Here is a 55761-nt window from a genome sequence, read left to right on the forward strand (position 1 = left end):
GGCACGCTGGCGGCCTGGGATCCGAATCTGGTTAAGGAACTGGCCAAGCTTTACCCGGATCAGATCGTTCTGGCCGTGGATGTCTGGCAAGGTCAGGTCATGACCGAAGGTTGGCGCAGCCAAAGCGCGTTTACCCCCGAAGCCTTCATCGAAGCCTTCAAAGGAACGCCCTTTGCAGCGATTCTGGTAACCGATATCGACAGCGATATCGAAGATGTTGACGCGCAGCTGGGTCTGATCTCCGGTCTCGCCGAAGCGTCACGGACGCCGGTTATCGCCAGCGGTGTCGTTCGAACCTCGGACGACATCTCGCGTCTGGCCTATGTGCACAACATCTCGGGTGCTTTGGTCGGGCGGGCTTTGTTCCGCAAAACGATTGACTTGGCGGATGCTATTAACGTCGCCGCGCATGCCCACGAGCCGGTCGCTGAGTTCCAGTAAATCTATGCCACAAGATATTGCCCCGGCTCTTTCAAATCTGCGAAAGGGTCGGGGCAATTTGTTTCGGCACAACCCGCACCGGCGGACGGCCCGGCGAAATGGTGCCGGGATGGAATGTGCCGTTGCTCTTGCCCCCGGACCCCGGGCCGGGGTATGAGCGGTTCTCAAATAGGAAGCAGGCAAGAGGCATTTCATGCGCAGAGTCGTTGTAACCGGTCTGGGATTGGTCACTCCTTTGGCCAGCGGGGTCGAGGAATCTTGGTCACGGCTGTTGGATGGGGAATCCGGCGCGGGCCCGATCACGCAGTTTGATGCCGAAGCAAGCGGTGTCACCACGACCTATGCCTGCGAAGTACCGCGCGGCGATGGAACCGACGGGACGTTTAACCCAGACGATTGGTTGCCACCTAAAGAGCAGCGGAAGATCGAAGACTTCATTCTGTATTCGATCGCGGCAGCCGATATGGCGTGCCAAGATGCCAACTGGCTGCCTGAGGATGAAGAAGACCGCCTGCGTACGGGTGTGTTGATCGGTTCGGGTATCGGTGGATTGGGCTCGATCGCTGAAACAGCGAACCTGATCCGCGATAAAGGTCCGCGCCGTGTGTCGCCATTCTTTATTCCCGGAGCGCTGATCAACCTGGCATCCGGTCAGGTGTCTATCCGCCACGGGTTCAAGGGGCCCAACCATTCGGTCGTGACAGCTTGTTCGACCGGTGCGCACGCGATTGGTGATGCCAGCCGCATCATTCGTGCAGGTGACGCGGACGTCATGGTTGCCGGTGGCGGTGAAGGCTGCATCTGCGAGATCGGTATCGCTGGTTTCAATGCGTGCAAAGCGCTGTCGACAAAGTATGCAGACGACCCGAAGAAAGCCAGCCGCCCGTATGACGTGGACCGTGATGGCTTTGTCATGGGTGAGGGGGCAGGCATCGTGGTTCTGGAAGAATACGAGCACGCCAAGGCCCGTGGTGCGAAGATTTACGCCGAAGTCTTGGGCTATGGCATGTCTGGCGACGCTTATCACATCACCGCGCCGTCCGAGGATGGCGATGGTGCCGAGCGGTCAATGAAAGCCGCTTTGCGTAGCGCGGGCCTTGAGCCTTCGGATCTGGATTATATCAATGCGCATGGCACATCGACCATGGCTGATACGATCGAACTGGGCGCGGTAGAGCGCCTGTTGGGCGATCACGCCGGCAAGGCCACCATGACCTCAACCAAATCGGCCACCGGTCACCTTTTGGGTGCGGCGGGCGCGATTGAGGCAATTTTCTCGATTCTTGCGATCCGGGATCAGGTGGCCCCGCCAACGATCAACCTGGACAATCCTGCCGTTGAAACTCCGATTGATCTGGCACCCAACGCCAAACGTGAGCGTGAAATCAACGTGGCGTTGTCGAATTCATTCGGATTTGGCGGCACCAATGCCAGCGTGATTTTCGGAAAGGTCAGCTAAATGTTGCGGGCTCTTGCTTCGAATGCGCTGACCCTGCTGATTGTTGGCTTGTTCCTGATGGGCGGGCTGGTTGTGTGGGGGCAGTCGCAATACAAGGCCGAGGGTCCACTGGAAACCGCCATCTGCCTGCAGGTCAGGAGCGGGTCGAACATGACCCGCGTCAGTCAGCAGCTTGAGGATGACGGAGCCATCAGCAGCGCCATGATCTTCCGCATGGCAGCGGATTATTCAGATAAATCGCAGCAGCTTAAGGCCGGCAGCTTTTTGGTTCGTGAAGGTGCGTCGATGGAGCAGATCATCGACGAAATCACGAGCAGCGGTGCCAGCACCTGCGGGTCCGAGATTGAGTACCGTATTGGTGTCACGCGCATCCAGACGCGAGTGCGTGAACTGGACCCGGCGACACTGGAATTTGTCGAAATCGCTTCGTTTGATGTGACCGACGAGGAAATCCCTGCTGAATACACCCAAAAGCGTGAAGAGGCCGACACTCGGTATCGTGTGTCTGTTGCCGAAGGTGTTACGTCTTGGCAAGTGGCTCAAGGACTGCAGTCCATTGAATCTCTGACAGGCGAGATTGCCGAAATCCCTGCAGAGGGGATGCTGGCACCTGACAGCTATGAGTTGGCACCGGGCGACGACCGGACCGCTGTTCTGCAGGCGATGCAAGACAAACAACAGTTGCGCATCAATGCAGTGTGGGAAAACCGCCAAAGCGACCTGCCCATCAGCAGCCCGGAAGAAATGCTGATCCTTGCATCGATTATCGAAAAGGAAACCGGTGTTCCCAATGAACGTGGGCAGGTTGCAAGCGTCTTTGTGAACCGGCTTGAGCAGGGTATGAAGCTGCAGACGGACCCGACCGTCATCTATGGCGTCACCAAGGGGCAGGGTACGCTGGGTCGCGGCCTGCGTCGTAGTGAGCTGCGTCGTGCAACACCTTGGAATACTTATGTGATTGACGGTTTGCCGCCGACGCCAATTGCCAACCCAGGTCTGGCTAGTCTTGAAGCCGCGGTTGCACCGGAAGAGACCAATTTTGTCTTCTTTGTTGCAGATGGAACCGGAGGGCACGCGTTCGCGGAAACGCTTCAGGAACACAATCGAAACGTCGCCAAGTGGCGCGAAATCGAGGCGGAGCGAAACAGTTCAAGCAATTAAGAAATAAGGGCCGGGTCTAAAATGCGGCCCTTATTGTTTGAACGTTTATGCAGCAGGGCGCCTACGTGGACGGCGACGCTTGGATGGTGCAGGTTTTTGTCCGGCGTTCGCTGCCTTTGGCTTGACCCCGCGTCCGCGGAAGCCACCGCGGTTGCGCGGCTTTTTAGGCTCTGCATGTTCTGGCATGGTGCCGCTTGCCACCGGGATTTCAATTTTCATGAGTTTCTGAATCTGGCGGAACTGATCCAGCTCATCTGGGGCGCAGAATGCAATGCCTTCACCTTCGCGCCCGGCCCGTGCGGTCCGGCCGATGCGATGAACATAGTTGTCCGGCACCTCGGGCAGGTCATAGTTGATTACATAGGCCACGCCTGGAATATCGATACCTCGTGCGGCTACGTCTGTGGCGACAAGCACATTGATTTCGCCTGCGCGAAACGCCTTGATTGCCCGGTCGCGCTGTCCTTGGCTTTTGTTGCCGTGAATTGAAGCAGCGTTAAACCCGTCTTTTACAAGGTCCTTCATCAACCGCTCTGCACCGTGCTTGGTCCGTGAAAAGACCAAAGTCAGCGCGCCCATATCTGCCGACAGGATTTCGCGCAGTTTAGCAGGTTTCTCGGCCCGGCTTAAGAAGTGCACGGACTGCGCGATCTTATCGGCCGCCTTGCCCGGAGGTGATACCTGTACACGGTGTGGGTTGGTCAGGTAGGCTTGGCTCAGTTCTTCCATCTGCTTGGGCATAGTTGCCGAAAACAACATGGTTTGACGTGGGGTACCCAGCTTGGGCGCGATTTTGCGCAAGGCATGGATGAAACCCATGTCCAGCATCTGATCAGCCTCGTCCAGAACCAAGTGGCGTACCTGACCAAGGTCGACCGCCTGGCGTTCCATCAGGTCAATCAAACGTCCGGGCGTGGCGACCAGAATATCGGTGCCGCGCGACAGGAATGAAATTTGTTTTCCGATCGACTGACCTCCGACCACAGTAGCTACGCGTAGCTTGGTGTTGCCGGTCAGGTTGCGCAGGCTGTCTGCAATCTGATTGACCAGTTCGCGGGTGGGGGCAAGGATCAGCGCCTTGGCGGTTTTGGGCGCGGGTTTACCGGGCTGTGCCAGCAGGTGGTCGATCAGGGGCAGGCCGAAGGCCAGAGTTTTGCCGGTGCCAGTCTGTGCCAGACCGAGGATATCGTGACCATTCAGCGCCAGCGGAATGGCCTGGTTTTGAATTGGGGTCGGTTGCGAAAAGTTAGCGCGTTTCAGCGCGTCATTCAGGGCTGGTGCAAGCCCCAGCATGTCAAAGTCGAACAAGTAACTATCCTTTATAGTCCGCAAGCCGGTGGCCGCGCGAACGAGAAGTGACTGGCCACGCAGTACGTGACCGGCAAGGGTTCCGCGTGACCTCGGGACGTGCAGGCGAACCCTGCGCCATCCGGTCGTCGCGTCAAGAACCCTGCGTGAAGGGGAACTGGATGTTATGGGCGCTGTGGGGCAGATGTGCCCGTCGATGCTCACGCGTCAGCGCTTGAATTTGGTGGGCAGATGACGGGTATCCGGGAAAAAGTCAAGTTCGATCATGAAAAAGCCGAATTCTGTTGTGGAGCTCGCCAATGCAGTCGAAGTCTTTATGGAGTGTCAGGTTTTTGAAAAGCGAAGCGTTTCAGGCGCCCAGAAAATGAAGGAAAACAATCGCGCGCAACACCTTTCAGTGGCAAAATCTGGATCACTTCGATTTGACCCTGCCCAGCTTCGCGCTTGTTCGCAAAAATACAGTCAATACCGGGCAAAGAGAGTTTTTGATGTCGCCGATTGGGGGCTCTTGTGTGTTGTCGAGGATTGAAGGCAAATGGCGCTTGCAATGGGTAGGTCTTAAGATTGGGTTACCCGATCGCGCCTTTCGTGTTGCGGGCGTGTTGCGTAAATCATTGACTTTACGTGATTAATATCGTACTTATTGTGCCATGCTAGAAGAAGTGGGCAACGGCCCCGGGGAAACCCGGCGGCCGTTTTTCGTTTCTCTCGTGCGGAAAAACTCACGCATGAGGTCACAGGCAAACATGACTTTGATTACCCCGGAAGAGCGGATGTCCCAGACGGCAGAACTATTGCAGTCGCTTGAGACGTCCATTCGCGGTCTGCGCAAAGCAGCGGAAGAACTGCGGAGGCAGATCGGCGCCGGGGAGGATGCAGATCTTGCTGGTACAGGCAAGCAACTCGGGCAGATAGAGGGGCTGATCCGAAGTTGTCAGAAAGTGGAGACAAGCTTTGTCGAACAACATCACAGACAAGCCGGAATTGCCCAAGGGGGCTATGCGCTCGACCTTGATCGGGCACGATCTGAGATCGGGTGCAGGCTGGCTCGCCTCCGCGCCTGCTGCGGTGCAAGACAGATTTCTGAGTGAGATCGGGGAGGGGGGGCTGTGTGCCCTCCCTTTCCTGTTCGAGTTCTGGGCGCTGCCACATCAGTTGCCGCCCGAGGGCGACTGGCGGTCTTGGGTCATCATGGGCGGGCGCGGTGCAGGTAAGACGCGGGCCGGGTCTGAATGGGTGCGGTCCATGGTTGAGGGGGCGAAGCCGCTGGATCGGGGTGAGGCCAGCCGTGTGGCATTGGTCGGTGAGACATTTGATCAAGTGCGCGATGTGATGATCTTTGGCGATAGCGGGATATTGCAGTGCTCACCGCCGGATCGTCGGCCTGTGTGGAAGGCGTCGGAACGCAAGCTGGTCTGGCCCAACGGGGCCGAGGCGCAGGCGTTTTCGGCGCATGACCCAGAGGGGCTGCGCGGGCCGCAGTTTGACGCGGCCTGGGTGGATGAACTGGCCAAGTGGAAGAAGGCTGGCGAGACCTGGGATATGCTGCAATTTGCGTTGCGGTTGGGGGAGCAGCCTCGGGTCTGCGTGACGACCACTCCGCGGAATGTGAATGTTTTGAAGGAGTTGCTGGCGTCGCCCTCTACCGTGCAGACCCATGCGCCGACGGAGGCGAACCGGGCCAATCTGGCGGACTCCTTTCTGGAGGAGGTACATGCGCGCTATGCGGGTACGCGACTGGGACGGCAGGAACTGGACGGGGTGCTGCTGTCGGATGCCGAGGGCGCGCTGTGGACGGGATCGATGCTGGAGGCGGTGCGGTGCGCGCAGGTGCCGGAGTTGGATCGGATCGTGGTCGCGTTGGACCCGGCGGTGACGGCGGGATCGGATGCGGATGCCTGCGGGATCGTGGTCGTGGGCGCTCGGGTGCAGGGGCCGCCCGAGAAATGGCGGGCGTTCGTGCTGGCTGACCGGACGGTGCAGGGCGTTGGCCCGGCGGGCTGGGCGCAGGCAGCGATTGATGCGATGGATGCGTTCGGGGCCGAACGGCTGGTGGCCGAGGTCAATCAGGGCGGGCAACTGGTGGAACAGGTCGTGCGGCAGGTGGACCCTCTGGTGCCATATCGCGCGGTGCGGGCCTCACGCGGCAAGGTCGCGCGGGCCGAACCAGTTGCGGCATTGTACGAGCAGGGGCGAGTAGCCCATGTGGCCGGGTTGGACGCGTTAGAAGAGCAGATGTGCCAGATGACCGCGCGCGGGTTCGACGGTCAGGGCTCGCCCGACCGCGTCGACGCTCTGGTCTGGGCGCTGCATGAGTTGGTTGTGGGGCCTGCGGGGGCGTATCGGCGGCCTAGGGTAAGGGCGTTGTGAGATGTTTTTGGCTTCAAACCTAGATGCCGAACGACTGAAAGCATCCTGTTCTATTGTTGCTGCGCTAGACGCAAAAGTCAGCTTTTGGAAACGCCTTTTCAATACTATAGCGAAACTGGATATAACCGCTCGGGCAGGCGACTGCCTGCGCGTCAGTTAGAGTGACATCTCGGAGAGTTCTTCCGAACAATGGTGTTCCATCGCCGATCAGGATCGGCATTTGGGTTATGGTGATCTCGTCAAGTCGACCGAGGTTGATAAAATTCTGAATAGTCTTGCCGCCGTCGACATACGCACTCTGATAGCCTTCAGCCTCAAGCCTATCCAAGAGTGCTGTCAGGTCGCCTGAATACAGTTCGATTCTGTTTTTCAGATTGGCTGGGGGCGTTTGAAGCGTTTTGCTTAGCACAACAATCTTTGTTGTTCCGTAGGGCCACTGATCGGGTGGCAGATCAAAGCTGCTGATCATTTCCATGCATTTGCGACCCATGATCATGCAATCGATGGTCGCAAAGTAGGTCGCAAAGTCGATGTAGCTCTCGGCCATGCCAGCCTCCGGGTTGCCCGCGGATTCAAGCCAGTCAACACTGCCATCAGCACGGGCAATAAACCCGTCTGCGCTTGTTGCGATATATGCGCTGCACTTCATGATGACCTCCTTGGTTTTTTAAACAACTCAAAGGATGCTGTTTGTTACCTAACTTGATAGCAGACATTCGTTCCAACGGACATTTCGGCAGCTTCGTCCGCAAAAAAGGCAATTTGAACTCAATGCAAAGCTAGAGTGAAGTGGGCGTTGCCAAACCCGCGTCCGCTTCGTTCCCGAGGCTTAAACTTCTTTCCGTCATAACTCCTTTCAACAAGCCGGGCAGAGCGGCGGCAGAAAGGAGCACAGATGGTATTCGATTTCTTGCGTCGTGGATCGGCTGAAGCAGCGCCCGAGGCAAAGGCGAGCGCGGCGGGGCCTGTGGTGGCGTGGCAGACGGGTGGGCGCGTGGCGTGGAGCCCCAGGGATGCGGTGTCGCTGACGCGGACGGGGTTTTCGGGTAACCCGGTGGGCTTTCGCTCGGTCAAGCTGATTGCCGAGGCGGCGGCGGCGTTGCCCTTGGTGTTGCAGGATCAGGTGCAGCGTTATGATGCGCATCCGATCCTTTCGCTGATGCGCCGTCCGAATGCGGCGCAGGGGCGGGCGGAGTTGATGGAGGCTCTGTTCGGACAGTTGCTGTTGTCGGGCAATGCTTATGTTGAGGCGGTTCAGGCCGAAGAAGGGCTGCCGGTTGAGCTGCACGTCTTGCGCTCGGACCGGATGAGCGTGGTGCCCGGGACGGATGGGTGGCCCAAGGCTTATGATTATGCTGTGGGCGGCAAGAAGCACCGGTTTGCGGCGGAAAACATCTGCCATATCAAATCGTTCCACCCGCAAGATGATCATTACGGGTTCTCGCCAATGCAGGCGGCGGCGACGGCGATCGATGTGCATAACAGCGCGTCGCGGTGGTCGAAATCGCTGCTCGATAATGCGGCGCGGCCTTCGGGTGCGCTGGTGTGGAAGGGTGACGGCCATGGGGTGATGGCCGAAGACCAGTTCCGGCGTCTGTCGGATGAGATCGAACAGAACTATCGTGGCGCGCGCAATGCTGGTCGTCCAATGGTTCTGGAAGGGGGACTGGATTGGAAGCCGATGGGGTTCTCTCCGTCCGATATGGAGTTTCAAAAGACCAAGGAAGCCGCCGCCCGCGAGATCGCGCTGGCCTTTGGGGTCCCGCCGATGCTGCTGGGGATCCAGGGCGACGCGACCTATTCGAACTATCAGGAGGCCAACCGGGCGTTTTATCGCCTGACCGTGCTGCCCCTGGTGACGCGGGTGGCGGCGGCGGTGTCGGAGTGGCTGGTGGGCTTTACCGGTGAGGATCTGATGCTGAAGCCCGATCTGGATCAGGTGCCCGCGCTTTCGGCGGAACGGGATGCGCAATGGGCGCGGGTCAACGGGGCAGAATTCCTAACGGATGCCGAGAAGCGTGCTTTACTGGGGCTGCCGGAGCGCGCCGATGGGTGACGGGTATCCTCCGTTTGAATGCGCGCCTGGCCTGCGTCTGGCCGCGCACGAACGGGTGGCCGAAATCCAGCATGCGCATTTGTGTCGGCGATTGGATCAGATTGAAGAGATGATGGAGCGGTTGGAGAAACGGTTGTGGTTGACGGTCTATGGCGTGGTGGCCGTGATCCTGGCGCAGGCATTTCAATCCATTCTGGTGGCAACGCCATAAATTCACATGTTTACGAGGGTATGTTCATGGAATTGGAGCACAAGTTTGCGCGGTTCAGCGATGGGTTGTCGGTGACCGATGATGCGGTGATTGAAGGTTATGCCAGCCTGTTCGGGCAAGTCGATCAAGGTAGCGACATGGTGCAGCGTGGTGCGTACCGCACTTCGTTGGCGGAGCTGAAGGCGGCAGGTCAAAGGGTCAAGATGCTGTGGCAGCACGACCCGGCGCAGCCCATCGGTGTATGGGATGACGTGCGCGAAGACGAGCGTGGGCTGTGGGTTAAGGGACGTATGTTGGAAAGTACGCAAAAAGGCCGTGAGGCCGCGGAACTTATCCGGGCGGGAGCAATTGACGGCTTGTCAATTGGCTATCGCACCAAGAGGGCCGTGAAAAATGAAAAGGGCCAAAGGGTCCTGACTGAACTGGAGCTGTGGGAAGTCTCACTTGTGACTTTTCCGATGCTGCCCAGTGCGCGGGTAGCGGCAAAAGGGACGACCCCGGACGCCGAAGACACCCTGCGCAGTATTGCCGAGGCGTTTGATCACGCTCGGCTGGAGCTGGCGCGAACCTAGCGCGCCTCAAACCCACCCAAACAAGGAAGTTCTGATGAGCAAGACCGAGACCCCGGCCTTGACCGGAGAGGGTGTGCCCCTGGTTCAGGAGGTGAAGCAGGCGATGACTGGCTTCGTGAACGAATTCAAGGGCCTGAAGGCTGAAGTTAAAACCAAATTGCAACAGACAGAAGAGCGACTGACTATGCTGGATCGTAAATCAACCATTGCGGCGCGCCCGCGTCTTGCGGCCTCGACCCTGGACGGAGCCCCGCATCAGAAGGCATTTGACGCCTATGTGCGGTGTGGCGACGATGACGGCTTGCGCGGTCTGGAGATGGAAGCCAAATCGCTGTCCAGCGCGGTCAACAGCGATGGCGGCTATCTGGTCGACCCACAGACTGCCGATATCATCAAGTCGGTTTTGAAATCGACCGCGTCGATCCGCTCGATTGCGTCTGTGGTGAATGTCGAGGCAAATTCGTTCGACGTGCTGATCGACCACACAGACATGGGTGCAGGCTGGGCCGACGAAAACGCCGCCGCGAGCGAGACGGCGACACCGTCGATTGATCGTATCTCCATTGCGCTCCACGAGTTGAGCGCGTTGCCCAAGGCGTCGCAGCGCCTGCTCGATGACAGCGCCTTCGATGTAGAGGGTTGGCTGGCCGGTCGTATCGCCGACAAGTTTGCCCGTGCCGAGGCGGCGGCATTCATCTCTGGCGATGGGGCCGACAAACCAAAAGGTATTCTGGACCATGCCAAGGTCGACAATGATGTCTGGACCTGGGGCAATCTGGGCTATGTCCCGACCGGCATTGATGGCGGTGTCGATGCGGATGCGATTGTCGATGTGGTCTATGCGTTGGGCGCGCAATATCGCGTAAATGGCACCTTCGTGATGAACTCGAAAACTGCCGGTGTCATCCGCAAGCTGAAAGACAGTGATGGTCGCTTCTTGTGGTCGGACGGTCTGGCTGCGGGTGAGCCCGCGCGTCTCATGGGTTACCCGGTGCTGATTGCCGAGGACATGCCGGATGCGGGCACTGACAGTTTCTCGATTGCCTTTGGTGATTTCCAAGCCGGGTACACTATTGCGGAGCGCCCTGATCTGCGCGTCTTGCGCGATCCGTTCAGCGCCAAACCACACGTTCTGTTCTATGCGACCAAGCGCGTCGGCGGCGACGTGAGCGACTTTGCCGCGATCAAACTGGTGAAATTCGGCACTGCCTAAGCGGTGGCGGATCCGGGGGGTCATTGGCCCCTCGGGCGCGGGCGCGGGCCGGGGTGAGATCCCCTGCGTTGTCTAGCTGCTCCCCTCCGTCCGAGCAACGTGGGGTGGCGCGTGCCCGTCATTTTCCTGAAGTCGGCCCCGGAGGGGTCCGAGATTGCGGAGTGAATGGATGATGTTGATCGAAGAAACCGCCATCGCGGATGCGGCGCTGCCGGTGGATCAGTTCAAGGCCCATCTAAGGCTGGGCACAGGTTTTGCCGAAGATGATGTGCAAGACGATGTTCTTAAGGGATTTCTGCGCGCGGCGATCGCGGCGATCGAAGCGCGCACCGGCAAGGTGCTGATCGAGCGGGATTTCTCATGGAGTCTGAACATTTGGCGGGACCAGTTCGGTGAGGTGCTTCCGGTGGCTCCGGTCACCGAGGTTAGAACTGTGACGTTGGTGGACGCAGAAGGTGGGGAGTCCATCGTTTCTTCGGATATGTACCGGTTGGAAAAAGACGTTCAGCGCCCGCGGTTGCGCCCTATGGGGTCATTGATGCCAAAGATGCCCAGTGGGGGGGCTGTCAGGGTCGACTTCACCGCTGGGATGGCGGGTGATTGGGGCAAGTTGCCTGCCGATCTGGGGCAGGCGGTGCTGCTGTTGGCTGCGCACTACTATGAGTACCGTGATGAAACGGCGCTGGGTGCGGGGTGCATGCCATTCGGTGTTACCAGCCTGATCCAACGCTATCGTACGGTTCGGTTTGGCGCTGGGGTGATGCAATGAAGTCGCCGCGATTGAACCGAAAGCTCGTGCTGGAAGCGCCGGTGCGCGTGGCAGATGGCTCTGGCGGATACAACGAGACTTGGGCAATTCTCGGCGCAGTGTGGGCCGAGGTGACCGCGCGCAGCGGGTCTGAGCGGAAGGTCGCAGGCGTCCCCGTATCACGGGTTGGATATCGCATCGTCGTCCGAGGCGCGCCCCTGGGGTCAACCATGCGGCCATCGCCAGATCAGCGCTTTGCAGATGGCACGCGCCGCTTTGTAATCCGCGCTGTCGCCGAGCGCGACCCGCGTGGCCAGTTCCTGACCTGCTTCGCGGATGAGGAGGTCGCAGCATGAGCTATGGCGTTTCGGCCGCCCTGCAGGCGGCGGTGTTCAAACAGATTTCAGAAGATGTGCAAGTCAGCAGTTTGTCGGCGGGCGCAATCTATGACGCGGTTCCAGCCGGCGCTGTCCCACAGACTTATGTGACCTTGGGACCGGAAGAAGTTCGTGACGCTTCTGATCAATCGAGCGGAGGCGCGGTGCACCGGTTTTCGGTTTCGGTTGTCTCAGAGGCTGCAGGTTTTGGGGCTGCCAAAACCCTGGCCGGTGCGGTGTGTGACGCGCTGGATTGCGCCACACCCACCCTCGACCGCGGACGCATCGTGGGCCTGTGGTTCGAGCGCGCCTCTGCCAGACGCACCGGGACAGGAGGCGCGATCCGCCAGATCGACCTGAGATTCCGCGCGCGCGTGGAAGACGAATAAGCAATCAACGGAGAGAGCAAATGGGTGCCCAGAACGGCAAGGACCTTTTGGTCAAAGTGGATATGAACGGCAGCGGTCTGTTCGAAACGATCGCGGGGCTGCGCGCCACGCGGGTCAGCTTCAACGCGGAAAGCGTGGATGTCACAAGTCTGGAAAGTCAGGGTGGCTGGCGGGAACTTCTTTCAGGGGCTGGGGTCAAATCGGCGTCAATCTCAGGCTCGGGCGTGTTCAAGGATGCAGGCACGGATGAGCGCGCGCGGCAATTGTTCTTTGATGGTGAGACGCCCGATTTTCAGGTGATTATTCCCGATTTCGGTATTGTTGAGGGCGCGTTTCAGGTGACCGGTATCGAATATGCGGGCTCGTATAACGGTGAGGCGACATATGAGATGAGCATGGCCAGCGCCGGCGCGCTGAGCTTTACGGCACTGTAATCCGATGGCCAATCCGTGGACGGGCGAGGTGGCTTTGACCATCGATGGAGAGAGGCGAGTGCTCAAACTGACCTTGGGCGCTTTGGCGGAATTGGAGCAAGAGCTGGGCGCGGGTTCATTGGTTGAGTTGGTGCAACGGTTCGAAGGCGGAGCCTATTCCAGCGGTGACGTGCTGGCGCTGATCGTGGCCGGGTTGCGGGGCGGGGGCGGTGATGTCACCCGTGCCGACCTGCTAAGCGCCGAGATTGCGGGTGGCCCGATGGCGGGCGCTCGAGTGGCGGCCGAGTTGCTGGCGCGGGCCTTCATGGTGCCGGAACAGGCATGAATGAGTTCAACTGGCCTGTCCTGATGCGGGCCGCGCTTGTCGGTCTGCGTCTGAGGCCAGATCAGTTCTGGCGGCTGACCCCGGCCGAGCTGCAACTGATGCTGGGGCAGGGCGCTGGGATGCCCGCGATGAACCGGGCTGGCCTGGACGCGTTACTAGAGGCCTATCCCGACAAAACACAAGGAGAGCGTGATGACGGATCGTGACGGTTTCGATGACTTGCAGGAACGCGGCGAGGCGCTGGGCGACTCGCTGGGCGACGCGGCGTCGATGGCGGCTGCTTTTGACAGCCAGATGAAACGGATCAGCGCGGCGTTTGAGGAAACTGGCAAGGATGTCGCCACGCTTGAACGTGGTATGTCCGGCGGGTTGCGCAAGGCCTTCGATGGCGTGGTGTTGGACGGGATGAACCTGTCGGATGCGTTGGACGTGCTGAAGAATTCAATGATCCGTACAGCGTATTCGGCGGCGATCAAGCCGGTGACCGACCATTTCGGGGGGATGCTGGCGAACACCGTTGGTGGTCTGGTGCAGGGGCTACTGCCCTTTGCTGATGGCGGCAGCTTTTCGCAGGGGAGCGTCATGCCATTCGCCAATGGCGGTGTCGTCAGCGGCCCGACCACGTTTCCGATGCGCGGCGGCACAGGATTGATGGGTGAGACGGGCCCTGAGGCAATCATGCCGCTGGCACGCGGTCCGGATGGCAAGCTTGGGGTGCGCAATTCGGGCGGAGGTCGTGCCGTCAACGTCGTGATGAACATCACCACCCCGGATGTGCAGGGGTTCCGGCGCAGTCAAAGCCAGATTGCGGCGCAGATGAGCCGAGCCTTGGGCCGCGGCAATCGCAACAGATAACACGAGGGAGCAGGCTATGAATTTCCACGAAGTGAGATTTCCCGCCAGTCTGAGCTTTGGTTCGGTTGGCGGGCCCGAGCGGCGCACGGATATCGTGACGCTGGCCAACGGGTTTGAAGAACGCAACACGCCCTGGGCCCATTCGCGGCGGCGTTACGATGCCGGGTTGGGAATGCGGTCCCTGGACGATATCGAAACGCTGATTGCGTTCTTCGAGGCGCGGCAAGGGCAGATGTTCGGATTTCGGTGGAAGGATTGGTCTGACTTCAAATCGGGCGCAGCAACGGCTGAGGTGGATAATGCCGATCAGATCATCGCGCGGGGCGACGGTAATACGACTGAATTTCAACTGGTTAAAATCTATAATTCCGGTGGATTCAAATATGTGCGCCCGATTCTGAAACCGGTTCTTGGGACAGTGAAGCTGGGCCTTGAGCAGGATGAAATGCGCGAGGGTGTGGATTTTGAGGTGGATTTGGCACGCGGCCGGATCTCGTTCACCAATGCGCCGCCGCAGGATGTCGAAATAACGGCGGGGTTCGAGTTTGACGTGCCCGTTCGGTTCGACACGGACAAGATTCAGACCAGCGTGACCAGCTTTCAAGCGGGCGACGTGCCGAACGTTCCGGTTGTTGAGGTGCGGGTCTGATGGGCGGTAATGCACAGGGATTGCAGGAGCATCTGCAAAGCGGGATGACCACCACCTGTCGATGCTGGGCCATCACGCGCACGGATGGGCAGGTCTATGGGTTTACCGATCACGATTTGGAGCTGCGCTTTGACGGGCTGACATTCAAGGCAAGCTCGGGGTTGACCGCTGCGGCGATCGAACAGGCAACCGGGCTTTCCATCGATAACTCTGAGGCGATGGGCGCGCTGTCTGATGCCGCGATTAGGGAAGAGGACATTGAGGCCGGGCGGTTTGACGGTGCTCAGGTTCAGGCTTGGCTCGTGAACTGGGCAGACCCTGAACAAAGAACTCTACAGTTTCGTGGTTCGATTGGGGAAATGCGTCGTGGTGGCGGGGCGTTTCATGCTGAGCTGCGAGGGCTGACGGATCTGCTGAACCGGCCCTTGGGGCGGATTTACCAAAAGCCATGCACCGCCGTGCTGGGCGACGATGCTTGCCGATTCAACGTGGCAGCGCCCGGTTTTCAGGCAGAGGCTGGGATCGTCAACCTTTCGTCGGGCAGTGTGCTTCAACTGAAAGGTGCGGACGCGCCGGATATGGGATGGTTCGAACGTGGCCGTCTGGATGTGATTTCCGGCACGGCCTCGGGTCTTTGGGCGTCGGTGAAACAGGATGAGCGTATCACGGGCGGGCGCAATGTCACCTTATGGACGGGGATCAGTGGCGGACTGACAGTCGGTGATCGAGTCCGGCTAACCGCCGGGTGCGACAAACGCATGGAAACCTGTCGAAGAAAATTCAACAACCTCATCAATTTTCAAGGTTTTCCGGACTTGCCGGGCGAGGATTGGGTGATGGCTGTTCCTAAGAAATACAAACCGAATAAAGGGGGCAGCAGACGATGACAGCAGACCGGCAGGACATAGTTGCAGAAGCGCGCCGATGGCTAGGCACGCCGTTTGTGCATCAGGCGTCCGTCAGGGGCGCGGGGGCGGATTGTTTGGGATTGCTACGCGGCATCTGGCGCGCGTTGTACGGAGCTGAGCCGGAGTCCGTGCCGAGCTACAGCATGGACTGGTCAGAGCCACAGGGGGATGAACGGATGTGGGATGCGGCCCGCCGAAATTTGACATCAAAGCGGCCCTCGGAACTGGCAGTAGGCGACGTATTGCTGTTCCGCATGCGCGATGGCGGCGTCGCCAAACATGTGGGTGTTGTCAGCGAAACCGACGCGGTCCCTCGGTTCATTCACGCATATTCCGGGCACGGAGTTGTAGAAAACGCCCTGAGCGACCCTTGGCGTCGCCGGGTTGTCGCCTGTTTCGCATTTCCGCTGGAGGTCAGGTAAATGGCAACGATTGTACTTTCTGCAGCAGGGGCCGCAATTGGCGGGTCGATCGGCGGCACTGTCGCAGGTCTTTCCACAGCAATCATAGGCCGGGCCGTTGGTGCCACATTGGGGCGGGTCATTGACCAGCGATTGATGAGCCAATCGGTGATGGGCGGCGGCAGCGAGGTTGTTGAAACCGGGCGGCTGGATCGTTTCCGTCTGACCGATACCGGAGAGGGTTCTCCGGTCACCACAATATTTGGCCGTATGCGCGTCGGGGGGCAGGTCATTTGGGCGTCGGACTTTCTGGAAACCCGCAGCACTAGCACGACAACGCAATCAACGCGGGGTGGGAAAGGGTCGCGCAAGCCAAGCTCGGCGACGACAACAACGACCACGCATACCTACAGCTATTCGATCTCGCTGGCGATCGCGGTCGGGGCCGGGCAGATTTCTGACATCTCGCGTATCTGGGCAGATGGCGAAGAATTGGAACGCGCCGGGTTGAACATGCGCGTGTACAAAGGCACCGATGACCAATTGCCAGACCCATTGATCGAGGCGGTTGAGGGCACCGGGCAGGTTCCGGCCTACCGGGGCACGGCTTATGTTGTGATTGAGGACCTTCAGCTTGCCGCATTCGGCAACCGCGTCCCGCAGTTTTCCTTTGAGGTTGTCCGACAGGAACAGCCGGGTCTGCCAGATACGCCTGATGCTGTATCCCGGATCGTGCGCGGGGCGGCGATGATCCCCGGAACAGGTGAATATTCACTGGCAAGCTCTCAGGTGAACTATTCCAAGGGTCAGGGCAAAAGCTGGGCTGCAAACGTGCATTCGGCTTCGGGAGTTTCCGATCTGGTTACTTCGACAAAAGCGCTGAGTGCTGAACTGCCCGCCTGCGATGCAGTATCGCTTGTTGTGTCGTGGTTTGGTGATGATCTGCGATGCGGCCAGTGCAAGGTGCAGCCGAAGGTCCTGCACAAGGAGTTTGACGGCGAAAACATGCCCTGGAGCGTTTCGGGCATATCCCGGGCCGCCGCACAGGTTGTTCAGATCGAAAACGATAGGCCTGTCTATGGCGCAACACCGGCGGATGCGTCCGTAATTGAGGCGATCAGGCATTTGAACTCATCAGGCAAGCGGGTGATGTTTTATCCGTTTATCCTCATGGACCAACTGCGAGGTAATGGGCTGCCGGATCCGTGGTCGGATGCCTCGGATCAACCGCATCTGCCTTGGCGAGGTCGGATCACGCTGAGCGAGGCACCGGGGCGCAGTGGGTCGCCGGACAAGACGGAAGAGGCCGACGCTCAGGTCGCGCAGTTCTTTGGTCAGGCTCGGGCAAGCGATTTTACGGTGGGCGATGGCACCGTCACTTATGCGGGGCCGCAGGAATGGGGGCTGTTCCGGTTCATTCTGCACTATGCGGCGCTCTGCAAGGCGGCCGGTGGTGTGGCGTCTTTCTGTATTGCATCCGAGATGCGCGCTCTGACCCAAATCAGAGGGGCGACTGGGTTTCCAGCCGTGAACCAGATGAGAACTCTTGCGTCTGAGGTTCGCAAAATCCTCGGGTCAGGCACCAAAATCGGCTACGCCGCCGACTGGAGCGAATATTTCGGTTACAAACCCGCCGATGCTGGAAGCGACCGCTATTTCCATCTCGATCCGCTTTGGGCAGATGATAATATCGACTTTGTCGGGATCGACAATTACATGCCACTGTCTGACTGGCGTGACGGCGAGGATCACGTCGACGCCAACGCTGGCGCAGATGCGATCTATGATCTGGAATACCTGCGCGGAAACGTCGAAGGTGGGGAAGGGTACGACTGGTATTACGCCTCGACCGAAGAATCCAAGGCCCAGATCCGGTCCGCAATCGAAGATCAAGCGCATGACGAGGCTTGGATCTGGCGATACAAGGACATACGCAATTGGTGGTCGCAACCACATCACGATAGGATCGGAGGGGTACGGCAAGCCAATCGGACGGCATGGGAACCCATGTCCAAGCCGATCTGGTTCACAGAACTGGGTTGCGCTGCCATCGATAAGGGCACCAATCAGCCGAACAAGTTTCTGGATCCGAAATCATCGGAATCCAAACTGCCGCGATACTCCAACGGCCTGCGTGACGACTTCATTCAGGTGCAGTACCTGAAGGCGGTTCTGGGTTATTGGTCCGAGGCGGAAAACAACCCGGTTTCGGATATTTACGGCGGACGCATGATTGATTTGTCCAACGCCTATGTCTGGGCCTGGGATGCGCGGCCATATCCGACCTTTCCGAACCTGCAGAGCCAATGGAGCGATAGTGAGAATTACGCCCGCGGACATTGGCTAAACGGGCGGTCCGGGTCGCGCACGCTGGCATCGGTGGTGACCGAAATCTGTTATGGGGCAGGGGTGACCGACATCGACACATCGCGCCTTTACGGTGTGGTGCGCGGCTACGCTATCGAGCAGGTTTCGGATGCACGGTCGGCCCTGCAGCCGCTGATGCTGCGCTATGGTTTCGATGCGGTCGAACGGGACGGGGTGTTGCGGTTTCAGATGCGCAATGGTCAGCGCGTCATCGCATTGGATCAGCAGCATCTGGCGCTTAGCTCTGATATTGAGACAGGTATCGAGCATCGTCGTGAGGCCGAGGCTGAGATGACAGGTCGGGTTCGCCTGCGCTTTGTGCAATCGGATGGGGACCACGACATTGTCGCGGAAGAAGCCATATTACCCGACACGCGCACTCATTCAGTGGCTGTCAACGAGATGCCCCTGTCCATGACCCGTGCAGAAGGTCGTCAGACGGCAGAACGTTGGTTGAGCGAGGCGCGTGTGTCGCGCGAAACAGTGCGCTTTGCGCTACCACCTTCATTGGGGCACATCGGCGCAGGTGATGTCATCAGTCTTGATCAAAGCGGCGAGGGCGCTCGTTTTCGCATCGACCGACTGGAACAGGGCGAGATGCAACTGGCGGATGCGGTTCGGATTGAGCCGGGGATATACGCGCCGTCAGACCTTCCCGATGACAAAGTCTCGATCAGGCCATTTGTCGCCCCGGTTCCGGTCTTGCCGGTGTTCATGGATTTGCCGCTAATCACCGGATCAGAAGTTCCACACGCGCCCTACCTTGCCGTGTCCGCCGACCCCTGGCCCGGCAGCGCCGCGGTGTATTCGGCCGTGAATGACGAGGATTATGCCCTGCAGGAGGTCATCTCGGCGCAGGCTGTAATCGGATTTACCCAAACACCTCTGCCACGGGCCAGCATCGGGGTTTGGGACGATGGTGCACCACTACGCGTCGGGCTGGTCGATGGCTTGCTGGAATCGCGCCCCCGCGATGCTTTGCTGAATGGGGCCAATCTGGCCGCAATCGGGGACGGAACGCCTGGCAACTGGGAGCTGTTCCAGTTTGCCAATGCCGAGCTGGAGGGACCGGGTATCTTTGCCCTTTCAGGTCGCCTGCGCGGCCAACTGGGTACAGACGTTACAATGCCTGACATCTGGCCCGATGGTTCGACATTTGTCCTGCTGGATGAACGGGTATTTCAAACTGGGTTGTTGAGGTCTGAACGGCGTGTGGCGAAACACTACCGTATCGGGCCGGGAACGCGGAGCTATGACGACCCGTCGTTCCTCCATCAGGTTCAAGCTTTTGAGGGTAACGGGTTGCGACCTTATGCTCCGGTGCATGTCAGACTTACATCAACCGGCGATGGTGACGAAATAACTTGGATACGTCGAACCCGGTTGGACGGCGATGCTTGGGATGGTTTCGACGTGCCGTTGGGGGAAGAAACCGAATCCTATCTGGTGAAAATCAGGATCAACGGGTCGATAATACGCGAACAGATGACGTCAGAGCCGCGCTGGACATACGCATCGGCGATGAAAGCTGCCGACGGCGTGACTGCGGCTTACGAAGTTTATGTTGCACAAATCTCTGCCAGCTACGGGCCAGGTCCCGCCGCACGTCTTCAGGTTGCGTGAGGCACACATGCGTCCTGTTCTACATGGCGATGTAAGTGCTGCGGCGCGCGCGTTGCTGAACGTGCCGTCGGCCGAACGGGAACACCTGTGCGCCAGAATGATCAACGAAGCTGAACTGGCCGACACTTTTGTCGGCCAGTTTGGGCAATTGCACCCGCTTTTCGGCAATGGGTCTTTGATGACGGCGGCTCGAACCCGGCCCTTGGCCGATGAGCCCAGTTTTGACGACATGCAATACTGTCAGTGTTTTGAGATGGTTTTGCGGTGTCTGGTTCATTTTCACGTTACCCGGAAGCACAGCTGACGCACTTGCTGGCAGCCGGGTCAAGGTTCAGGCGAGCCACCGGAATCCCTTCGCCGCAATCTTCGCAATAACCGAATTCACCGTCGTCAATCCGGGTCAGGGCTGCCGTCAATCGGCGTGTTTCGATATCCCGATTTGCTTGCTGAGCCTTAGCCATTGCCTGATTTTGCAGGGCGTCCATCCGGCTTAGCCGCCCGACAGCTTGCTGGTCCAGTTCAACCACCGCCTGCGCCTCGGTTCCAAGGACGGAATGCTGCGCCAACTCGTCCAATCGTGCACGGATACGGTCTTTGAAATCCTCCACCTGCGTCTCATTCATTTTCGTTGCCCTGTCGATCACGGGTTTGCGTTTGGCGTTTTTGCCACTAAATGGCATTCTAGGCGCAGCAAAGGATGAAAAGCCATGTTCGAAACGCGCAGCCACGTGACCCCCGTCGACCCTGTTTGGGATCGCATCACCGCCGAAGCTCAGTCTGCAGTTGAGATCGAGCCTTTGATGGGTGGGCTGGTTCACGCCTGTATCTTGCACCACCGCAGCCTGGAACGGGCGCTGTCCTACCGGATTGCGGCCAAACTGTGCTCGAACGAAATGTCGATGATGGTGCTGCGCGAGATCGTGGACGAAGCCTATGCCGACGACCCCGCACTGCTCGAAGCTGCGCGCGCGGATTTGATGGCCGTCTACGAACGCGACCCGGCCTGCCACCGCCTGTTGCAGCCAATCCTTTACTTCAAAGGGTATCAGGCGATGCAAGCCTATCGCGTGGGGCACTGGTTGTGGCGCAAGGGGCGTTATGATTTGGCGTACTTCTTTCAGATGCGCTCGTCCGAGATTTTCGGGATTGATATCCACCCCGCGGCAAAGATCGGGAAAGGTATCATGATCGACCACGCGCATTCGATCGTGATTGGCGAAACGGCGATCGTTGGCGACAACGTCTCGATGTTGCATTCGGTGACCCTTGGCGGGACCGGCAAGGAAGAAGAACAGCGCCACCCCACGATTGGCGATGGCGTGCTGATCGGGGCGGGTGCCAAGGTTCTGGGCAATATCGTAGTTGGCCATTGCAGTCGTATCGCTGCAGGCTCGGTCGTGCTGCAGGAAGTGCCGGCATGCAAAACCGTGGCCGGAATACCGGCCAAGATCGTCGGAGAGGCTGGGTGCGATCAACCCTCGATCTCGATGGATCACATGCTGGGCAAAGACCAGTAACTCAAGTCAGTTCAAGCGGTCGTTCTTTTTGATCGACCGCTTGCGCCGCTGTTCTTCACGCCGCTTTTTTCGTTCTTCTTTCCTTTTCGCGCGTTCAGCTTCTCGTTTAGCCGTTTCGGCTGGATCAGAAACGAAGGCGGAATGTTCACCCGGATAGGTATTGGGCTTCGCCGCCGCAACCGCCGGCATACCAAACACAAGGGCTGCAACCAGCAAGAAGTTTACCGAATAGGTAGAAGTCATAGGGCACCTGTGTCCGTGATTTTCATTCAGACAAGGTGGTTGACGGTAGGCGTCCGCGCAACGCGCGTGGTGATCACAAGCGCTCACATGACGGTTGTGATCTGGTTGGGCCGCGCCGGTCTGGTATCGGCGCGGCCCTATTTTTTTCTTAGGCCAGCATGACCATCGGGTTTTCCAGGTTGTCCACAATGGCTTGCAGCAACTGGGCGCCAAGCGCACCGTCAATGACCCGGTGATCGACAGACATTGTGACCGACATAACCGTAGCTACTGTCAGCTCACCGTCATTGCCGACAACCGGTTTTTTCAACCCGGTTCCCACTGCCAAGATGCCCGCGTGCGGCGGGTTCACGATGGCGTCGAAATTGTCGATGCCGAACATACCAAGGTTCGAGACCGCGAATGTGCCGCCCTGATATTCATGCGGGGCCAACTTACGCTCGCGGGCACGCCCGGCAAGATCCTTCATCTCGGTCGACAATGCGGACAGCGATTTAGTGTCGGCGTCCTGCAGAACCGGAGTAAACAATCCGCCTTCGATGGCGACTGCGACAGCCACGTCCGAGGGTTTAAGTTGCAAAACCCGGTCACCGGCCCAGACGGCGTTACATTCGGGAACCTGTTGCAGTGCGTTGGCGACAGCCTTGATGATGAAGTCATTGACGCTCAACTTTACGCCGCGACCTTCCAACTGCTTGTTCAGCTGGCTGCGGAACTTGAGCAGCGCGTCCAGCTTGATATCGCGGCGCAGGTAGAAATGCGGGATCGTCTGCTTGGCCTCGGAAAGGCGGGCAGCGATGGTCTTGCGCATCCCGTCAAGCTTGATCTCTTCGTAGTCGCGACCTTCGTACATCCGGGCAACAGCATCCGCGGACGGACCGGCCGGAGCTGCGGCGGCTGCCGGTGCAGCAGCGGCGGGTGCGGATGCGGTAGCCGGAGCCGGGGCAGTTGCAGTTGCGCCTTCGACATCTGCTTTCACGATCCGCCCATGTGGGCCAGAACCAGCGATCTGCGCCAGATCCAGACCTTTCTGGGCCGCGATACGGCGGGCCAGCGGAGATGCGAAGATCCGACCGCCATCCGCCTTGGCCGGAGCAGCCGGAGCAGGGGCGGGCGCCTCAGGTGCCACTGGCGCGGCAGCCTCGTTGCCCGCTGCGGCAGCAGGAGCAGCCGCCGGCGCAGCGGCAGGGGCTGCGGAAATGTCATCGGCGCTTTCGCCGTCTTCCAGCAACACCGCAATGGCTGTGTTGACTTTGACCCCTTCGGTGCCCTCAGGGATCAGGATCTTTCCTACCACGCCTTCGTCAACGGCCTCGAATTCCATCGTGGCCTTGTCGGTTTCAATCTCGGCCAGCAGGTCGCCGGACGTGACGGTATCGCCTTCCTTGACCAGCCATTTGGCCAGCGTGCCTTCCTCCATGGTCGGTGACAGGGCGGGCATCAGAATTTCTGTAGGCATCTGTCTGTCGCTCCTTACCGGTAGGTCACTTGTTTGACGGCGGCGATCACTTCTTCGGTTGTGATCAGGGCCAGTTTTTCCAGGTTCGCGGCGTAAGGCATCGGGACATCCTTGCCGGTACAGTTAATGACCGGTGCATCCAGATAGTCGAAGGCCTCTTGCATCACCACGGACGAGATGTATCCGCCGACAGAGCCTTGCGGCCAGCCTTCTTCGACTGTCACCAAACGGTTGGTCTTCATCACCGAGTTAATGATCGCGCCGGTGTCCATCGGACGGATCGTGCGCAGGTCGATAACCTCGGCGCTGATGCCTTCCTCAGCCAGTTTGTCAGCTGCTTCAAGCGCGTATTGCATGCCGATACCAAAGCTGACGATTGTCACGTCCGAGCCTTCGCGCCAGATGCGTGCTTTGCCCAGCGGAATCGTAAGGTCATCCACCTGCGGCATGTCGAAAGAGCGACCGTAGAGGATTTCATTTTCCAGAAATACAACCGGGTTGGGATCGCGAATTGCCGATTTCAGCAGACCTTTGGCGTCAGCGGCGGAATAGGGCATCACCACCTTGAGACCGGGGATCTGCATATACCACGCCGCGTAATCCTGGCTGTGCTGAGCGGCCACGCGCGCGGCCGCGCCGTTTGGACCACGGAACACGATGGGGCAACCCATCTGGCCACCGGACATATAGAGCGTCTTGGCCGCCGAGTTGATGATCTGGTCAATCGCCTGCATGGCGAAGTTGAAGGTCATAAACTCGACAATCGGTTTCAGTCCGGCCATGGCGGATCCGACGGCGATGCCGGCAAAGCCGTGTTCGGTGATCGGGGTGTCGATGACCCGCTTGCTGCCGAACTCGTCCAGCATACCTTGGCTGATCTTGTAGGCGCCCTGATACTCAGCGACTTCTTCGCCCATCAGGTAAACATCTTCGTCGCTGCGCATTTCTTCGGCCATCGCATCGCGCAAGGCTTCACGCACGGTCTGCTGTTCCATCGGCGCATCTGCCGGCCAGTCCGGAGACAAGTCCACCTTCGGAGCGGCAGGAGCAGCTGCGACTGGGGCGGGGGCCTCTGCCGCCGCTGGGGCGGCCTCGGCCACCACCGCGGCAGCGGGCGCAGCCGCCGAAATGGCAGAGGCGTCTTCGCCTTCTTCAACCAGCACTGCGATTGGGGTGTTGACCTTGACCCCTTCGGTGCCTTCAGCGATCAGGATCTTGCCGACTATGCCTTCATCGACGGCTTCGAACTCCATCGTCGCCTTGTCGGTTTCGATCTCGGCCATAATGTCGCCGCTGGATACGGTGTCGCCTTCCTTGACCAGCCACTTGGCCAGCGTGCCCTCTTCCATTGTGGGCGAAAGGGCGGGCATGAGAATTTCGGTTGCCATGTCTTAATCGTCCTCTCAGGCGTAAATGTCGGTCCAGAGCTCTTCGACGGAAGGCTCGGGGCTTTCTTTTGAGAATTCGGCGGCCTGGTTGACGATCTCTTTGATCTCTTTGTCGATCGCCTTCAGATCATCCTCGGTCGCGTGTTTGCCGGTCAGCAGCAGCTCGCGCACGTGTTCGATAGGATCGCTTTGTTCGCGGACCTTCTGAACCTCTTCTCGGGTGCGGTACTTGGCCGGGTCGGACATCGAGTGGCCGCGATAGCGGTAGGTCTTGATCTCGAGGATGTAGGGGCCTTTGCCCGCACGACAGTGTGCAACAGCCTTTTCGCCAGCTGCTTTGACTGCCAGTACATCCATACCGTTGACGATCTCACCAGGGATGCCGAACGCTTCGCCGCGGTGGTAGATATCCTTGGTCGAAGTCGAGCGCGCCTGCGCGGTTCCCATGGCGTATTGGTTGTTCTCGATCACGAACACCACCGGCAGATCCCACAGGGCGGCCATGTTGAAGGTTTCATAGACCTGGCCCTGGTTCGCGGCGCCGTCACCGAAATAGGTGAATGTCACGCGTCCGTTGCCTTTGTACTTGTCGGCAAATGCCAGACCGGCACCGAGCGGTACCTGTGCACCAACGATGCCGTGGCCACCATAGAAATGCTTCTCTTTCGAGAACATGTGCATCGAGCCACCTTTGCCCTTGGACAGTCCGCCAACGCGCCCGGTCAGCTCGGCCATCACACCGCCCGGATCCATGCCGCAGGCCAGCATGTGACCGTGGTCGCGGTACGATGTGATGCGCTTGTCACCTTCTTCAGCGGCCGCTTCGAGGCCGACAACAACGGCCTCTTGGCCGATGTAGAGGTGGCAGAAACCGCCAATAAGACCCATGCCGTAGAGCTGACCGGCCTTTTCCTCGAATCGCCGGATCAGCAGCATCTCACGGTAGTATTCGGTAAGTTCTTCCGCAGAAACATTTGGTTTCTTTGTGGTTTTTCGCGCAGCCATAGTGGCGATCTCCCCCTCTCGGCAAGATAGTTTAGCGTTAAACTATCTCTTAAAGCATTTCCTGCTTTCTGGCGAGGGGAAATGTGACGCAGCGTCCGGCCGGGCAGAATTCAGCGCGTGATCATAAGGTTAAATTGGATCCGCATCGACGCCAGGATCAGCGAATGACGATTTCATCCGAGCGGATCATGCCCAGCACGGACCGTGCCTGCTGATCCAAAAGGTCCAGATCCAGATAGTTGTCCGAAAGGCGACGCGTCAGGTTTTCCATCTCGGCGATCTCGGCATCCAGTTTAGCCAAGTCGCGCGACAGGGCGTCCCGTTCCGCTGCAATCTCGACCCGCCGGAACAGGCCATAATCACCCTGCACGGCGGCGAAGGTGAAATAAACACCCAGCATGAAAGCCACCATGAAAAATGCAACTGCGCCCAAACCGGGCCGATGGGAACGGGACACTCTGTTTACCGCCGTATGAAGTCTGCCTCTAAACGTGCCCTTTTCGGACATCTGCCAACACTATGTCACAGGTGATTCGGCTTGTGAATCCCTTGATTCGCACTTTTTGAAGATCGACGAATAAATATGATAGTCCGGTGATGCCGCACTATTTGGCGGGACCCTCAGCGCCGGGATTCAAGCGCTTGATTACGCGTTAAGGTCTGTTCTTCCATGCAGGCCCAGAAGAACATCGGTGCCGCACTGCCGTCGCTGTTAAGTTCTGGGTCGCAGGTTGCGTCACGGCGTTTCAACCAGGCGCGTTGTTCGGTCAGAAGGGGCTGCCCGTCACCACGCGCGTCAGCGATTGGCTTGATCTCTGACCACAGGCGGTTCAGCTCCTGATCTGCCGCTTCCCATTTCTCTTTGGCGCAAAAATTGAGATCGAGCTGTGTGTGCCCGTCGCAGTGGGATTGAGCGAATGCGGCAGAAGGCAGAAGCATGACGGTAAGGGCGGCAACGGCTTTCATGGCAGATCATCTCCCGGTTTAAGGGATATTGTACCATGAACGCCGATTACCAGACAAAAGGGGCGTTACTGTTCCAGCGCAGCAACGCCGGGCAGCGTTTTGCCTTCCATCCATTCCAGGAAGGCACCCCCGGCGGTCGAAATGTAGGAAAAGTCCCTCGCAGCACCGGACGCATTCAGCGCAGCAACTGTGTCGCCGCCGCCCGCAACCGACACAAGCTGGCCCGACCTTGTCAACTCGGCCGCTTTCAAGGCCGCTGCGTTGGTCGCGGCATCAAAAGGTTCAATCTCGAACGCGCCCAGCGGACCGTTCCAGATGAGTGTTTGGCTCTTCTCAAAAATCGCGGTGATTTCAGCTACGGTCTCGGGGCCAGCGTCAAGGATCATGCCGTCTGCAGGGCATTGATCGGCTGGAAGGACCTGATTGGGGGCGTGAACCTCGAACTTTTCAGAGACAACGACATCGCGAGGCAGGACGATCTGGCAGCCGGTCGTTTCGGCCTTGGCCAGGATCTCGGCGGCGGTGTCTTTCATCGCGGTTTCCGCAAGCGATTTGCCGACATTCACGCCTTGCGCGACGAGGAAGGTGTTCGCCATGCCCCCGCCGATGACCAGGTAATCCACCTTTTCGATCAGGTTGCCCAGCAGGTCCAGCTTGGTCGAAACCTTGGCGCCGCCGACAACCGCAGTAACCGGGCGTTTAGGCGCGCCTAACGCGGCTTCCAACGCACTCAGCTCTTGCTGCATCAGGCGGCCCGCGCAGGCGGGCAGCAACCGGGCCAGTGCTTCAGTCGAGCTGTGCGCACGGTGCGCGGCCGAGAAGGCATCGTTACAATAGACGTCACCCATCTTTGCCATGCCGGCAGCCAGTTCCGGGCTGTTTTTGGTTTCTGCCGCGTGAAAGCGCGTGTTTTCCAGCAATAGCACTTCGCCAGCGCTGAGGTTGGCTGCCGCTGTTTCCGCCTCGATCCCCACGCAGTCATCGCCGAACCGAACCTTGGTGCCAAAGGCCGTCTCCAATGTCGGAACAAGCTGCTTCAGGGACAGGTTTTGGCGACGTTCGCCGCCCGGGCGTCCGAAATGCGCCAGCAGGATGGGTTTGCCGCCAGCTGCCAAAATGTCCTTCACGGTCGGCACGATGCGCTCGATACGGGTGGCGTCGGTCACCACGCCGTCGACTACCGGCACGTTGATATCCACGCGCACCAGCACGCGCTTGCCGTTCAGGTCCATGTCGTCCAGTGTTTTCCAGCCCATCGCGCAATCCTCGACAAATATGAAAGTGACTTAGGCGGTTCTTTTCCTGCATTTTGCCGTCAGGTCAATGCGTCACTTGGCATTCCCGCGCCCTGCGCATAGGTATTTGCGCAAGATAAAACGACAGGAGGGCCTCATGGCCGAGATCAAGGATCCCGAAAACACAATCATCGTCGAACTCAAAGACGGCAATGTCGTCATCGAGCTGTTGCCGGATGTAGCGCCCCAGCACAGCGCTCGCATGAAGGAACTGGCGCGCAGCGGTGAGTATGACAACGTGGCCTTTCACCGTGTAATCGATGGTTTCATGGCGCAGACCGGCGATGTTCAGCACGGCGACATGGAAGACGGGTTCAACCTGCGTATGGCGGGTACCGGCGGGTCTTCTCTGCCGAACGTTCCTGCTGAATTTTCGAAACTGCCGCATGACCGCGGCACGCTGGGTGCAGCCCGTTCGCAGAGCCCGGATTCGGCCAACTCGCAGTTCTTCATCAACTTCAAGGACAACCACTTCCTGAACGGTCAGTATACCGTTTACGGTCGCGTCATCGACGGGATGGAGCATGTGGACGCCATCGTTCGTGGCGAGCCGCCGATGAGCCCTGACCGCATGATCAGCGTCAAGGTGGCAGCCGATGTATAAGCTGGCTGCTGCTTTTGCCTTGTTGGCCAGCCCGGCGCTGGCCACGGGCCTCGAGGTCGAGATCGAAGGTGAGGGGGCCAATGGCACTGTCACTATCGACCTGTTCGATGATCTGGCCCCGAAACATGTCGAGCAAATCGCTGCCCTGGCCAACGAAGGGAAATACGATGGCGTGGTGTTTCACCGCGTGATCGACGGCTTCATGGCACAGACTGGCGATGTTGAGCATGGCCGTCTGGGCGGAGATTTGCGTCGCGCTGGCACCGGCGGTTCTGACCGTGCGGACCTTCCGGCCGAATTTTCGGATTTCGAATTTGACCGGGGCGTGGTTGGAATGGCGCGGGCGCAAAACCCCAACAGCGCCAACTCGCAGTTTTTCATCATGTTCGAACCGGGCCCGTTCCTGAACGGCCAGTACACGGTTGTTGGTCAGGTGACCGGCGGCATGGACGTGGTAGACGCGATCAAACGCGGTGAGGGTCAGAATGGCGCGGTGATCGGCCAGCCGGACGTGATGAAAAAAGTCACCGTTACCGAGTGATCTTTGAACTCGGCGCTTACCCCAGCGCCGGGTTTCTCGTCATTGGTCGATGAAGTTTCGGATCGCTTGCGTGTATGTGTCCGGATCTTGAAATGACGCAAAGTGACTGACGTCTTTCAAAATCAATAGTTCAGCGTCCGGAATCGCCTCGGCAATCGCCTGTGAGTGTTCGGTCAGAATTGCTTCGTCATGTTCGCTCTGCACGACCAGAGTGGGCACGTTTACGGATTTCAGCTCCTCAAGCCCTCCGGGCTTTTCCGTCGCCCACATGGCTGCGCGACACCGCCCAGAAACGCTTCGAACCCGTCCGGAGTGGGGGACATGGCGGCATAGTCCTCAGCCATCATCCCTACGTAAGCCCCAAAGACTTCGTTGGTTTCGACTGAGGGGTCAATCCCATCCAAAGTAACGTTGCCCGCATGGGCGAAATGGCTGGCAAGACGATCCGGCGCCGTGGTCGAGATTGTGTAGCCAATGTTGGCACCGTCCGACCATCCGACCAGATGTACTTGCTCAACATTGAGGTGATCCAGCAATGCCAGGTAATCCTGAGCCAAAAGTTCGTAGCTGTAGGTGCTGCCGTCATTGGCTGAACGGCCGTGCCCCCGCGTATCCGCCACGATCACACTGTGGTCGCTGGCCAAATCAGCAACTTGCGCTGCCCAGATATCGCCATGCGCAAGACCGCCGTGGATCAGCAAAACGGGCGTGCCTTCGGCAGTGCCATAGGTTGCGTGGTACATGTCGATGCCATTGATGTTGGCCGTACCGCTGTCGCGTTCAACGTCACCGCTGTGACCATCAGTGTTCGAAGCATGTGTACCTCCCTGTTCGCGCGTGGTGTCGTCAGGGATGATAACTTAGGAATTTGAAAGCGGGGGAAATTTTCCCCCGCTTAGCCTTTAGTCGTCCGTTGTCATCGCCTTCCAGATCAGTGCGCCGATCGCGCCACCGATCAATGGAGCGACCCAGAAGAGCCACAATTGTCCAAGGGCCGGCGCGTCCGCGAACAGGGCAACTCCGGTGGATCGGGCCGGGTTGACGGAAGTGTTGGTCACCGGGATCGAGATCAGATGGATCAAGGTCAAACCAAGTCCGATTGCGATGGGGCCGAACCCGGCTGGAGCGCCGCTGGATGTGGCCCCAAGGATGATGATGATGAAGAACGCGGTCATGACGATCTCGATCACAAGGGCAGAGGTCAGAGAGTAGCCTTCTGGTGACGCTTCACCGTATCCATTCGAGGCAAACCCACCCACGCCTTCAAAGCCGGGCGCGCCGCTGACGATCAGGTAAAGGACCGCGGCGGCGGCTATTGCGCCAATGACCTGAGCGACCCAATAGGGGATTAGATCCTTGGCCGGAAACCGGCCGCCGATCATCAGTCCAAGGCTGACAGCAGGGTTGAAATGACCGCCCGAGATATGCCCGACGGCATAGGCCATCGTCAGAACGGTTAGACCGAAGGCGAAAGAAACGCCCAGCCAGCCAATTCCCACATCTGCCACTCCGGCGGCTAGAACAGCACTGCCGCAACCTCCCAGAACCAGCCAAAAGGTGCCAAAGAATTCGGCCATTAGTTTTGATGACATGAAAAGTCCTCCAGAAAACAATGGCTTTCAGTGTAAATCAAAAATTGAAATTTGTTAAACTATCGTTTGGTCAGACAAAAGTCGTCGGTTGCCGCATGCTGGGCAAGCGGCGATCAGGCCCATGCAACCGGGTCCAGACGAAACAGTTTGGCAAGTTGGTCATAGACCTCGGGCGCTTCGGATTTCAGGTCGCGGGGCTTTTCAAAGAACACTTCGACTGAAACGGCAAAGAACTCTTCATGCCCAGTTGCGCCGTAGGCGTCGATTACGGTGCGTCGCCCGCTTTCGACGGCACGGACAAGGGTGTCGTAGGCCGACAGAAAGACGCGCTCCCACTCAGCAAAGCTCTGCCCGTCGCTCAGGATCGGGACACCATTTGTGCCACCGGAAAGGTCGTCGATCTGGTGCGCAAATTCATGCAACACGACATTCTGCCCGTCATGATCATTCAGCGCGCCGAGTTTGCTGTGGGTCCAGGACAGGATAACGGGCCCGCGGTCCCAGCTTTCACCGGTGCGCACGATCTCTTTCTCGCTGACCACATAACCCTCCTGCCTGCGTTGCCGGGACTTGAAGGCGTTGGGATAGATGAGGATCGTGGTCAGGTGATCGTACCAAAGATCGCTGTTTACAATCAGCAAGCAGGCTTGCGCGGCGATGGCCAGTTCCATCTCTTCTGTCACCTCAAGCCCGTCGCAGCCAAAGAAACGAACCTGATCCAGAAACAAGTTCACCTTGCCATCCAGCTTGACACGCAGGTCCAGGGGCAGGCGGCGGATCAGTGGTACCTGCTGTTCAATGAGGAGGCGCTTATGGTCCGTCAGCGGTGTGGACAACAGTTTTTGGCGCGCCTGAGACTTGGACCAGTGGCGATACAGAAAGAAACCAGCGATCAGCGCGATTGCAACGAAAAAGAACAACATAGGGGCCAATATAAGGACCCGTCGGGCAGTTGAAACCGGAAAACCTTAGTCCCCGTCAAATGAAAAACGCCGCAGGTTTCCCCGCGGCGTTCGAAACATTGGAAGGCAGTACGTGTTACTGCTTGACCTCGGCCGCCGGGTTCGCGCCCGACTTGCCGCTACGGCCTGGGTTCAGGGGGTCGTCCTGACGCTGAACCGATCCTTCGAAATGCGCGCCGCTTTCGATTGCGATGGTCTTGTGGATGATGTCGCCTTCAACACGTGCTGTCGACGTCAGGCGCACCTTCAGACCACGGACGCGGCCAACGATACGGCCGTTGATCACGACGTCGTCGGCGGTGACTTCGCCCTTGATAGTCGCGGTCTCGCCGATTGTCAGCAGATGCGCGCGGATGTCGCCTTCGACAGTGCCTTCGACCTGGATGTCGCCCGAAGTCTTTAGGTTACCCGTGATGTGCAGGTCCGAGGACAGAACCGACGCCGGCGGCTTGGGCTTGGGCGCAGTGCTGGCTTTGGTTTCTGCCGGTGCAGGGGCAGCCGGAGTCGCCGGAGCGGCAGGTTTCGCCGCCTCGGGTGCATTGGATGCGGGCTCGTTGATTTTGCTCTTAGAAAACATTTCTCGCAGCCTTGATGTAAGTCATTGGGTTAACAGGTTTTCCGTTCACGCGAACTTCATAGTGCAAATGCGTGCCGGTCGACCGTCCGGTGCTACCCATATCAGCAATATGATCCCCGCGCGAGACCCTTTGACCAACCTTCACACGTATCTTCGTGTTATGGGCATAAAGTGTCTCAATTCCGAACGCGTGCTTGATTTTTACCAACCGTCCGAACCCGGACTGCCAGCCGGCGTGGGTGACCACACCGTCGGCGGTGGCAAAAATGCCGGTGCCATGGGCACCTGCGAAATCAGCGCCGTTATGCATGCGGCGACCACCTGTCTTGGGGTCGCGGCGCGTCCCGAAACCGCTCGTGAATCGCACGACGGAATTGACGGGACTTGCAAACGGCGCTTTCTCTGCTGCAATTCGATACAGGTTCAACTGATCCATCTGTTGCAGCAGAGTATTTGCGCGGATCTCGTCGGGGGTCAGTTCCTCACCGCGCGTGCTAAAAGAAATAGGGGTTAGGGGGCCGCCCATGCCGCTGTATCCGCGGCGGACTTCTTCGATGATGCGGTCGGTGGGCATGCCGGCCTGGCGGAACATCTTGTCCAGTGGTTCAACCGAGATCACCATCGCCTCTTCCAGTTGGCGGAATATCTCGTCGCTGCGTTCCTGCATCAGCCGGATTTCCAGCTCAAGATCGTCACGCTGTTCCAGTGCGTCCTTGGCGTCCGCCGCAATCTGGTCTCGTTCTTCGGCGGTGCGGGACAGCGCCTCGGTCATGAAGTTCATCTGCTCAGGGTTGGAAACGGCGGCCAGGTACATATCACCTTCGCCAGCTTCCTGCTGCAGCGTGACCAATTCTGTCCGGGCTTCTTCGCGCTGTTTCATGGTGGCGCGCAGTGTGGTCTGGATGACTTCGATCCCGGTTTCAAGCTCGCGGCGGCGGTTTTCCGATGCCAGCAATTCTGACTGCATGGCCGAAATCTGCTCAAGCGCTGCATTGAACCGGTCCTGAGCTGCCAGAGCTTCTTGCGCGCGCACGTCCCGTTCTGCAGACATGATATTCAGGCGTTCCTGATAGGTCGCCTGATCGCGTTTCGCCTGCTCTCGGAAGTTCCCCGATCCGATGCTGTCCATCAAAAGGATCGCGGTCGCAACCGCCGTCCATCCTACGAATAACGCGACCCCGGCAACGGCAAAAACCTGCGTTTCCGAGCTGAGCCGGATAAATCGCGTATCGCTATCTGATTTCAGAAAGACACGGCGCTCGGGAAAGTGCCGCTCGAACAGTGAATGTAACTTAATTGCCAGACGTGTTCTCACGCGTCCTACCTCTCCATCCCCAAAGATCGGGATCGGTCGTGAGTGATAGCCGTCCCTTGGGCGAAGTGCATAGAGGGAGAGGGGGCTTTGGGCAAGTTTGTTAACAAATCGACCTTGCGTTACAGGTTTTTGCCGCCGATTCTAGGCGGGAAATTGCCGATAACGTCAACTTGAGCAGGGTTATTACGTCTGTCCCGGAAGCGGCAGATCTTCCGTCAGTGGCCAGTAGAAATCCGGCGGCAGTCCGGCCTCGGCCCGTTTTTCTTCGTTAAACGGAGGTTTCAGAACGCCATGGAAGTACTGGCGCACCAACTCGTGAAACACATCCTTGGGATCGGCATTTTCACGCCCGCACAGGAAGTGAAACCACTTTGAACCATAGGCGACGTGGCCCACTTCTTCGGCATAGATGACTTCCAGCGCGGCGATTGCCTCTTCGGCTTGAGCTTTGCGGAATATGTCGATCATGCCGGGTGTCACGTCCAGTCCGCGGGCCTCCAGGACCATGGGTACAACTGCCAGCCGTCCCATCAGGTCTTCAGTCGTATCCTCGGCGGCGCGCCACATCCCAGCATGTGCGGGCAGGGCGCCATAGTGGCTGCCCATATTTTCCAGACAATCACAGACCATCTCAAAATGCCGCGATTCTTCTTCGGCGCATTTGACCCAGTCATCGTAAAACCCGACTGGCATCGGCACGTGGCCGAACCGCGCGATGATGTCCCAGTGCAGGTCCACGGCGTTCAGCTCGATATGCGCAACCGCGTGCAACAGAGCGATACGCCCGGCCTCGGTTCCGGGTTTGCGCTTTGGAACTTCACGGGGTGACAGTAACTCGGGCTTGTCCGGGCGAGCGGGGTTCAGCGGAGGAATTGCGGTACCGACCTCGATTTCAGGCGTGTCGCCCTTGCGTGATGCGAACCAGGCGGCGGCATGGCGTTTGGACAGGGCAGTTTTTTCCCGGCCATCTGCTGTTGTCAGGACTTCGGTCGCCATCTGGGTCAGTGTTTTGGACACCGCTTTGTCTCCGTAGATTGAGATGGACGGCTCTTAAACCGGATGACGACCGTGGTCGAGAGGATTACAGGCTGCGCACCGCCGCAAGCACTTCTTCCACATGGCCGGGGACTTTGACTTTGCGCCAGACCTTGGCGATCTTGCCCTCGGCATCGATCAGGAAGGTCGAGCGCTGAATCCCCATGGATTTCTTGCCGTACATGTTCTTTTCAACCCAGACGCCATAGTCCTCGCAGACCGAAGACCCTTCGTCCGACAACAGCGGGGTCGTCAGGCTGTGCTTGGCTACAAATTTGTCGTGCTTGGCGACGCTGTCCCGCGAGATGCCGAAAACTTGAGCGCCTGCATCGGCAAACTCCTGAAGTTGTTCTGAGAAACCGATGGATTCCTTGGTGCAGCCCGGCGTATCATCGCGGGGATAGAAAAACAGCACGACGGTGCCGCCGCGCAGATCCGAAAGGGTCACCTTGCCGCCGCCGTCACGGGGTAATGTGAAATCAGGGGCGATGTCTGTTACGTCGGGCATTGGAAACTCCGCTAAAGGATTTTAAGTGCTGCCCGGCATAATAGGGCGACGCGAGCGGGTTGAAAGACTTGGATAAAAAATTGGCTCAGCACGAAGACGCAAGTGGTGACCTGACCGAGATGCCTGTGCGTCGCCGGTCACGCCGTCATATTGCCGCGCGCTGGAGCATTGGATCCTTGTTATTGCTGTGCCTGCTGGCTGGCGCAGGGTGGTTCTTTCTGATCGGGAAACAGCTGCACGCGCCGGATTGGGTCAAGCAGAGGGTAGAAGAACGTCTTGAGCGCAGCCTTGGCGGTTTGAAATTCACCTTTGGTGACGCCAGCTTCATCGTAAACGAAAACTGGCGTCCGCGTATTCGGTTTACAGATGTAACCATCAGTGACGCGGCAGGGCAGCAGATCGCCCAAGTGTCGGACTTGCGGACCCGGTTGTCGATGCGCGCATTGCTGCGTGGCCAAATCAGGCCCCGACGGATTGTGTTGCGTGGCGCGCAGATCGCTTTGACCCGCGGTGAGGATGGCGCCTTGTCGCTCACCGTTGGGTCGGGAAGTACACCGGTTCAGAAGGCCCCAACGCTGGCACAACTCATCGCGGAATCAGATGATGTGTTTCTGTCCCCGATCCTGTCGGGTTTGCGGACGATCGATCTGGAATCGCTGACGCTGGACTACCAGGATCTGCGGCTGGGGCGCGCATGGGTTATTGACGGCGGACATATCTCAATCATCCGGGATGGGGATGAAATGCGGCTGGCGACCGGCTTTTCGGTTCTGACCGGCCGCGATTACGCCAGCACGATCGAAGCAAATTATACCAGCGTGCTTGGGACCCCGCAGGCCAGTTTTGGCGTTTCGATCACTGATCTTCCTTCGGAAGACATTGCCACCCAAAGCGTTGCGCTGGCCTGGTTGCAAGTGCTCAAAGCACCGATTTCCGGCGCGTTGCGGGGCAGTGTTGACGGACAAGCCGCGCTGGGTCCGCTGTTTGCAACGTTGAATCTGGGCGAGGGCGTCCTGCAGCCAAGACCTGAGACGCGTCCTATCGGGTTCGAATCTGCGCGGGCCTATTTCACCTATGACCCGGCACGGCAGATTCTGGAATTCAACGAGGCCTCGGTTGTATCCGATCTGGGTGCCGTGCAGGCCGAAGGCAAAGCTTACCTGAACGGCGTCGAAAATGGGGTGCTTGAAAGCCTGACGTCCCAGCTGACCCTGAACAGTATCGACATCTATCCCGGTGGGCTGTTCCCGGAATCGTTGGAAACGGCGCGGGCAGATCTGGATTTTCAGCTGAAGCTTGCTCCGTTCGAGCTTCAGCTTGGGCAGTTGACCGTCACGGATGCCCTGCACGAGCTGCACGCGACGGGTAAGCTGATCGGCCAGCCCGACGGCTGGGATGCCGAACTGGATGCACAACTGGACAGAATGGGATCCGAGAACCTATTGCGGTACTGGCCCGAGAAGCTGGCGCCGAACCCGCGAAAATGGGTGTCGGAAAACCTGTACGAAGGTCAGTTTTCGGATGTGGAGTTTTCTCTTCGCCTGCATCCAGGCAGTAAGCCGGATCTCTATCTTGGCCTCGGGTTCGAAAAGGCCAAGATCAGGTTTGCCAAGACCTTACCGCTGATCGAGGACGGGCAAGGTCGACTCAGCCTGTTGAAGGACCGTTTCACTGTCACCGCCGAAAAGGGCGTTGTCATCGCCGATCAGGGAGGGGCGGTGGATGCCTCGGGGACGTCGTTCATTATACCGGATACAACAGCCAAAGGCGGAACGCCCGCGATTGCACGGATTCAGGCGCGCGGTAGTGTCGAGGCAGCTTTGTCGCTACTGGACCGTCCACCATTGAGCTTGATGAGCAAAGCCAACCTGCCGGTTGATCTGGCCGCGGGTGACGTCAGCTTGACTGGCACCTTGTCGTTGCCCTTGAAAAAAGGGCTGAAGTTTCAAGATACCGAGTTCCACTACACTGGCGAAATCGACAATGTCCAAAGTGACCAGCTTGTCCCCGGCTATTCGGTCAGCGCAGACCAATTGAACTTGTCCGGAAACCAGACCGAGGTTGAAATCGACGGCTATGGATTGTTTGGTCAAGTGCCTATGCAGGTCGCGTGGCATCAGCCCATCGGCGGAGCGGGACCACAACGCAGTGAGTTAACTGGACAGATCGAGCTGTCGCCCTTGCTGCTGAGCGAGCTGAACGTGCCGCTGCCATCGGGCATGCTTACCGGGAAAGGTACGGCGAACATTACCGTAGGCATCGGTGCGGATGAACCGATCAAGCTTTCGGCGACCTCGGACCTTGCGGGGGTCGGTCTGGCTATTCCGGAACTTGGTTGGCGCAAGGGTACGGGGGCGACCGGAAAGATGACGCTGGACGCCACGTTGGGTGAAAAGACCAGTGTGGATGAGTTGACACTTGATGTGGCGGGGCTGCGCACTTCAGCGTCGATCTTTTTCCGGGACGGGGGTGCCTTTGACCGGATTCGGTTCAGTTCGTTTGATTTGGGCAATTGGCTGGCAGTTCCGGCGGAATTGATCAACACCGGCGGGTCTGTTCCCAATATCGTCGTTCAGGGGGGTGTCTTGAATTTGGGCCTCGCAACCTTTGGTGAGGGCGGTGGCGGCGGTGGGTCCGGCCCCGGACCAAGGGTCGACGTCCTGTTGGACCGCCTTCAGGTGACTGAAGACATTGCGCTAACAGGGTTCCGGGGCGCGTTCCAAACCACAGGGGGCGTGAACGGCACATTTACCGCAAATGTGAATGGCGGTGCTGCGGTCAGTGGGCAGGTGAGCCCACGAGACAGCGGTAGCGCTGTAAACATCAAATCTGGCGATGCCGGGGCCGTGTTAAGGTCAGCTGGTGTAATCACGCAGGCTCGTGGCGGCGGTTTGGATTTGCAGTTGGAACCGGTCAGCGCACCGGGAAACTATGATGTCATCCTAAAAATCGTGAACACACGCATTACCGACGCACCTGCAATGGCCGCGCTGCTTGACGCAATCAGTCTCGTAGGGCTGCTGGACGAGATGACGGGGCAGGGGATCTTTTTCTCAACCATCGACAGCCGCATGCGGATAACCCCGACCGAGATCAAGGTCCTGAGCGGTAGTGCCGTCGGCCCGTCGATCGGCTTGTCCTTTGACGGAACGGTCGACACGGTTGCGGGTGTGCTGAATCTGCGTGGTGCGATCTCGCCAATCTACCTGGTGAACGCGATTGGAAGTGTGTTTACGAAAAAAGGCGAGGGCGTAATTGGGTTCAATTACAGTCTGACAGGGCCACTGACCAAACCAAAGGTTTCGGTAAACCCACTGTCGGGCCTTGCCCCCCTGTTCTTACGCAACTTGCTGCGCGCCCCGGCGCCGACTGTGTCAGATGGTCCCAACGCACAACGACAAAAGCCGGATGAGCCCAAAAAGACGTTTGGGTCTCCGCCACGTGACAACTGACCCCAGGCTTCTGAATGTGACCCCAGGCATCAGAATGGGCTGTTGCTGAATCTGATCCGGAATTGTATGGCGCGGCTATGAAACTCAGCGATTTTGATTTCCATCTGCCAGAAGACCGGATTGCCACACGTCCCGCCAGCCCACGCTCAAGCGCGCGCCTGCTGGTGGCCGATGGTGATGCGATTTCGGATGCACACGTCTTTGATCTGCCCGACTGGCTGCAACCCGGCGACCGTTTGGTGCTGAACGACACGCGCGTAATCCCTGCGCGCCTGAACGGGCGGCGCCATCGCGACAGCGCACAGGGCCCTGTTTCAGCCGCGATTGAGGCGACGCTTCTGGATCCGCAGGCTGACGGCACTTGGGCTTCCCTGATCAAGCCGCTGAAAAAGGTAAAGTTGGGCGAGGATATTCAGTTCTCGGATCAGCTTAGCGCCAGTCTCGAACGGGTCGAAGACGGGCAGGCGTATCTGCGATTCAACCTGTCTGGCGACGATTTCGATGCGGCGCTGGAGCACGCCGGTGCAATGCCGCTACCGCCATACATCGCCGCTAAGCGACCAGCGGATGAGCAGGACAAGACCGACTACCAGACAATCTGGGCCCGCAATTCCGGAGCGGTAGCTGCCCCCACGGCCTCGCTGCATTTTGACGAGGCATTGATACAGGCGCTGGGCGAGCGCGGCATCGAATTCACCCATGTTACACTGCATGTGGGCGCGGGGACGTTTCTGCCGGTCAAGGTCGAGGACGTGACGACGCACAAGATGCACGCAGAGTGGGGGAGTGTCAGCGCCGCCGCCGCGCAAGAGATACGGGAAACCAAGGCGGCCGGCGGGCGCGTCATCCCGGTTGGCACCACCGCACTGCGTCTGATCGAAAGCGCGGCGCGCTCGGGGCAGATCGAGCCGTGGGAAGGTGAGACTGATATCTTCATTTACCCTGGCTTCAAATTTCACGTGACCAACGCATTGATGACCAATTTTCACCTTCCGAAGTCTACCCTGTTGATGCTGGTTTCGGCCTTGATGGGGCAAGAGCGTATGAGGAATGTGTATGCGCATGCAATTGAACAGAATTACCGGTTCTTCTCGTACGGGGATGCGTCGCTTTTGATCCCGTAAGGGACGCGTTGTCGGGATCGAATCTTTCCAATGTCGTAGACAAGCATGACCAAAGCCGTTTTTGATTGCAAAACGGTGCCATAATCTTGGTCGGAAATATTCGGAGACCCTAATGCTTCAGGTCCTTTCCAGCGCATGGGCGCTATTGCTCGGTATGGGTTTGTTGATGGTCGGAAACGGCCTTCAGGGGACAATTCTGGGTGTTCGCGGCGAGATTGAGGGTTTCTCGACCCTGCAAATGTCGTTCGTGATGTCGGCCTACTTTGTCGGCTTCCTAGGCGGGTCGCGTCTCGCGCCGGAAATGATCCGCCGCGTCGGGCATGTGCGGGTCTTTGCGGCACTGGCGTCGTTCATCTCGGCCGTGATGATCATGTACCCGTTGATGACTGACCCGGTTATCTGGATTCTTGGCCGTGTCGTGATCGGTTTCTGTTTTTCCGGAGTTTACGTCACAGCAGAAAGCTGGCTCAACAATGCAGCGAGCAACGAGAACCGTGGCCAGGCGTTGTCCCTTTATATGATCTTCCAGATGACTGGCATCATCAGCGCACAAGGCTTGGTTTTGTTGGGCGATCCGGCCGGGTTCGACACCTTTGTGATCGCGTCCATTCTGGTTTCGGTCTCTTTTGCGCCAATTCTGCTATCGATTTCGCCGACACCAGCTTTTGACACAACCAAGCCAATGACGCTGCGCGAATTGTTCGGTTATTCGCCATTGGGCTGTGTCGGCATGTTTCTTTTGGGTGGCGTGTTCTCTGCGCAGTTCGGGATGGCGTCGGTATACGGTGCCCGCGCCGGCCTGACACTGGTCGAGATTTCGACTTTCATTGCCGCTTTCTATATCGGTGCTTTGGTCTTGCAATATCCATTGGGGTGGATGTCTGACCGCATGGATCGCCGCTTCCTAATTATGCTTGTTGCAGGGGTTGGTGGTTGCGCGGCTTTTGTCGGCATGGTGTTCGGGGTCACGTTTCCAATCCTGCTGGGCGTAGCATTTGTGATCGGCGGTATGTCGAACCCCCTGTATTCATTGCTGATTGCCCATGCGAATGACTTTCTGGATCACGAGGACATGGCCGCAGCATCTGGCGGTCTGTTGTTCATCAACGGCCTCGGAGCCATCGCTGGTCCGTTGATCACCGGTTGGCTTATGGGCGATGGAGTCTTTGGTCCTCCGGGCTTTTTCCTGTTCATTGCCGCTTTGCTGGTCACGATGGCTGCTTACGCGATGTATCGCATGACACAACGTGCGGCGATCCCAATTGACGAAACCGGCACGATGTCCCCCGTCTATCCAACGGCGTCCCCAGTTGCGTTTGAGGTTGCACAGGAAGTGGCCATTGAGGCCGCTGAAGCCGAGCAAGAAACGCAAGATGTTGCCTAGGACACGAAAATATGTCGCAAGTGTTGCAATATTTTACTGTTACAAACCTGTAAAACGCACTTTAATGACGTTACGTCCCTGGGGGGGCAACACGACGGAGTTAAGGGCATGGCAAGTCCTGAAGAAGTATTGAGTTTTTGGTTAGATGAAGTTGGTCCCAAAGGGTGGTATCTGCAGGACGACGCATTGGATGCTGAAATTCGCGAAAGGTTCCTGACTACGTGGGAGGCTGCGAATGAAGGCAAGTTTTCCCTCTGGTTGACCTATCCCAGCGGTGCTTTGGCATACATCATCCTGATGGATCAGTTTCCACGCAACATGTTCCGGGGGCGGGCCAAGGCGTTCGCGTCAGACCGCGCGGCTTTGTCGGCGGCGAAATGTGCGGTGGACAAAGGGTGGGATCTGAAGATCGACGAACCGGCCCGCCAGTTCTTCTATCTTCCATTGATGCATTCGGAAAACCTGTGTGATCAGGAACGCTGCGTGCGCTTGATGTGTCAAAACATGACCGACGGCGCCGACGGCAACCTGTTGCACGCACGGGCGCATCGCGAAGTGATCCGCAAGTTCGGCCGTTTCCCGTATCGCAACGACGCCCTCTCGCGCCCGATGACCGAGCACGAGGCCGCCTATGTCGATATGGGCGGGTACGGCGCCACAGTGCGCGAGCTCCAGGCCGCCGGCTAGGACGCGGGTTCGCAGCCTCGGATTGCGATGATCCGGTCGGCAACGATGTCGGCCGAGTTTTCAATTGCTGTGTTGATTAACTGGTCCGGGGCCTCGGTCAATTCAGCTATTCTGGACTGAGCAGCTTGCAGGTTGCTTTCCAGACCATCCAGCTTTCCCAAAGCGTCAGACAGTTTCCGGGCGGTCGCGCTGTCAGCCGCTGTTCCACTAAGCTGAAGGGATGACAAGTCGCTGCGCAATGCCGTCAATTCGCCGCGTATCCCCTGAACCTCTTCCTTCAAGGGAGCTACAATCTGAACTTTTTCGGCAAATTTGCCTGTAATTCCGTCGACCGTCGAGGCCAGCTTCCACCCCAGAAACAGACAAAGTGCGATCAGGATAAGCGTGGCATTCAGCACGGCAAGCAACAAATCTTTTAGCGTTTTGGCCATGGTAAGCCTTTCGAATGACTTGGGTTTCACAAAGCCCGGGAAGGTCCGGTGTGTATCTTCTAGCCATAGCTTCGCGTGCGGTATAGGCTGAAAATTGCGCATTCCGCGCCGGTTTACCCTGCGTCCGTTTTGTCGCGGGAGCAATATGTTGATGCGTTCTGAAAATTAGTTTAATGGTAAACTAATTTCTGAATCGACCTGCGCCGAGAGGGAAACATGGCAGCACAATCTTTTGATCTGATCGTAATTGGCGCCGGCCCTGGCGGGTATGTGGCTGCTATTCGCGCCGCCCAGCTGGGCCTGAAAACAGCGGTGGTCGAGCGTGAGCATCTGGGCGGTATCTGTCTGAACTGGGGTTGTATTCCGACCAAGGCACTGCTGCGTTCCTCCGAAGTGTTCCACCTGATGGAGCGTGCGAAGGATTTTGGGCTGAGCGCGGACAAGGTTGGGTATGATCTGGACGCGGTCGTAAAGCGCTCGCGCGGGGTTGCGGCGCAACTGTCGGGCGGCATCGGCCACCTGTTGAAAAAGAACAAAGTGACTGTGGTCATGGGCGAGGCCACGATCCCTGCGAAGGGCAAGGTTACCGTCAAAACCGACAAGGGCACCGAGGAACTGGCGGCCAAGAACATTGTTCTGGCCACCGGTGCGCGAGCGCGGGAATTGCCGGGTCTGGAAGCAGACGGCGATCTGGTCTGGACTTACAAACACGCTCTGCAGCCGCCGCGGATGCCGAAGAAACTGCTGGTCATCGGATCAGGTGCGATCGGGATCGAATTCGCCAGCTTCTACAATACATTGGGTGCCGACACGACTGTGGTCGAGGTGATGGATCGTGTCTTGCCGGTTGAAGACGCTGAAATCAGTGCGCTCGCCAAGAAGGCCTTTACCAAACAAGGCATGACCATCATGGAAAAAGCGATGGTCAAGCAACTGGATCGTGGTAAGGGCAAGGTCACCGCGCATATCGAAGTTAAGGGCAAGGTCGAAAAGCACGACTTTGACACCGTGATTTCGGCCGTGGGGATTGTAGGGAATGTTGAAGGTCTTGGGCTTGAGGCACTGGGCGTCAGGATCGACCGCACCCACGTCGTAACAGATGAGTTCTGCCGTACAGGAGTCGACGGCCTTTACGCAATTGGTGACATCGCAGGCGCGCCTTGGCTGGCGCACAAGGCCAGCCACGAAGGTGTCATGGTTGCTGAGCTGATCGCCGGCAAGCACGCACATCCGGTGAAACCCGAGAGCATTGCCGGGTGCACCTACTGTCAGCCGCAGGTGGCGTCGGTTGGGTACTCCGAGGCCAAGGCCAAAGAACTGGGCTATGATATCAAGGTCGGTCGGTTCCCGTTCATCGGCAACGGCAAGGCCATTGCACTGGGCGAGCCCGAGGGCCTGATCAAGACAGTCTTTGACGCAAAAACCGGTGAGTTGCTGGGCGCGCACATGATCGGCGCAGAAGTTACCGAGTTGATTCAGGGTTACGTCGTGGGACGCCAGCTGGAAACCACGGAAGAGGACCTGATGAACACCGTCTTCCCGCATCCAACCCTGTCTGAAATGATGCATGAAAGTGTGTTGGACGCTTACGGACGCGTAATTCACATGTGATAGGGGCCTAACCCCAGAAAAAAGGCACCGCAAATTGGGCGGTGCCTTTTTTGTTTACTTGTTCAAAGCATCCAGAATGCGCGCCCACGAGCGGATGCCCTTGTGGAAGCTCTTCACGTCATACTTCTCATTAGGTGAGTGGATGGCGTCGTCATCATTGGCATAGCCGACCAGCATCGAATCCAGCCCGAGAACCGTGTCGAAATAGCCGACGACCGGAATCGAGCCGCCCATGCCGGTAAAGACAGCCTCGCGGTTCCATTCATCGGACAATGCGCCGCGCGCCGCTTCGAATTCTGGGCGGTCGAGGTTCATGACGGACGCAGGAGAGCCCTCCAGGTCATTGTCCCAGACGACTTTCGCGTCCGGCGACAGGCGATCATCAACGTGTTTGCGGATCTTGTCGCGCAGGGCGTCGGGGTCCATGTCACCGACAAGACGGCAAGTGATCTTGCAGTGCGCTTCGGACGGGATCACGGTTTTCGAACCTGCGCCGTTGTAGCCGCCCCACAAACCGTTCACTTCCAGTGTCGGACGCGCCCATTGCTGCTCCAGTGTGGAATATCCTTTTTCACCATGCGGCTGCGAATAGCCAACCGAATTCAGGTATTCCGCCTCATCAAACCCGCAGTTTTCCCACTGGCGAAGTTGCTCGGCGGGTACTTCGTGCACACCTTCGTAGAACCCTTCTACGGCCACACGCCCTGTTTCGTCGTCATAGAAAGAGGCGACGATCTTTGACAACTCACGCAGCGGGTTGAGGCCCGGGCCGCCGTAGTGACCGGAATGCAGATCGATGCGGGGACCGATGATGGTGAATTCATCCTTGAGCATGCCGCGCAATTGCGAGGCGATGGAGGGCACGCCACGCGAGACCATCGAGGTGTCGCAGACCAGTGCCAGATCGGCCTTCAACTCTTCCTTGTTGGCTTCCAGGAACGGAACCAGCGAGGGCGAGCCGGATTCCTCTTCGCCTTCGAAGAAAAACGTGATGCGGCAGGGCAGAGTGCCGTGGATGGCTTTCCACGCGCGGCAAGCCTCGACAAAGGTCATCAACTGACCCTTATCATCTGAAGAACCTCGGCCACGGATGACCTGACCGTTTTCGGTGTCTTCTAGGGCGGGATCAAAGGGGTCTCGGTTCCAAAGTTCCAGCGGGTCAACGGGTTGGACGTCGTAGTGACCGTAAAACAGAACATGGGGGCCGTCGCCGTCTTCGCCCGCATGGCCAACGACCATCGGGTGACCCGGGGTCTCGCGTTTTTCGGCGGCTATGCCGATGCTTTGCAGATCTGCAACAAGCCAGTCGGCCGCCTGATTGACCTGCTCTTTGTATGCCGGGTCGGTCGAGATTGATGGGATGCGCAGAAATTCCATCAACCGGTCGATGGATGTGGTCAGATCGGTGTCGATCCTGCTCAGAACAGCGTCTAGCGACATGAGCTTCTCCTGAATGGCGTGAACTGCTGCGGAACCTATCAGCACGGGCGGCGCCGTCCAGTGCGTATCGGCAGGATTTGGAGTATACTATTGGAAACAGGAAGTGTGGCAGGGGGATCGCCTGCGTCGTTTCCTCGCGTCTGATGGCCGTAACTTTACTTGTCGGGGGGCTTGAAGAGAGATAATTGATACAGATCAATGCTGCGACTCCGGCAATGCCTCTAGGCAAGGTACTTAAGGGGAAGCAAAACCGCGGGGACGGCTAGACCCGTCATCTGGGGAAATAAAGGGTTCGGCAAACAGCAAGTTTTTGTCGGGCGCATAAGGAGAAACTGGTGGACTATACTGCTCAGCTCGATTCTGCGATTGCCAGGCTGCATGATGAAGGTCGTTATCGTACCTTCATCGATATCGAACGCCAGAACGGTCATTTCCCGCATGCTGTACGCACGCGCCCAGACGGCTCGCAACAGAACATCACGGTGTGGTGTGGCAACGACTACCTAGGTATGGGCCAGAACCCGGTTGTTTTGAATGCAATGCATGATGCCGTTGACGCAGCCGGTGCGGGGTCGGGCGGAACGCGCAACATCTCGGGCACCACTGTCTATCACAAGCAGCTTGAGGCTGAACTGGCTGATCTGCACGGCAAAGAGGCCGCGCTGCTGTTCACCAGTGCGTATATTGCCAATGACGCGACGCTTAGCACGTTGCCAAAGCTTTTTCCCGGCCTGATTATTTATTCGGATGCGTTGAACCACGCCTCGATGATCGAAGGTGTACGCCGCAACGGCGGTGCCAAGCGCATCTTCCGCCACAACGATGTTGCGCATCTGCGCGAATTGCTTGAGGCCGACGATCCCGCAGCCCCCAAACTGATCGCGTTCGAGTCCGTCTATTCGATGGATGGCGATTTCGGTCCGATCGAGGAGATCTGCGATCTGGCCGACGAGTTTGGTGCCCTGACCTATATTGATGAGGTGCACGCTGTCGGTATGTATGGCCCGCGTGGTGGTGGTGTGACCGAACGTGATCGCCTTGCGCATCGTATCGACATCATCAACGGCACTTTGGCCAAAGCCTATGGCGTGATGGGTGGCTATATCGCCGCCAGCGAGAAAATGTGTGATGCGGTGCGTTCTTATGCGCCGGGTTTCATCTTCACAACGTCCTTGCCGCCGGCTGTAGCAGCGGGCGCGGCAGCATCGGTTGCATACCTCAAAGGCGCATCTGAACTGCGCGAGCAGCACCAGACCCAAGCCAAGATTCTCAAATTGCGTCTGAAGGGGATGGGCCTGCCGCTTATCGATCATGGCAGCCACATCGTTCCGGTGATTGTTGGCAACCCTGTGCACACCAAAATCCTCAGCGATAAACTGCTGGATGATCACGGTATCTACGTTCAGCCGATCAATTTCCCGACTGTGCCGCGTGGTACCGAACGCCTGCGTTTTACCCCGTCACCGATACATGGACCGGGTGAAATGAACCGATTGATCCAGGCGATGGACGAACTTTGGTCACATTGTGCGCTAAATCGCGCCGAACTTGCAGGTTAACCTCACGCCAAAGTGTGCAATGCGTTTGTCGCGTGTTAAGCTTACGCTAACAAAAGAGACGCACGAATCGTTAAGTGGGCGATTCGCCGTTGGCGTGTAACACGCGCAAGGCAGAATGGGGCAGCAGGGATGATTGGGCGCAGATCACAGCGCGATTCCGAAGAAAACACGGACGTCAGGCCAAAGGGCTTTGACGACTATGAGGTGCGACTTGGCGACAGGATGCGCGGAGAACGCGCGACCATGGGCAAGTCTCTTCTGGATGTTCAGCGCGAACTGCGGATCAAAGCCAACTACATAGCAGCAATCGAAGACGCGGATCCCGATGCGTTTGATACACCCGGCTTCATCGCCGGGTATGTGCGTTCATATGCGCGTTATCTGGGCATGAACCCGGATGAAACCTTTGCTACCTTCTGTGCCGAAAGCGGATTTGAAGTAGCCCATGGTATGTCGGCCGAAGCTTCGGTCGTACGCAAACCGTCGGGCGGGTTGCCTGCGCGTGGACCGATGGGTCGCGATCCGTTCATCTCGCCGAATACACCTTACATCCCGGGTAGGGAATCTCTGGTCAGCCAGATTGAGCCGCGCGCCATTGGGTCGTCTCTGGTCCTGCTGGCCGTGATTGGTGGTATTGGCTATGGCGGTTGGGCCGTATTGAACAAAATCCAACAGGTTCAGGTGAGCCCGGTTGAACAGGCCCCGGTGGTTCTGTCCGATCTCGACCCGTTGGATGCAGCCCGTGCACCGATAGAAATTGCCGAAGCAGCAGATTCCACAGCGCCGACCCCCGAAGCGCTGGATCGTCTCTATCGCCCACAAGCGCTGGATGTTCCGGTTCTTGTGGCACGCGATGCACCCATTGCAACGCTGGACCCACGTACTGTCGGCACGTTCCGCCCGCCGGAAGCGCCCAAAATCGAAGTGGCCGAGGTGCACACTGTTGAGCGCCCCGCATTGCCGCAAGTCGTCGAACAGGTTGATACCGCGCTGAAGATTGTGGCCGTTGCGCCGTCTTGGATGCGCATTCGTGCGGCAGATGGAAGTGTTCTCTTTGAAGGCACGTTGGGCACGGTCGAGCAGGGTAATACCTTTGAAATTCCCCTGACTGAAGAACCACCGCAACTGCGCGCAGGGGCTTCAGGTTCCGTTTATTTCTCGATGAACGGCGAACACTTCGGACCGGTTGGTGCGCCTGGCACTGTGACCAAAGGGGTTCTGCTGTCCAAGGATGCAGTTGCGGAACGCTATGAGGTTGCCGATTTGGAGGCCGAACAGAACAGCGCCCTCAAACAATTGGTGGCCGAATTGCAGGCGGAAGTACCGGAAGCCCCGGCAGAATGATCTGACCATTGCGGTGGCCCGGTAGGCGGACTATTTAAAGACGCAACTCAAGCTGTTTTGGACCCGTCCTCATGTCCCTCAATCACGTCCGTCCGTGGCGCAATATCTACCGCCGCAAATCCCGTCAGATCATGGTTGGGAACGTTCCGGTCGGGGGCGACGCGCCCATCGCTGTTCAGACGATGACGAACACGCTGACAACGGATGTTGCCGGGACAGTAGCTCAGGTTCAGGCAGCGGCCGAAGCGGGCGCAGATATCGTGCGCGTGTCCGTCCCAGACGAGGCGTCGTCCAAAGCCTTGAAAGAGATTGTGCGCGAAAGCCCGGTTCCTATCGTGGCCGACATTCACTTTCACTACCGCCGCGGTATCGAAGCCGCCGAAGCGGGCGCTGCGTGCCTGCGGATCAACCCGGGAAATATCGGTGACGAAAAGCGCGTGAAAGAGGTCATCAAAGCCGCGCAGGACCACAATTGCTCAATCCGCATCGGAGTGAACGCGGGCAGCCTGGAAAAGCATCTTCTTGAGAAATATGGCGAGCCTTGCCCCGAGGCGATGGTCGAAAGCGGGCTGGAACACATCCGCATTCTGCAGGATAACGACTTTCACGAATTCAAGATCAGCGTGAAGGCCAGCGACGTTTTCCTGTCGGCCGCAGCCTATCAGGGCATTGCCGAGGCCACGGATGCGCCGATCCATCTTGGCATCACCGAGGCGGGCGGACTGGTGTCAGGCACCATCAAATCCGCCATCGGGCTAGGCAATCTGTTGTGGATGGGGATTGGTGACACGATCCGCGTCAGCCTGTCCGCCGACCCAGTCGAAGAGATCAAGGTGGGCTATGAGATCTTGAAATCTCTGGGCCTGCGCCATCGCGGCGTGAACATAATCTCGTGCCCCTCCTGCGCGCGGCAAGGCTTCAACGTTATCAAAACAGTCGAAGCGCTGGAGCAGCGTTTGGAACATATAAAGACCCCGATGAGCCTGTCGATTATCGGGTGCGTGGTGAACGGCCCGGGTGAGGCGCTTATGACAGATGTCGGTTTCACCGGCGGTGGGGCAGGGTCCGGCATGGTCTATCTGGCCGGCAAGGCCAGCCACAAGATGTCCAACGATCAGATGATCGACCACATCGTCGAAGAGGTCGAGAAAAAGGCTGCTGAACTGGATGCTGCGGCTGAGGCGGCGGAATAGTTGACACCATTGACCCTCGGGCCAACTTAGACGGCGGGCATTTGTTGTGTTGCGCAGTGAATACCGCCACCAAGTTCGCCTAATATATCGACGTTCAATGTCACGACTTCGCGCCCTGGATAATGGCTCGTCAGGGCGTCGCGCGCGATAGTGTCGGTTTCATCGTCGCCGAACTGAGCCATGATGACGGCCCCATTGCACACATAATAATTTGCATAAGATGCTACGAACTCTGAGTCATTGACCCGTCGTCTGACCGGTTCTGGAATGACATCTACTTGCAAACCTTCCGCCACTAGCTGGTCATGCGTGTCCAACCCTGCAAGATGGAAGGGGTCTTCCATGTCCGGTTCATCTGGCAGGTTGAGCAGGACGCGACCGGGTCCGGTAAAACGTGCGAGGCTGTCGATGTGGTAATCAGTGATGTCCTCGCCCCAAACGCCCTCTGACCAGATCATGCGGTCCGCCCCATAGGCGTCCAGCAGCTTGGCCTCAATAACTGCGCGGGATTGACCAGGATTGCGATTGTCGTTCACCCACGAGCTTTCATGCGCCATCAGCAGCCCGTGACCATCCTGTTCTACACCGCCTGCCTCGCCGTTCAGGCCAGAGGGCAGGAGAGGCAGGCCAAGTTGTTCAGCCACCAGGGCGGCGATGCGCGCGTCGTGTTTATGAACTTGCTTTTTTCCCCACCCGTTGAATTGAATTTGGCGGATAGCGATGCCGCCGTCTTCGTTGATCACAAAGACCGGGCCAGAATCGCGGCACCAGAGATCTTCGGTTGGCACATCCCACAGATCGACGGAAGCAGACAGCTTTTGGCGCGCGCCCGCGTGATGTTCGGCCGCAGCCAGCATCGTCACAGGTTCAAATTCGGATATCACATTGGCAACATCGGCAATCACCTGTTGCACCACGCCGAGATGATGGGAATCTCGGTAGACCTTGCGGCTAACCGGCCACTGCATGAATGTTCGTTGATGCGGCTTCTCTTCGGCAGGCACAAAAAAGCCTGAAGCTGATTGGGCATAGGACTGACCTGAAAGACTCATGACACCGAATGCCCCACCGGCAACTAGAAGATTCCGTCGGTTCATCGCGGGAAACCTAACTTATTGGCGATATTGGGACACCTCAACCTGAGATGCCCCGTAGTTTGTTAACCCTGGTCCGCCCGAACACCGTTCGCAATTTGTATCATCTGATCGGCTGGCAGGAAGCCACGCAGCATTTCGGTGCCCAAAACAAATGAAGGCGTCCCAGAGATGTTCATACGTTGCGCCAGGGCGTGGGTCCGTGTGATTTCTTCAGAAACTTGCTTGCTGTCCATTGCTGCAATTATCGCATCGCTGTCCAGACCAAGGCCGTCCGAGATGCGGCGCAGCGAAACTTCAGACGGCTCGCCACCGAATTCCAGCAACGCATCATGCACCTGTTTGTACGCGTCATCCCCGGCAACATGTTTGGTTGCGACGGCAAACCGCGATGACAGAACCGAAGCATCGCCCAGGATCGGGAATTCCTTGATTACAAGGCGGATATTGCCGTCCGCGGCCAACAGGCTTGCGACCTCGGGCACGGCGCGGCGGCAATAGCCGCAGCGATAATCCATGAACTCGACCAGGGTGATGTCGCCTTCGGGGTTGCCGCCAACCCAGCTATAGCCATCGTTGAACAACTCGTCTGCGTTGGCCGCAACGAGATCCTTGTCTGCGGCGGCTTCGGCAGCGGCGTTGCGCTGTTCAAGGATGTTGATTGCTTCGATGATCACTTCGGGGTTTTCCAGAAGGTACTCGCGCACTTGCGCGCCGAACTGCTCGCGTTCGGCATCGCTCATGGTGCTCAGGTCCAGGGCCTGCGCGGGGCCGGTAATCAGGGAAAGCCCCAGAAGGGCGGGTGCAGCATGTCTGAGGATCATTTCCGGTTCCTTTTCTTTTTCTTCGCTCGTTCTGAGGCAATCAGCACATCCTGTGCCCGTTGCCAACCTGGTGAACCTTCGGGCAATTGCCCGACGGCGCGTCTTGCGTGGATGCCTGCATCGGCCAACCGGCCTTGCAGGGCATAACGTTCTGCGGTCACAGCCGAAGCCATGCCATTATTTCCGACCTCGGCGTAAGCCACGCCAAGATCCTGCATCAGTCGTGCATTGCGATAGTCCCGTGCGCGCGCCTTTTCAAGCACCTTGAGGGCGTCGGTCGTTTGCCCATCTGCCAGCAACGCGCGCCCGTAACCCGCCAGGAGAAGTGGATCATTCGGGGCCATCTCAACTGCCTGCCCGTACGCTTTAATAGCGTCATCCAACTTTCTGTTTTCCAGTAATATTTGCCCCTTTAGCTCATAAAAGAACGGATCATCGGGTCGGACTTCCAAAGCGCCGTCGATTGCCGCCCGTGCTCGGGCCAGATCGCGGTTCTGGTGATGGGCGGCGGCTTCGCGCATCAAACGTATGTCTAGCGCGTCTTCTTCCCTGGACCGGCGCAGGGTCCAGCCTGGCGAGCGGAGAAAGGCGGACAGCTTGCCCTTGACCCGCGCGAACCAGTAGTCGGCGTTTGGGTTTGGTTGGGCATGATCGCTGAATTCGCCCATAAAGGCCTCAGCCGCGCGCAGGCGTTCGCGGCTGGTAGGATGGGATCGCATATAGGGGTCTTGATTGGTGGTGTTCAACAACTCCTGACCTGCGAATTTTTGATGCAAGGCGACCATCCCGCTGGGCGAAATCCCTGCCGCACGCAGGTAGCTGGCCGAACTACGATCCGCCGACGCCTCTTCGGCCCGTGTGTGCCCCAGGAAACCGCGCAGGGCAGCGGCGCTTGTGCCGGCGGCGATTCCCGCGGCGGCCTCACCACCACCCGCAGCTGCGGCAATCAAGGCCAGCGCCGTGCCCAGCTGCGCATTGCGTTGTGCGGCGCGCATGTTTTCGACCCGCCTGGCCAGATGGCCATTGGCGATATGGGCCGCCTCATGCGCAATCACGGCCTGCAGCATTTCCGGGCTTTCGACGGTCAGGATCAGCCCGTAATTCACGTATATCGCGTTGTAATCAATGACAAACGCGTTGAACGTACTGTCGTTGACGACCAGAATTTTCACTCGGTTGGTGTTTAATCCGGCGGCTCGCAGAATTGGGAAGGCCAGTTCACGCAGTCCATGTTCAATGTCGGGGTCCCGGATCAGGCTTTGAGCGTTGGACTGAAACGCACTGACCATCCATGTCACTGCAAACAGTAACAGGGCCGGGATTGACGCCAGCCTGGATAAGCGTTCAAAAGCCATGGCTGCAACATGGGAGATGGGCATGAGAAACTCAACCCGATCCGGGGTCGATCCCTTCATCGTGATGGACGTGATGGAGGCCGCGCGCCGCGCCGAAGAGGCTGGACGCCACATCATCCACATGGAGGTTGGACAACCGGGAACCGGTGCGCCAAAGGGGGCCATTCATGCCCTGGCCAAAGAGATGGATCAAGGTCCGCTGGGTTATACGGTTGCTTTGGGGCTGCCGGCACTGCGCCAACGGATCGCACGGCTTTATGGCGAATGGTACAATGTCGACTTGAACCCCGAACGCGTTGTGGTCACGCCGGGATCATCCGGTGGGTTTCTGCTGACTTTTACTGCCTTGTTTGACAGCGGCGATCGCGTGGGCATTGGCGCGCCGGGCTATCCGTCCTACCGGCAGATTCTAAAGGCTCTTGGATTGGTGCCGATCGACCTTCCGACCGCGCCTGAGAACCGCTTGCAACCTGTCCCGTCCGATTTTGCGGGGCTCGACCTGAAGGGCTTGATGGTGGCATCTCCGGCCAATCCCACCGGAACGATGTTGGATCACAAAGCCATGGGCGCGCTGATCGAGGCCGCGCAGGGGCAGGGCGCTTCGTTCATCAGTGACGAGATTTATCACGGACTGGAATATGAGGCCAAAGCTGTTACCGCGCTGGAACTGACGGACGAGTGCTACGTGATCAACTCGTTTTCCAAGTATTTCTCGATGACAGGCTGGCGCGTCGGCTGGATGGTGGTCCCCGAGGATCAGGTGCGTGTGGTCGAACGGATCGCCCAGAACATGTTCATCTGCGCGCCTCACGCCAGTCAGATGGCAGCACTTGCCGCGATGGATTGTGACGATGAATTGCAAACCAACCTGGACGTCTATCGCCGCAACCGCACATTGATGCTGGAAGGGCTTCCCAATGCCGGTTTCACCAATATCGCGCCGCCCGATGGGGCATTCTACGTCTACGCTGACGTCTCGGACCTGACCGATGACAGCCGCGCCTTTGCAGCCGAGATTCTGGAAAAGGCTGGTGTGGCCGTCACGCCCGGTCTGGATTTCGACCCGCTGCGCGGCCATACGACGCTGCGGTTTTCATACGCCCGATCAACGGCAGACATCGAAGAGGGGCTGCAACGTCTGCACGGGTTTATGATGGAACGCGGCGCAATCAAGGAACAGGCTTGAGCCGTTCACAATTGGCCCCGGATGCGATAGGGTGCCAGACAAACGATCTCGGGAAAACTTGAGGCCATGAGCAGGATCATCTACGCCATTGCGCTTTTCTGGGCGCTTTCGACGGCTGCCGTCGCGCATGACTTCAGCGCGCTTGCACGCGTATTGCCGGATGACAGCGGAATTGTGGACGAAGGTCGCGCCGGGGTGCGGGTCGATCTTGGCCTAACCCAGGGTGTCCCTTACCGCGTCTTCACGTTGCAAGATCCCTACCGAATGGTACTGGATTTTCAAGAGGTTGACTGGACAGGACTTGACCGGGAGGCCTTTCTGAAGACTGATCGTATCAGCGGGGTTCAATTCGGAGCATATGTTCCCGGCTGGTCACGGATGGTTCTGGATTTGGGCGCACCTTTGGGGGTCGAACGCGCCGAGATGAAAATTGATCAATCGACCGGAGGGGCGCAGCTATCACTGCTCCTGCAAGGAACTGATTTCGATACATTCGCGGCTGGCGCAGGCGCACCCCGTCAACAAGGCTGGGATTTGCCAGAGCCTGCGGTGACCCCGGCCCAACCGCGCCGTGGCGGATCAGGTGCGTTGCGGGTCATGCTCGACCCGGGTCATGGCGGCATTGATCCAGGGGCCGAGGTCGACGGTTCAGACGAAAAGACCTTGATGTTGACCTTCGCGCGCGAGCTTCGCGAACATCTGTTGCGGACCGGAGGGTTCGAGGTCGTCATGACGCGTGTTGATGACCAATTCGTCTCGCTAGAGCGGCGCATTGCGCTGGCGCATCGAGCGGGAGCAGACGTGTTTATCTCACTACACGCGGATATTCTCTCCGAAGGGCGAGCGCATGGTGCCGCGGTTTATACGCTCTCCGACGAAGCTTCGGATGTGGCCAGTGACAAACTTGCCGAAAGGCATGACCGGGGTGATCTGATCTCGGGCATTGATCTGAGCGGCGCAGATGATCAAGTGGCCGACGTATTGCTGGATATCGCCCGTCAGGAAACGAAACCCCGAACCGACGCGCTTGCTCGGGCGCTGGCTGATGGCATGACCCAGCAGGGCGGCCCGATGAACAGCAGGCCGATCCGCACGGCCTCATTCTCTGTTCTTAAGGCGGCGGACATCCCTTCGGTGCTGGTCGAGCTTGGGTTTTTGTCCAGTCCGCGCGATTTGAAGAACATCCGAAACCCGGAATGGCGCGTAGGTATGGCGCAAGGCATAGTGGATGGGTTGAAGAAATGGCGGCAAGAAGACCTGATAAAACGATCCCTGATTGGTCAGTGACCCTGCGACATAAACCGGCTATTATTGGCCATCGTGTTTTGACCCTGCGCCGGGCCATCACTATATAGACGTCACCGCGAGTAAAAGGCAGTAACGTGATCCGTTTCATTCTTTCGATTTTCGGGGCGATCTTCAGCCTCGTGACCTTGGGTATCTTTATGGCCGCGCTGGTCGTCGGCGCGATCTTTTGGATGTATGGGCGCGATCTGCCCAGCCACGAGTCGCTGGCACAATACAAGCCACCGACGATCAGCCGAATTTATTCGGGCGAAGGCCAGCTGATCGACGAGTTCGCGCAGGAACGCCGTCTGTTCACACCGTCCGAGGAAATCCCCGATCTGGTGAAGCAGGCGTTTATCTCAGCGGAAGACAAGAATTTCTACACCCATCAGGGCTATGACCCCCGCGGTATCATTGCCGCCGGTGTTGAGGCGGTGAAGTCCAAGGGTGAGAATGTACGTGGTGCCTCGACCATTACTCAGCAGGTGATGAAGAACTTCCTGCTATCCGGTGACCGCCGCGCCGAACGAAAGATTAAGGAAATCATCCTCGCCACCCGGCTTGAGGATACGCTGGACAAGGAACAGATCCTCGAACTTTACATGAACGAGATCTTTCTGGGTCAGAACTCCTATGGCGTGACCGCTGCTGCGCAGACCTATTTCAACAAGACTTTGCAGGAACTGGAACCGCACGAGGCCGCAACCTTGGCCGCGATGCCCAAGGCGCCTTCGGATTATCACCCGGTTCGGCAAAAGGACCGCCTGCTGGCGCGCCGGAACTATGTCCTGCGCGAGATGAACCAGAACGGGTATATCGATCAAGCGACCTATGAGGTCGAAGTCGAAATGCCCCTCCGCTCGGTCCAGAACGGAGATTTCGAAAGTTTCCGTACGGCGTTGCCGCCGCGTGACTA

At 58.3% G+C, this 55761-nt stretch carries 58 protein-coding genes (2 of these 58 only partly in view); 35 read left to right on the top strand and 23 right to left on the bottom strand.

Going from position 1 to position 55761, the window contains the following annotated elements; all coding sequences use genetic code 11:
• From ACR0AK_RS05235 to mltG, 3 genes are all read left to right on the top strand, one after another.
• Positions 1 to 441, top strand: the 3' portion of a protein-coding gene (locus tag ACR0AK_RS05235) for a 1-(5-phosphoribosyl)-5-[(5-phosphoribosylamino)methylideneamino]imidazole-4-carboxamide isomerase (RefSeq protein ID WP_170564597.1). The gene continues 303 nt to the left of window position 1, outside the view; only the last 441 of its 744 coding nucleotides appear in the window; the start codon falls outside the window, past its left edge; its stop codon occupies positions 439 to 441.
• 193 nt (positions 442 to 634) lie between these two features.
• Positions 635 to 1900 carry a beta-ketoacyl-ACP synthase II gene (gene fabF / locus ACR0AK_RS05240; protein WP_170564594.1) on the top strand — a complete coding sequence of 422 codons (1266 nt, stop codon included), beginning with the start codon at positions 635 to 637 and terminating at the stop codon, positions 1898 to 1900.
• Positions 1901 to 3061, top strand: coding sequence for an endolytic transglycosylase MltG (gene mltG, locus ACR0AK_RS05245; RefSeq protein ID WP_170564591.1), 1161 nt, complete (start codon positions 1901 to 1903; stop codon positions 3059 to 3061).
• A 45-nt stretch (positions 3062 to 3106) separates the two neighbouring features.
• On the opposite strand, the gene ACR0AK_RS05250 is transcribed toward mltG, so the two are convergent.
• Positions 3107 to 4369, bottom strand: coding sequence for a DEAD/DEAH box helicase (locus tag ACR0AK_RS05250; protein WP_480792609.1), 1263 nt, complete (start codon positions 4367 to 4369; stop codon positions 3107 to 3109).
• A gap of 265 nt (positions 4370 to 4634) precedes the next feature.
• Here ACR0AK_RS05250 and ACR0AK_RS05255 point away from each other — a divergent pair, with 265 nt between their 5' ends.
• Complete coding sequence (locus ACR0AK_RS05255) at positions 4635 to 4898, top strand: hypothetical protein (RefSeq protein WP_480792610.1); 264 nt, start codon at positions 4635 to 4637, stop codon at positions 4896 to 4898.
• Between the two features lie 470 nt (positions 4899 to 5368).
• Complete coding sequence (locus ACR0AK_RS05260; RefSeq protein WP_480793635.1) at positions 5369 to 6739, top strand: DNA-packaging protein; 1371 nt, start codon at positions 5369 to 5371, stop codon at positions 6737 to 6739.
• Between the two features lie 64 nt (positions 6740 to 6803).
• Here ACR0AK_RS05260 and ACR0AK_RS05265 read toward each other — a convergent pair whose 3' ends face one another.
• Positions 6804 to 7388 carry a dihydrofolate reductase family protein gene (locus ACR0AK_RS05265; protein WP_480792611.1) on the bottom strand — a complete coding sequence of 195 codons (585 nt, stop codon included), beginning with the start codon at positions 7386 to 7388 and terminating at the stop codon, positions 6804 to 6806.
• Between the two features lie 246 nt (positions 7389 to 7634).
• On the opposite strand from ACR0AK_RS05265, the gene ACR0AK_RS05270 reads away from it, so the two are divergent.
• The 16 genes from ACR0AK_RS05270 to ACR0AK_RS05345 all read left to right on the top strand — a co-directional run bounded on the left by ACR0AK_RS05270 (position 7635) and on the right by ACR0AK_RS05345 (position 20171).
• Positions 7635 to 8795, top strand: a complete 1161-nt coding sequence (locus ACR0AK_RS05270; protein ID WP_480792612.1) for a phage portal protein — start codon at positions 7635 to 7637, stop codon at positions 8793 to 8795.
• Positions 8788 to 9006, top strand: a complete 219-nt coding sequence (locus ACR0AK_RS05275) for a GTA head formation protein, RCAP_rcc01685 family (protein WP_480792613.1) — start codon at positions 8788 to 8790, stop codon at positions 9004 to 9006. The genes ACR0AK_RS05270 and ACR0AK_RS05275 overlap by 8 nt, the downstream gene beginning before the upstream one ends.
• 26 nt (positions 9007 to 9032) lie before the next feature.
• On the top strand, positions 9033 to 9578 hold the full coding sequence (locus ACR0AK_RS05280; RefSeq protein ID WP_438826361.1) for an HK97 family phage prohead protease: 546 nt from the start codon (positions 9033 to 9035) through the stop codon (positions 9576 to 9578).
• Positions 9579 to 9612: 34 nt separating this feature from the next.
• Entirely contained in the window at positions 9613 to 10791 is a 1179-nt protein-coding gene (locus ACR0AK_RS05285; RefSeq protein WP_480792614.1) for a phage major capsid protein, read from the top strand.
• 169 nt (positions 10792 to 10960) lie between these two features.
• Complete coding sequence (locus ACR0AK_RS05290) at positions 10961 to 11560, top strand: head-tail connector protein (protein WP_480792615.1); 600 nt, start codon at positions 10961 to 10963, stop codon at positions 11558 to 11560.
• A complete protein-coding gene (locus ACR0AK_RS05295; protein ID WP_170564559.1) occupies positions 11557 to 11895 on the top strand; it encodes a head-tail adaptor protein in 339 nt (112 codons plus the stop codon). The genes ACR0AK_RS05290 and ACR0AK_RS05295 overlap by 4 nt, the downstream gene beginning before the upstream one ends.
• Positions 11892 to 12305 (top strand): DUF3168 domain-containing protein, encoded by a 414-nt coding sequence (locus ACR0AK_RS05300; protein ID WP_480792616.1) that lies wholly within the window; start codon positions 11892 to 11894, stop codon positions 12303 to 12305. Before ACR0AK_RS05295 ends, ACR0AK_RS05300 begins: the two co-directional genes overlap by 4 nt.
• A gap of 20 nt (positions 12306 to 12325) precedes the next feature.
• Entirely contained in the window at positions 12326 to 12739 is a 414-nt protein-coding gene (locus ACR0AK_RS05305; protein WP_480792617.1) for a phage major tail protein, TP901-1 family, read from the top strand.
• 4 nt (positions 12740 to 12743) lie between these two features.
• Positions 12744 to 13064, top strand: coding sequence for a gene transfer agent family protein (locus ACR0AK_RS05310; protein ID WP_480792618.1), 321 nt, complete (start codon positions 12744 to 12746; stop codon positions 13062 to 13064).
• Positions 13061 to 13270 carry a rcc01693 family protein gene (locus ACR0AK_RS05315; protein ID WP_480792619.1) on the top strand — a complete coding sequence of 70 codons (210 nt, stop codon included), beginning with the start codon at positions 13061 to 13063 and terminating at the stop codon, positions 13268 to 13270. Before ACR0AK_RS05310 ends, ACR0AK_RS05315 begins: the two co-directional genes overlap by 4 nt.
• Positions 13257 to 13919 (top strand): phage tail tape measure protein, encoded by a 663-nt coding sequence (locus tag ACR0AK_RS05320; protein WP_480792620.1) that lies wholly within the window; start codon positions 13257 to 13259, stop codon positions 13917 to 13919. The genes ACR0AK_RS05315 and ACR0AK_RS05320 overlap by 14 nt, the downstream gene beginning before the upstream one ends.
• Positions 13920 to 13935: 16 nt before the next feature.
• Positions 13936 to 14568 carry a phage distal tail protein, Rcc01695 family gene (locus tag ACR0AK_RS05325; protein ID WP_480792621.1) on the top strand — a complete coding sequence of 211 codons (633 nt, stop codon included), beginning with the start codon at positions 13936 to 13938 and terminating at the stop codon, positions 14566 to 14568.
• A complete protein-coding gene (locus ACR0AK_RS05330; protein ID WP_480792622.1) occupies positions 14568 to 15455 on the top strand; it encodes a DUF2163 domain-containing protein in 888 nt (295 codons plus the stop codon). The genes ACR0AK_RS05325 and ACR0AK_RS05330 overlap by 1 nt, the downstream gene beginning before the upstream one ends.
• Positions 15452 to 15898: an NlpC/P60 family protein gene (locus tag ACR0AK_RS05335; RefSeq protein ID WP_480792623.1), complete on the top strand. Its 447-nt coding sequence runs from the start codon at positions 15452 to 15454 to the stop codon at positions 15896 to 15898. The genes ACR0AK_RS05330 and ACR0AK_RS05335 overlap by 4 nt, the downstream gene beginning before the upstream one ends.
• Positions 15899 to 19867, top strand: a complete 3969-nt coding sequence (locus tag ACR0AK_RS05340) for a baseplate multidomain protein megatron (protein WP_480792624.1) — start codon at positions 15899 to 15901, stop codon at positions 19865 to 19867. It abuts the gene before it with no gap.
• Between the two features lie 7 nt (positions 19868 to 19874).
• On the top strand, positions 19875 to 20171 hold the full coding sequence (locus tag ACR0AK_RS05345; protein ID WP_170564532.1) for a DUF7742 family protein: 297 nt from the start codon (positions 19875 to 19877) through the stop codon (positions 20169 to 20171).
• On the opposite strand, the gene ACR0AK_RS05350 is transcribed toward ACR0AK_RS05345, so the two are convergent.
• Positions 20152 to 20490 (bottom strand): TraR/DksA family transcriptional regulator, encoded by a 339-nt coding sequence (locus tag ACR0AK_RS05350; protein ID WP_170564529.1) that lies wholly within the window; start codon positions 20488 to 20490, stop codon positions 20152 to 20154. The genes ACR0AK_RS05345 and ACR0AK_RS05350 overlap by 20 nt on opposite strands.
• 84 nt (positions 20491 to 20574) lie before the next feature.
• Here ACR0AK_RS05350 and cysE point away from each other — a divergent pair, with 84 nt between their 5' ends.
• The gene (cysE, locus tag ACR0AK_RS05355; protein WP_058277511.1) at positions 20575 to 21384 is read left to right on the top strand and encodes a serine O-acetyltransferase; all 810 of its coding nucleotides are present in this window, start codon (positions 20575 to 20577) and stop codon (positions 21382 to 21384) included.
• Between the two features lie 6 nt (positions 21385 to 21390).
• Here the strand turns inward: cysE and ACR0AK_RS05360 are convergent, their stop codons facing one another.
• The 7 genes from ACR0AK_RS05360 to ACR0AK_RS05390 all read right to left on the bottom strand — a co-directional run bounded on the left by ACR0AK_RS05360 (position 21391) and on the right by ACR0AK_RS05390 (position 27701).
• Entirely contained in the window at positions 21391 to 21627 is a 237-nt protein-coding gene (locus ACR0AK_RS05360; RefSeq protein ID WP_480792625.1) for a hypothetical protein, read from the bottom strand.
• 148 nt (positions 21628 to 21775) lie between these two features.
• Entirely contained in the window at positions 21776 to 23086 is a 1311-nt protein-coding gene (locus tag ACR0AK_RS05365) for a pyruvate dehydrogenase complex dihydrolipoamide acetyltransferase (RefSeq protein WP_480792626.1), read from the bottom strand.
• Positions 23087 to 23100: 14 nt separating this feature from the next.
• Positions 23101 to 24474 (bottom strand): pyruvate dehydrogenase complex E1 component subunit beta, encoded by a 1374-nt coding sequence (locus ACR0AK_RS05370; protein WP_480792627.1) that lies wholly within the window; start codon positions 24472 to 24474, stop codon positions 23101 to 23103.
• Positions 24475 to 24489: 15 nt separating this feature from the next.
• On the bottom strand, positions 24490 to 25479 hold the full coding sequence (pdhA, locus tag ACR0AK_RS05375; RefSeq protein WP_170564519.1) for a pyruvate dehydrogenase (acetyl-transferring) E1 component subunit alpha: 990 nt from the start codon (positions 25477 to 25479) through the stop codon (positions 24490 to 24492).
• Positions 25480 to 25636: 157 nt separating this feature from the next.
• Positions 25637 to 25936: an FtsB family cell division protein gene (locus tag ACR0AK_RS05380; protein WP_170564516.1), complete on the bottom strand. Its 300-nt coding sequence runs from the start codon at positions 25934 to 25936 to the stop codon at positions 25637 to 25639.
• 164 nt (positions 25937 to 26100) lie between these two features.
• Complete coding sequence (locus tag ACR0AK_RS05385) at positions 26101 to 26445, bottom strand: lysozyme inhibitor LprI family protein (RefSeq protein ID WP_480792628.1); 345 nt, start codon at positions 26443 to 26445, stop codon at positions 26101 to 26103.
• Between the two features lie 65 nt (positions 26446 to 26510).
• Positions 26511 to 27701, bottom strand: a complete 1191-nt coding sequence (locus ACR0AK_RS05390) for a phosphoglycerate kinase (RefSeq protein WP_480792629.1) — start codon at positions 27699 to 27701, stop codon at positions 26511 to 26513.
• Positions 27702 to 27837: 136 nt separating this feature from the next.
• Here ACR0AK_RS05390 and ACR0AK_RS05395 point away from each other — a divergent pair, with 136 nt between their 5' ends.
• Entirely contained in the window at positions 27838 to 28344 is a 507-nt protein-coding gene (locus ACR0AK_RS05395; RefSeq protein ID WP_170564507.1) for a peptidylprolyl isomerase, read from the top strand.
• Complete coding sequence (locus tag ACR0AK_RS05400; RefSeq protein WP_058277518.1) at positions 28337 to 28885, top strand: peptidylprolyl isomerase; 549 nt, start codon at positions 28337 to 28339, stop codon at positions 28883 to 28885. The genes ACR0AK_RS05395 and ACR0AK_RS05400 overlap by 8 nt, the downstream gene beginning before the upstream one ends.
• Positions 28886 to 28924: 39 nt before the next feature.
• Here the strand turns inward: ACR0AK_RS05400 and ACR0AK_RS05405 are convergent, their stop codons facing one another.
• The 8 genes from ACR0AK_RS05405 to ACR0AK_RS05440 form a co-directional block, all read right to left on the bottom strand.
• The gene (locus ACR0AK_RS05405; protein WP_480792630.1) at positions 28925 to 29104 is read right to left on the bottom strand and encodes an alpha/beta fold hydrolase; all 180 of its coding nucleotides are present in this window, start codon (positions 29102 to 29104) and stop codon (positions 28925 to 28927) included.
• A gap of 11 nt (positions 29105 to 29115) precedes the next feature.
• The gene (locus ACR0AK_RS05410) at positions 29116 to 29628 is read right to left on the bottom strand and encodes an alpha/beta fold hydrolase (protein ID WP_480792631.1); all 513 of its coding nucleotides are present in this window, start codon (positions 29626 to 29628) and stop codon (positions 29116 to 29118) included.
• Positions 29629 to 29787: 159 nt separating this feature from the next.
• Positions 29788 to 30477: an aquaporin Z gene (gene aqpZ, locus ACR0AK_RS05415; RefSeq protein ID WP_170564503.1), complete on the bottom strand. Its 690-nt coding sequence runs from the start codon at positions 30475 to 30477 to the stop codon at positions 29788 to 29790.
• A 113-nt stretch (positions 30478 to 30590) separates the two neighbouring features.
• The gene (locus tag ACR0AK_RS05420) at positions 30591 to 31400 is read right to left on the bottom strand and encodes a M90 family metallopeptidase (RefSeq protein ID WP_170564500.1); all 810 of its coding nucleotides are present in this window, start codon (positions 31398 to 31400) and stop codon (positions 30591 to 30593) included.
• A 115-nt stretch (positions 31401 to 31515) separates the two neighbouring features.
• Positions 31516 to 32016 (bottom strand): bactofilin family protein, encoded by a 501-nt coding sequence (locus ACR0AK_RS05425; RefSeq protein ID WP_480792632.1) that lies wholly within the window; start codon positions 32014 to 32016, stop codon positions 31516 to 31518.
• Positions 32006 to 33331: a DUF5930 domain-containing protein gene (locus ACR0AK_RS05430; RefSeq protein WP_480792633.1), complete on the bottom strand. Its 1326-nt coding sequence runs from the start codon at positions 33329 to 33331 to the stop codon at positions 32006 to 32008. Before ACR0AK_RS05430 ends, ACR0AK_RS05425 begins: the two co-directional genes overlap by 11 nt.
• Positions 33332 to 33514: 183 nt before the next feature.
• On the bottom strand, positions 33515 to 34327 hold the full coding sequence (locus ACR0AK_RS05435) for a ferritin-like domain-containing protein (RefSeq protein WP_170564823.1): 813 nt from the start codon (positions 34325 to 34327) through the stop codon (positions 33515 to 33517).
• 85 nt (positions 34328 to 34412) lie between these two features.
• Positions 34413 to 34874, bottom strand: a complete 462-nt coding sequence (locus ACR0AK_RS05440) for a peroxiredoxin (RefSeq protein ID WP_480792634.1) — start codon at positions 34872 to 34874, stop codon at positions 34413 to 34415.
• 80 nt (positions 34875 to 34954) lie between these two features.
• Between ACR0AK_RS05440 and ACR0AK_RS05445 the strand changes: the two genes are divergently transcribed.
• The 4 genes from ACR0AK_RS05445 (at position 34955) to ACR0AK_RS05460 (ending at position 41521) form a co-directional block, all read left to right on the top strand.
• On the top strand, positions 34955 to 38326 hold the full coding sequence (locus tag ACR0AK_RS05445) for a YhdP family protein (RefSeq protein ID WP_480792635.1): 3372 nt from the start codon (positions 34955 to 34957) through the stop codon (positions 38324 to 38326).
• Between the two features lie 77 nt (positions 38327 to 38403).
• Complete coding sequence (gene queA, locus ACR0AK_RS05450; RefSeq protein ID WP_480792636.1) at positions 38404 to 39450, top strand: tRNA preQ1(34) S-adenosylmethionine ribosyltransferase-isomerase QueA; 1047 nt, start codon at positions 38404 to 38406, stop codon at positions 39448 to 39450.
• A gap of 112 nt (positions 39451 to 39562) precedes the next feature.
• A complete protein-coding gene (locus ACR0AK_RS05455) occupies positions 39563 to 40834 on the top strand; it encodes an MFS transporter (protein WP_480792637.1) in 1272 nt (423 codons plus the stop codon).
• Between the two features lie 108 nt (positions 40835 to 40942).
• Positions 40943 to 41521: a DUF924 family protein gene (locus tag ACR0AK_RS05460; protein ID WP_170564482.1), complete on the top strand. Its 579-nt coding sequence runs from the start codon at positions 40943 to 40945 to the stop codon at positions 41519 to 41521.
• On the opposite strand, the gene ACR0AK_RS05465 is transcribed toward ACR0AK_RS05460, so the two are convergent.
• Positions 41518 to 41952: a nucleotide exchange factor GrpE gene (locus ACR0AK_RS05465; RefSeq protein ID WP_170564479.1), complete on the bottom strand. Its 435-nt coding sequence runs from the start codon at positions 41950 to 41952 to the stop codon at positions 41518 to 41520. The genes ACR0AK_RS05460 and ACR0AK_RS05465 overlap by 4 nt on opposite strands.
• Before the next feature lie 216 nt (positions 41953 to 42168).
• Here ACR0AK_RS05465 and lpdA point away from each other — a divergent pair, with 216 nt between their 5' ends.
• Positions 42169 to 43563, top strand: a complete 1395-nt coding sequence (gene lpdA / locus ACR0AK_RS05470; protein WP_170564476.1) for a dihydrolipoyl dehydrogenase — start codon at positions 42169 to 42171, stop codon at positions 43561 to 43563.
• A 54-nt stretch (positions 43564 to 43617) separates the two neighbouring features.
• Here lpdA and ACR0AK_RS05475 read toward each other — a convergent pair whose 3' ends face one another.
• The gene (locus ACR0AK_RS05475; protein WP_480792638.1) at positions 43618 to 45003 is read right to left on the bottom strand and encodes a dipeptidase; all 1386 of its coding nucleotides are present in this window, start codon (positions 45001 to 45003) and stop codon (positions 43618 to 43620) included.
• Positions 45004 to 45338: 335 nt separating this feature from the next.
• On the opposite strand from ACR0AK_RS05475, the gene hemA reads away from it, so the two are divergent.
• The 3 genes from hemA (at position 45339) to ispG (ending at position 49099) form a co-directional block, all read left to right on the top strand.
• Positions 45339 to 46562: a 5-aminolevulinate synthase gene (gene hemA / locus ACR0AK_RS05480; RefSeq protein ID WP_170564471.1), complete on the top strand. Its 1224-nt coding sequence runs from the start codon at positions 45339 to 45341 to the stop codon at positions 46560 to 46562.
• A gap of 129 nt (positions 46563 to 46691) precedes the next feature.
• A complete protein-coding gene (locus tag ACR0AK_RS05485; RefSeq protein WP_480792639.1) occupies positions 46692 to 47906 on the top strand; it encodes a helix-turn-helix domain-containing protein in 1215 nt (404 codons plus the stop codon).
• A gap of 71 nt (positions 47907 to 47977) precedes the next feature.
• Entirely contained in the window at positions 47978 to 49099 is a 1122-nt protein-coding gene (ispG, locus tag ACR0AK_RS05490) for a flavodoxin-dependent (E)-4-hydroxy-3-methylbut-2-enyl-diphosphate synthase (protein WP_170564464.1), read from the top strand.
• A gap of 26 nt (positions 49100 to 49125) precedes the next feature.
• Here ispG and ACR0AK_RS05495 read toward each other — a convergent pair whose 3' ends face one another.
• From ACR0AK_RS05495 to ACR0AK_RS05505, 3 genes are all read right to left on the bottom strand, one after another.
• The gene (locus tag ACR0AK_RS05495) at positions 49126 to 50196 is read right to left on the bottom strand and encodes an agmatine deiminase family protein (RefSeq protein ID WP_480792640.1); all 1071 of its coding nucleotides are present in this window, start codon (positions 50194 to 50196) and stop codon (positions 49126 to 49128) included.
• A 62-nt stretch (positions 50197 to 50258) separates the two neighbouring features.
• Positions 50259 to 51017 (bottom strand): DsbA family protein, encoded by a 759-nt coding sequence (locus ACR0AK_RS05500; protein WP_480792641.1) that lies wholly within the window; start codon positions 51015 to 51017, stop codon positions 50259 to 50261.
• Positions 51014 to 52396, bottom strand: a complete 1383-nt coding sequence (locus ACR0AK_RS05505) for a M48 family metalloprotease (RefSeq protein ID WP_480792642.1) — start codon at positions 52394 to 52396, stop codon at positions 51014 to 51016. The genes ACR0AK_RS05500 and ACR0AK_RS05505 overlap by 4 nt, the downstream gene beginning before the upstream one ends.
• On the opposite strand from ACR0AK_RS05505, the gene ACR0AK_RS05510 reads away from it, so the two are divergent.
• The 3 genes from ACR0AK_RS05510 to ACR0AK_RS05520 all read left to right on the top strand — a co-directional run.
• Positions 52395 to 53558 carry a pyridoxal phosphate-dependent aminotransferase gene (locus ACR0AK_RS05510; protein WP_480792643.1) on the top strand — a complete coding sequence of 388 codons (1164 nt, stop codon included), beginning with the start codon at positions 52395 to 52397 and terminating at the stop codon, positions 53556 to 53558. The two genes, ACR0AK_RS05505 and ACR0AK_RS05510, sit on opposite strands and share 2 nt — an antisense overlap.
• A 66-nt stretch (positions 53559 to 53624) precedes the next feature.
• Positions 53625 to 54845, top strand: a complete 1221-nt coding sequence (locus ACR0AK_RS05515) for an N-acetylmuramoyl-L-alanine amidase (protein ID WP_480792644.1) — start codon at positions 53625 to 53627, stop codon at positions 54843 to 54845.
• Between the two features lie 95 nt (positions 54846 to 54940).
• Positions 54941 to 55761: the 5' portion of a penicillin-binding protein 1A gene (locus ACR0AK_RS05520; RefSeq protein WP_480792645.1), read on the top strand. 1666 nt of this gene lie beyond the right edge of the window; only the first 821 of its 2487 coding nucleotides appear in the window; the start codon lies at positions 54941 to 54943; its stop codon lies off the right edge, out of view.

Source organism: Ruegeria sp. BI12 (genome assembly GCF_056537985.1).

Excerpts from the sequence above, each read along its gene's own strand:
- ACR0AK_RS05275 (WP_480792613.1), top strand. The coding sequence starts at position 8,788 with ATGGGTGACGGGTATCCTCCGTTTGAATGCGCGCCTGGCCTGCGTCTG.
- ACR0AK_RS05425 (WP_480792632.1), bottom strand. The coding sequence starts at position 32,016 with ATGTTTTCTAAGAGCAAAATCAACGAGCCCGCATCCAATGCACCCGAG.
- ACR0AK_RS05300 (WP_480792616.1), top strand. The coding sequence starts at position 11,892 with ATGAGCTATGGCGTTTCGGCCGCCCTGCAGGCGGCGGTGTTCAAACAG.
- ACR0AK_RS05485 (WP_480792639.1), top strand. The coding sequence starts at position 46,692 with ATGATTGGGCGCAGATCACAGCGCGATTCCGAAGAAAACACGGACGTC.
- queA (WP_480792636.1), top strand. The coding sequence starts at position 38,404 with ATGAAACTCAGCGATTTTGATTTCCATCTGCCAGAAGACCGGATTGCC.
- ACR0AK_RS05305 (WP_480792617.1), top strand. The coding sequence starts at position 12,326 with ATGGGTGCCCAGAACGGCAAGGACCTTTTGGTCAAAGTGGATATGAAC.
- ACR0AK_RS05260 (WP_480793635.1), top strand. The coding sequence starts at position 5,369 with ATGCGCTCGACCTTGATCGGGCACGATCTGAGATCGGGTGCAGGCTGG.
- ACR0AK_RS05390 (WP_480792629.1), bottom strand. The coding sequence starts at position 27,701 with ATGGGCTGGAAAACACTGGACGACATGGACCTGAACGGCAAGCGCGTG.
- ACR0AK_RS05515 (WP_480792644.1), top strand. The coding sequence starts at position 53,625 with ATGAGCAGGATCATCTACGCCATTGCGCTTTTCTGGGCGCTTTCGACG.
- ACR0AK_RS05385 (WP_480792628.1), bottom strand. The coding sequence starts at position 26,445 with ATGAAAGCCGTTGCCGCCCTTACCGTCATGCTTCTGCCTTCTGCCGCA.
- ACR0AK_RS05500 (WP_480792641.1), bottom strand. The coding sequence starts at position 51,017 with ATGATCCTCAGACATGCTGCACCCGCCCTTCTGGGGCTTTCCCTGATT.
- ACR0AK_RS05400 (WP_058277518.1), top strand. The coding sequence starts at position 28,337 with ATGTATAAGCTGGCTGCTGCTTTTGCCTTGTTGGCCAGCCCGGCGCTG.
- ACR0AK_RS05420 (WP_170564500.1), bottom strand. The coding sequence starts at position 31,400 with ATGTTGTTCTTTTTCGTTGCAATCGCGCTGATCGCTGGTTTCTTTCTG.
- pdhA (WP_170564519.1), bottom strand. The coding sequence starts at position 25,479 with ATGGCTGCGCGAAAAACCACAAAGAAACCAAATGTTTCTGCGGAAGAA.
- lpdA (WP_170564476.1), top strand. The coding sequence starts at position 42,169 with ATGGCAGCACAATCTTTTGATCTGATCGTAATTGGCGCCGGCCCTGGC.
- fabF (WP_170564594.1), top strand. The coding sequence starts at position 635 with ATGCGCAGAGTCGTTGTAACCGGTCTGGGATTGGTCACTCCTTTGGCC.
- ACR0AK_RS05455 (WP_480792637.1), top strand. The coding sequence starts at position 39,563 with ATGCTTCAGGTCCTTTCCAGCGCATGGGCGCTATTGCTCGGTATGGGT.
- ACR0AK_RS05365 (WP_480792626.1), bottom strand. The coding sequence starts at position 23,086 with ATGCCTACAGAAATTCTGATGCCCGCCCTGTCACCGACCATGGAGGAA.
- ACR0AK_RS05320 (WP_480792620.1), top strand. The coding sequence starts at position 13,257 with ATGACGGATCGTGACGGTTTCGATGACTTGCAGGAACGCGGCGAGGCG.
- ACR0AK_RS05435 (WP_170564823.1), bottom strand. The coding sequence starts at position 34,327 with ATGGCGACCGAAGTCCTGACAACAGCAGATGGCCGGGAAAAAACTGCC.
- ACR0AK_RS05495 (WP_480792640.1), bottom strand. The coding sequence starts at position 50,196 with ATGAACCGACGGAATCTTCTAGTTGCCGGTGGGGCATTCGGTGTCATG.
- ACR0AK_RS05335 (WP_480792623.1), top strand. The coding sequence starts at position 15,452 with ATGACAGCAGACCGGCAGGACATAGTTGCAGAAGCGCGCCGATGGCTA.
- ACR0AK_RS05360 (WP_480792625.1), bottom strand. The coding sequence starts at position 21,627 with ATGACTTCTACCTATTCGGTAAACTTCTTGCTGGTTGCAGCCCTTGTG.
- ACR0AK_RS05315 (WP_480792619.1), top strand. The coding sequence starts at position 13,061 with ATGAATGAGTTCAACTGGCCTGTCCTGATGCGGGCCGCGCTTGTCGGT.
- ACR0AK_RS05255 (WP_480792610.1), top strand. The coding sequence starts at position 4,635 with ATGAAAAAGCCGAATTCTGTTGTGGAGCTCGCCAATGCAGTCGAAGTC.
- mltG (WP_170564591.1), top strand. The coding sequence starts at position 1,901 with ATGTTGCGGGCTCTTGCTTCGAATGCGCTGACCCTGCTGATTGTTGGC.
- aqpZ (WP_170564503.1), bottom strand. The coding sequence starts at position 30,477 with ATGTCATCAAAACTAATGGCCGAATTCTTTGGCACCTTTTGGCTGGTT.
- ACR0AK_RS05340 (WP_480792624.1), top strand. The coding sequence starts at position 15,899 with ATGGCAACGATTGTACTTTCTGCAGCAGGGGCCGCAATTGGCGGGTCG.
- ACR0AK_RS05285 (WP_480792614.1), top strand. The coding sequence starts at position 9,613 with ATGAGCAAGACCGAGACCCCGGCCTTGACCGGAGAGGGTGTGCCCCTG.
- ACR0AK_RS05280 (WP_438826361.1), top strand. The coding sequence starts at position 9,033 with ATGGAATTGGAGCACAAGTTTGCGCGGTTCAGCGATGGGTTGTCGGTG.
- ACR0AK_RS05265 (WP_480792611.1), bottom strand. The coding sequence starts at position 7,388 with ATGAAGTGCAGCGCATATATCGCAACAAGCGCAGACGGGTTTATTGCC.
- ACR0AK_RS05370 (WP_480792627.1), bottom strand. The coding sequence starts at position 24,474 with ATGGCAACCGAAATTCTCATGCCCGCCCTTTCGCCCACAATGGAAGAG.
- ACR0AK_RS05350 (WP_170564529.1), bottom strand. The coding sequence starts at position 20,490 with ATGAATGAGACGCAGGTGGAGGATTTCAAAGACCGTATCCGTGCACGA.
- ACR0AK_RS05310 (WP_480792618.1), top strand. The coding sequence starts at position 12,744 with ATGGCCAATCCGTGGACGGGCGAGGTGGCTTTGACCATCGATGGAGAG.
- cysE (WP_058277511.1), top strand. The coding sequence starts at position 20,575 with ATGTTCGAAACGCGCAGCCACGTGACCCCCGTCGACCCTGTTTGGGAT.
- ACR0AK_RS05330 (WP_480792622.1), top strand. The coding sequence starts at position 14,568 with ATGGGCGGTAATGCACAGGGATTGCAGGAGCATCTGCAAAGCGGGATG.
- ACR0AK_RS05465 (WP_170564479.1), bottom strand. The coding sequence starts at position 41,952 with ATGGCCAAAACGCTAAAAGATTTGTTGCTTGCCGTGCTGAATGCCACG.
- ACR0AK_RS05295 (WP_170564559.1), top strand. The coding sequence starts at position 11,557 with ATGAAGTCGCCGCGATTGAACCGAAAGCTCGTGCTGGAAGCGCCGGTG.
- ACR0AK_RS05270 (WP_480792612.1), top strand. The coding sequence starts at position 7,635 with ATGGTATTCGATTTCTTGCGTCGTGGATCGGCTGAAGCAGCGCCCGAG.
- ACR0AK_RS05440 (WP_480792634.1), bottom strand. The coding sequence starts at position 34,874 with ATGCCCGACGTAACAGACATCGCCCCTGATTTCACATTACCCCGTGAC.
- ACR0AK_RS05395 (WP_170564507.1), top strand. The coding sequence starts at position 27,838 with ATGGCCGAGATCAAGGATCCCGAAAACACAATCATCGTCGAACTCAAA.
- ispG (WP_170564464.1), top strand. The coding sequence starts at position 47,978 with ATGTCCCTCAATCACGTCCGTCCGTGGCGCAATATCTACCGCCGCAAA.
- ACR0AK_RS05325 (WP_480792621.1), top strand. The coding sequence starts at position 13,936 with ATGAATTTCCACGAAGTGAGATTTCCCGCCAGTCTGAGCTTTGGTTCG.
- ACR0AK_RS05475 (WP_480792638.1), bottom strand. The coding sequence starts at position 45,003 with ATGTCGCTAGACGCTGTTCTGAGCAGGATCGACACCGATCTGACCACA.
- ACR0AK_RS05345 (WP_170564532.1), top strand. The coding sequence starts at position 19,875 with ATGCGTCCTGTTCTACATGGCGATGTAAGTGCTGCGGCGCGCGCGTTG.
- ACR0AK_RS05410 (WP_480792631.1), bottom strand. The coding sequence starts at position 29,628 with ATGTACCACGCAACCTATGGCACTGCCGAAGGCACGCCCGTTTTGCTG.
- ACR0AK_RS05510 (WP_480792643.1), top strand. The coding sequence starts at position 52,395 with ATGAGAAACTCAACCCGATCCGGGGTCGATCCCTTCATCGTGATGGAC.
- ACR0AK_RS05290 (WP_480792615.1), top strand. The coding sequence starts at position 10,961 with ATGATGTTGATCGAAGAAACCGCCATCGCGGATGCGGCGCTGCCGGTG.
- ACR0AK_RS05505 (WP_480792642.1), bottom strand. The coding sequence starts at position 52,396 with ATGCCCATCTCCCATGTTGCAGCCATGGCTTTTGAACGCTTATCCAGG.
- ACR0AK_RS05460 (WP_170564482.1), top strand. The coding sequence starts at position 40,943 with ATGGCAAGTCCTGAAGAAGTATTGAGTTTTTGGTTAGATGAAGTTGGT.